Origin of the sequence: Stappia sp. (genome assembly GCF_040110915.1) — a bacterium.
Lineage (GTDB): Bacteria > Pseudomonadota > Alphaproteobacteria > Rhizobiales > Stappiaceae > Stappia.
Genome location: NZ_CP157793.1, coordinates 964136 through 1021806, shown reverse-complemented (window position 1 = coordinate 1021806; position 57671 = coordinate 964136). Strand labels below are relative to the sequence as shown.

Genomic DNA, 57671 nt, shown 5'->3' with positions numbered 1-57671 from the left:
TAGTCGTAGCGCCGGCCCGCCCCGCTCACCGCCTCGGCATAGGCGGCCGGACGGGTCGCATCGGCGCGCACCTCGACGAAGCCGACGGTCACGGTCGATGCGTCGGGCGCCAGACGGGCGAGATAGACCGGCACGCCGAAGTCGGCGCGCACGTGGCCGCTGCCGGCGATCAGGACGGCCCCGTCTGCGCCGTCGGCGGCGGAAGCGATCATCGCCTCGGCCAGACGCGCGTCGCGCAGCCGCTGGACACCGGCCATCGGCGACAGCGCCGCGCGCGGCATCAGCCCGCAGTGTCCGTCGAAGAGCACGTCGTCGAGCCGGGCCCGCGCGCCCGCGTCCAATGGTTCGTCCAGCGCGAGACGGGCAAGCGTCTCCGCGCCCAGCGCCTCCAGTCCCTGCCGGCCCACCCTGCGCCGCTCCTCGCGCGGCGTGTCGCCGGCCACGACCGGCAACCTCGCGGCCAGCGCGGACTCGAGGATCGGCCGGTACATGGCATAGTCCGGCCATCCCAGATCGGCCCAGCCGACCGCCTCGCCGAAGCGCGCGGCATCGCCCGGCGCGCTGGCGACATGCGCGTCGACGCGCTCCTGCCGGTCGCGCGGCAGCATCTCAAGGACCAGTGCCGGGATGCGCCCCTCCCCTGTCATTTCGGCGACGAGATGGGCCTGCAACAGGTGATGGTCGGGGTTGTCGTGGATCTCGCCGAGAAGAGCGAAATCGGCATCCCGCACCGCCTGCGCGACCGTCTCCGGCGGCACGAACGCCTGCGCCCGGGTCGCCCAGACCCTGCCGGCGAGCGGATGCCCCTCAGCGTCGAGCAGGAAGGCGGGCACCTGCGCGCGGGTCGGCAACGCGGTAAGCAGCATCGCGACGACCAGAAGAAACCCCCAAACCCGGATCATGACACCTCCGCATCCTATCGGTCCATACGCACCAAGATAGACCGCCCGTCCGCCACGGCGAGCCTTTTCGCCGCGACGCGTGGCGCAAGGTGCCGCGACGGGTCGTCACGCCGGCAAAGTCCGCGCGAAACCGAATTGCGCAGTTGACGACGCGGTCGCGCACGGGGCATCCCCCTGAGGCTGGCTCCTTGCGCCAGCCCCTTACGCTGACAGATGGCGGACGTGCGAGAAGGAGACAGGCTTGGCCGCAGACAAGCTGAGGCAGGTGTTCAGCCCCCGGGACGAGGCGCTTTTTCCGCTGCAGGTTCTCGCGGTGCGCGTGACACCGGGCGAGCAGGTCGCGCCGGGTGCCGTGCTGCTGACCCTGAAGACCGCGACCGGCAAGACGCTGGCGATGCGCTCGCCGCTTGCCGGTGCGATTGCCCAGATCGCCGCCGGCGCGGGCGACACGCTGGCGCGCCCGCGTGTCCTCGTCACCATCGCCGAAGATGACGCGGACGTGGTCGACGGGGAGTGGGAGGACGCACCCGAGCCCTCCCACATATCCGATGCCGGCGATGACGGCGCCGCACGGGCCGGCGACGCCACGGCGGCGCCATCCGCCGGCCGCCGCTCCTGGCGCACCCCCGTCCTCGCCGCGATTGCGGTGCTCCTGGCTCTCGGGGTCGCCTATCCGCTGGTCGGCGAGGATCTCCGGCAGGCCCTGCGCAGTTCGCCGCCGCCAAGCCGCACGAGCACGCCGGAGGTCACCGGGTCGCGCGCCGCAAGCAGCCCGGCCGCAGCCACGCCGGCCCGCTACTCCGGCCGGCTTTCGGAAGCCGCGATGCGGGCACGCGACATCGGGGACGCTGTTCTCGGCTGGCGGGACGCGCCACGCTTCGTCGGCCTCGGCGTCCTGCGCATCGAACGCGGCGAGCGAACACCGATCACCTGCGAAGCCGTGGCGATCTCCGACCGCTTCGCCGCGATCTCCACCCTGTGCTACGAGCCCGCCATCGCCGAATACGGCGACCAGGAGGACATGCGCGTCTCCTTCGAGATGCTGCGCCCCGTCGTCTCGGGCAATCGACAGGGCAACGGAGACGAGGTGCCCGGCTTCTGGCGCCTGCGCCGGCTCAACGTGAAGGCGCTCCATGTCTGGCCGGGCCGCGTCGGGGACGAGGGCACCGCCTCCATCGCGCTGGCGGAATTCGCCGATCCGGCCCCGGGGACGCTGGGTGCCTCCGGTTTCTGGCGGTTCACGGAGAAAAGCGCGCCGCCGGTTGTCACCTTTCGCGGCATCGCCCCCGACGCGCCCGCGCGCCTTCACGCGAAGGGGCTGACCTGCCGCTACTGGCTGGCGCAAGGGGCCGACGCGCCCGGCAGCGGCCCGCTGTCGCTCGACGGCGATCCGGCCTGCGGCGCGGATGTCGGCCCGCGGCGCGGGCCGATCCGGGTGCGCCATGCCAATGGCAGGATGTACTTCGCCGGGTTCTTCACCGCGCAACGGCGCACGGGCAAGATCCTGCGCCGCGCCGTGGCCTTCTCCCGCGCCGACACGCAGCTGATGCGTCTGGCCAAGGACGGGGCTGCGCTGCCGCACAATCGCATGACGGTCCGGCCGCTGCGACGGCTCGACGACGGCGCGTCGGGGCTGGGCCTGCGCTTCACCAACCCCTGCGACCGGAAGATCGCCTTTCACATCCTCGGCTCGAACACGATGTCCGGCCGGCAAAACCTGAAGGAATACACGCTGCCCGCCGGGCACGTCACGCCGGTCGAGCACCACCTCGAGCCGGCCTATTTCCACGTCGGGGTCGGTCAGGCCGGGCGCGGCCCCATCCGGGGCTCGAAGCGCGACACCTTCAAGGACCGCACGCTGCACCTCGTTCCCTTCCGGAACAAGAGCGGCATGGAGCTCCAGATCGTTGCAGCCTGCGGCTGAGCGGGACCGTCCGGCCCGCTCCGGCGTCGCCCGGCCGAAACCGGGCGCGCCCGCGCGCCTCAGGCGGCGTTGAGGTTCTCGATGGCCAGGGCGATGCCCTGACCGCCACCGATGCACATGGTGATCAGCGCGTAGCGCCCGCCGGTGCGCTCCAGCTCGTACATCGCCTTCACGGTGATGATGCAGCCGGTGGCGCCCACCGGATGGCCGAGCGCGATGGCGCCGCCATTGGGGTTCACCCGGTTGGAGGGCAGTCCGAGTTCGCGCATCACCGCGCAGGCCTGTGCGGCGAAGGCCTCGTTCGACTCCACGACGTCGAAATCCGCCGCCGTCATGCCCGTCTTCGCGAAGAGCTTCTGCACGGCCGGGATCGGGCCGATGCCCATCTCGTCCGGTGCGACACCGGCATGGGCGTAGCCGATCAGCCGCGCCATCGGCGTCAGCCCGCGCGCCTCCGCCGCCCCGCGTTCGGCAAGCACCACGGCGGCCGCGCCGTCGTTGATGCCCGACGCATTGCCGGCCGTGACCGTGCCGTCCTTGCGGAAGACAGGACGCAGCCCGCTCAGCGTCGAGGGCGAGGTTTCGGCGCGCACGTGCTCGTCGGTGTCGAAGGTCACGGTGCTGCGCCCCGCCTTGACCTCGATCGGCAGGATCTGGTCGCGAAACCGCCCGTCGCGCAGCGCGATGCCGGCGCGCTGCTGGCTGTCGACCGCGAGCGCATCCTGCGCCTCGCGGCTGATGCCGTAGCGTTCGGCGACGTTTTCCGCCGTCACGCCCATGTGCCCGCCGCCGAAGGGGTCGTTCAGCGCGCCGAGCATCATGTCGTACATCGCCGCCTCGCCCATCTTGACGCCGAAGCGGGCGCCGGGGCTCGAAAATGGCGCGCGGCTCATGGATTCCGCGCCGCCGGCCAGCGCATAGTCGGTGTCTCCGAGCAGGATCGACTGCGCCGCCGACACGATGGCCTGCGCGCCCGACCCGCACAGCCGGTTGACGGTGAGCGCCGGCGCTTCCACCGGCACGCCGGCCTCGACGGCGGCCACGCGCGCCAGATACATGTCGCGCGGCTCGGTGTTGATGACATGGCCGAAGACGACATGCCCGATATCGTCGGGCGCGACCTTGGAACGGCGAATCGCCTCCGCGGCCACCTTCGCCCCCAGCTCCGTCGGCGGCACCGACTTCAAGCTTCCCCCGAATGTCCCGATCGCCGTGCGGACGCCCGACACCAGAACCACTTCCCGATCCGTCATTGATCCCTCATGTGTTTTTGCTCGCCGGAACCGTCGCCCGCGCGGTTGACCCGAACGTAACGCCGGCGTGGCGCAAGCGCAAACGCCCATGTTGTGTACGGTTGCGAAATGCAAAGAGGGCGGGAACCTGCGTTCCCGCCCTCTTGTTTCGGTTCCGGTATTCGGGTCGGCCCGGGGTGGTTCTTGAAGAATTCGTCACGCTCCGGCGAGCCCGACCGGGGGTGGCGGTCTTGGACCACGGGCTGACGCCCGCTCACCCTCGACCGCGTTCGCGCCTGCCATCGCCCCGCTTTCCCGGCGCCTCGCGCGACGGACGACAAAGCCGCCCTGGCGAGGCTTGCGGCGATGGCTCGGGCTTCGCCCGACCGGGGGTGGCGGTCTCGACGCGGGCTGACGCCCGCTTACCCTCGACCGCGTTCGCGCCTGCCATCGCCCCACCGGGGCGATGGCTCGGGCTTCGCCCGACCGGCGCTCACTTCATCGTCGGAATGACGAATTCGGCGCCGTCCTTCAGGCCCGACGGCCAGCGCGAGGTGACCGTCTTGGTGCGCGTGTAGAACTTGAACGCGTCCGGGCCGTGCTGGTTCAGGTCGCCAAAGCCCGAGCGCTTCCAGCCGCCGAAGGTGTGATAGGCGAGCGGCACCGGGATCGGCACGTTGATGCCCACCATGCCGATGTTGATCCGGCTGGCGAAATCGCGCGCGGTGTCGCCGTCGCGGGTGAAGATCGCGGTGCCGTTGCCGTACTCGTGGCTCATCGGCAGGTCGAGCGCCTCGTCGTAATCCTTGGCGCGCACCACCGACAGGACGGGGCCGAAGATCTCTTCCTTGTAGATCGACATGTCCTTGGTGACATTGTCGAACAGGCAGCCGCCCATAAAGAAGCCGTTCTCGTAGCCCTGCATGGTGAAGTCGCGGCCGTCGACGGCGAGCGTCGCGCCGTCCTTCACGCCCTGATCCACCAGACCGAGCACCCGGTCGCGCGCCTGCGCCGTGACCAGCGGGCCGAAGTCAACATCGTCGCCGGCCGTATAGGGCCCGATCTTCAGGCTTTCCACGCGCGGGATCAGACGCTCCATCAGCGCGTTCGCCGCTTCCTCGCCGACCGGCACCGCCACCGAGATCGCCATGCAGCGCTCGCCGGCAGCCCCATAGCCCGCGCCGATCAGCGCGTCGGCCGCCTGGTCCATGTCCGCATCCGGCATGATGATCATGTGGTTCTTGGCGCCGCCGAAGCACTGGACGCGCTTGCCGTTGGCGCAGCCGCGCGAATAGACGTATTCGGCAATCGCCGTGGAGCCGACGAAGCCGACTGCCATGATGTCGGGGTCGTCGAGCACGCCGTCGACCGCTTCCTTGTCGCCGTTGACGACATTCAGGATGCCGGCCGGCAGGCCCGCTTCCATCATCAGTTCGGCCAGCATGATCGGCACGGACGGATCGCGCTCCGACGGCTTGAGAATGAAGGCGTTGCCGGCCGCGATCGCCGGGCAGAACTTCCACATCGGGATCATCGCCGGGAAGTTGAACGGCGTGATGCCGGCGACGACGCCGAGCGGCTGGCGCATCGAATACATGTCGATGCCCGGGCCCGCGCCCTCGGTGAACTCGCCCTTCAGCAGATGCGGCGCGCCGATGCAGAACTCCGCGACTTCCAGTCCGCGGATCACGTCGCCCTTGGCGTCGGGGATGGTCTTGCCGTGCTCGCGCGACAGCGCCTCGGCGAGCTTGTCCATGTCGCGATGCAGAAGGCTCACGAACTTCATCAGCACGCGGGCGCGCTTCTGCGGATTGGTCGCGGCCCAGGCGGGCTGGGCGGCGGCGGCGTTTTCCACGGCGGCGCGCAGCTCGCCCTGGCTGGCGAGCGCCACCTTGGCCTGAACCTCGCCCGTCGCCGGATTGTACACATCGGCATAGCGGCCCGAGGTGCCCTCGACATGCTTGCCGCCGATGAAATGTCCGATTGTCTGCATGGGTCGTCTCTCCCTTTGTCGCCCCGTCGTCCACTCTGGCCACGCCGTTCAGATCGAAGCGCCGGCCCGGGCACGCCACCTGCGGAAGCCATGCGGGGTCGATCCTGTCTTGCCTTCGTTTTTTGTCGGATGCAATGTGAGGTTTACCGCATCCGTTGTGCAAATTTGCGCACCACCATCCCGCCCGCTCGCGGAGACCGCATGAACTGGGACGACCTGCGCATCTTCCTCGCGGTGGCACGCTCGGGACAACTGCTTTCGGCCGCCCGCGCGCTCGGCGTCAATCACGCCACCGTGGCGCGGCGGCTCTCGGCGCTGGAGGCCGATCTCGCGGTCAAGCTGGTCGACCGGCGCACCACGGGCTCGCAGCTCACGCCCGCCGGCGAGCGGCTGCTTGCGACCGCCGAGCGGGTGGAGGCGGACATGCTGGGCGCGCGCGCCGAAATCGGCGGCGGCGACGTGGCGCTGTCGGGCAGCGTGCGCATCGGCGCGCCGGACGGCTTCGGCGTCGCCTTTCTGGCCCCGCGCCTCGGCCGGCTCACCGAGCAGCACCCCGATCTCACCCTGCAACTGGTGCCCGCGCCGCGCGCGGTGTCGCTGTCGCGGCGCGAGGCGGACATCGCGATCACCGTGGAGCGGCCCGAGCACGGACGGCTCATCGCGCGCAAGCTGGTCGACTACACGCTCGGCCTCTATGCCTCGCGAGACTATCTCGCACGCGCCGGCACGCCGACGACGCCGCAGGATCTCGCCGCCCACGCGCTGGTCGGCTACGTGGAGGATCTGGTCTATTCCTCGGCGCTCGCCTATGCCGACGAGGTCGACCGCAGCTTCAAGCCGCGCTTCGAGATCGCCTCGACGCTGGGTCAGACCGAGGCGGTCAAGGCGGGTGCCGGGATCGGCATCCTGCATGCCTTCATCGCGCGCGGCGAGCCGGATCTCGTGCCCGTTCTGCCGGAGCGCGCCATCCGGCGCAGTTACTGGATGGTGCTGCACGAAAGCGTGCGCGAGCTGCGCCGGGTGCGGGTCGCGGCCGAGTTCATCGCGCGGTGCGTGGACGAGGCCCGCGATATCTTCGCCTGACCCGCCCGTTCGCCTGACCCGGCCGTTCGCATGACCCGGCCGGGGTCTCAGCCGTCGAGAGCGCCCACATCCTCCCAGCGCCCCGCCTCGAAGGCGCGGGCGGCGGCATGCACCGCGCGTTCGATCTCGAGCCCGTCGTCGAAGGTGACGACCCGCGCCGGCGCGCCGTCGATCGCGCGCAGCAGCTCGCGGCACTCGATCACCTTGAGATCGTTGAAGCCGAGCCCGTGGCCGGGCGCCGGCAGGAAGGCATCATAGGGTTCATGGGCCGGCCCCGTCAGAATGCGGGTATAACCCTGCCCGCTCGCGGCGCCGTCGGCGCGATAGATCTCGACCTCGTTCATACGCTCCTGATCGTAGAGGATGGAGCCTTTTGAACCGAAGATCTGCAACGCGATCCGGCCCTTGCGCCCCCAGGCGGCGCGGTTGACCAGCAGGCTCGCCTGCACGCCGCCTTCCAGCCGGAGCAGCAGGTTCGCCATGTCGTGAGTCTCCACGGCGCGCGGCGCGCCGGCATCATCGGGCCGCGTCGCATAGGGCTTCGCCATGTCGCAGAAGACGCGCTCCACCCTGCCGAACAGCCGCTGGATCAGCGACAGCGGATGCACGGCGAAATCGTCGAGCGCACCATAGCCCGAGGGCGCCGCGCTCTTCCACGAAAAGCGGGTCGCCGCATCGGCCATGAAATCCTCGTCCATCTCGGCGCGCAGCTGCACCGGCGTGCCGATGGCGCCTTGCGCGATCAGCGCCTCGATATGCCGGAAGGCGGGGTTCTGGATGTAATTGTAACCCAGCACGGCGACGCGCCCGCTCGCCCGGGCCGCCGCGCGCATGGCCCGCGCATCGGCGAGCGCCGGCGCCATCGGCTTTTCGCACCACACGTGCTTGCCGGCTTCCAGCGCCGCGATCGCCATCTCGGGGTGAAAGGCATTGGGCGTGGTGATCGACACAACGTCGACGGCCGGATCGGCGATCAGCGCGCGCCAGTCGGCGGTCGCCCGCGCAAAGCCCAGCGCTTGCGCCCGTTCGCGGGCCAGATCCTCGCTCACCTCGCACAGGAACTCGAGGCGCGGGCGCGCGACGTCGCCGAAGACGGTGCGCACGGATGTCCAGGCCAGCGCGTGACACTTGCCCATGTAGCCTGTCCCGATCAGCCCTACGCCGATGCTGCGCGCCTGCTTGTCCGCCCCGCTCATGCCCGTCCTCCCGTCGCTGCGACGACTGCCGCTCGCCGCTTGCGCGAGTGAAACGATAATTCTATGTTCGGGTCAATATGGAACGTACATTCCCTTTTCGCGAAAGGACGCCAACGTGCTCGCCATCGCCGTGATCGGAGCCGGTCGAATCGGCCGCATTCATGCCAGCAATCTTGCCGCCCGCGCGGCCGACCGGGGGGACGTGCGGCTTGCCGGCATCTGCGACGCCCTGCCCGAGGCGGCCGGCGATCTGGCGCGGCGTCTCGGCGTTCCGGTGCTCGATCTCGACCGGGCGCTCACGGGCGCGGATGTGGATGCGGTGCTGATCGCCTCGCCGACCGACACCCATGCCGATTTCATCGAGCAGGCGGCCCGCGCGGGCAAGGCGATCTTCTGCGAAAAGCCGGTCGATCTGTCGGCCGAGCGCGTCGCGCAGGTGGTCGCGGCGGTGGAAGGCGCCGGCGTGCCGCTCTTCATCGGCTTCAACCGGAGATTCGACCCGAATTTCGCCGCGCTCAAGGCCCGGATCAAAGAGGGGCGCATCGGTGCGGTGGAAATTGTCACCATCCTGTCGCGCGACCCCTCGCCGCCGCCGGCCTCCTATGTCGCGCGCTCGGGCGGGCTGTTCCGCGACATGATGATCCACGATTTCGACATGGCGCGCTTCCTGCTGGAGGAAGAGCCGGTGGAGGTGCATGCGGTCGGCTCCAGCCTGGTGGACCCGGAGATCGGCGCCGCCGGCGACGTGGACACCGCCGCCGTCCTCCTGAAGACCGCAAGCGGCAAGATCGCCCAGATTTCGAATTCGCGGCGCGCCACCTACGGCTACGACCAGCGGATCGAGGTGCATGGGTCAGCCGGCCTGCTCAGGGCCGGCAACCAGCACGAGACGAGCGTGGAACTCGCCACGGCGGAGGGCTTCACCAGCGATCCGGCGCAGGCCTTCTTTCTGGAACGCTATGCGGCGGCCTACCGCCTGCAGCTCGAGGCCTTCGTGGCCTGCGCGCGCGGCGAGGCCGCGCCCTCGCCGGACGGCCATGACGGATTGCAGGCCCAGCGCCTCGCCGACGCGGCCACCGAGGCCGCGCGCACGGGGGCGCCGGTGCGGCTGAGCTAAGTCACGAGGCACCAGCGGCGTCGCGGCGCAGTTCGGCCGCCGCGACGCAGAGCGCCATCGCCAGACATTGTGTCCCGGACAGGGAGCGGAAGGCGCCGAGATCCGCCTCCACCACCTCGATCACCGCATCCGCCGACTGGATCAGCGGCGAGAAGGGCGAATCGGTGATGGCCAGCACCGGCACGCCGCGCGCCGCCGCCGCATTGGCCACCTCGACGGTGAGCGCGGTGTAGGGCGTGAAGCTGACCGCGAGCACCAGATCCTCAGGGCCCGCGCCCTCGACCTGCTCCGCCCCCAGCGAGGCGAGATTGTCGACCAGCACGGCCGTGATGCCGAGCTTTGCAAGCGCATAGGCCATATAGGCGCTGACCGGAAAGGCGCGGCGCTGCGCGACGAGATAGATCACCCGGGCGTCGGCCATCAGCCGCGCCGCGCGGTCCATCGCCTCCGCCGGGATCGTGCTGCGCAGGCGCAGCAGCGACGCAACCGCCGTGTCGACGAAATCGGCGAACAGGCCATGCGCGCCCTCGCGCTCGCCGGGGCGATGGCGCAGGACCTCCAGCCGCTCCTCGTAATCCGGCCAGCGCTCGCGCAGCCGCGCGCGAAACACGTCCTGAAACTCGGAGAACCCCTGATAGCCGAGCGACTGGGCGAAGCGCACCAGCGTCGAGGGCTGCACCTCCGCCTGTTCGGCGATCGCCGCCACGGTGCCGAAGGTCACATCGTCGGGCCGGTCGACGGCGAAGGCCGCGACCTGCGCCAGCCGCTTGGGCATCTCCGGCCGGCGCTCGATCAGCAGCGCACGCAGGGCATCGTACTCCCTCGGCGGCTGCCCGAGATCCCGGTCCGTGTCGCGCGTGCTCATCGCCTGTCCTTTCCGCCGCCCGTTTCAACGCCTGTCGCGGCCCTCTTATCGGTCCGCCCCGGCAATCCGCGCAAGGCGACCTTGCGGAAAACCCCGCCCGCCGGCGATGTCGCATCGCCGCGAGTCGTCGCCTCCTTCCATTTCAACTTGACATCGCAGAAGGCAAAATGGAATAAAAATTCCATATGGCGCATTTTAGAACGCGTCATTCCGAGGTCATCGACCGGTGCAACGCCGCCAGCCACCAGCCGTCGCGAGACGGCCGTGGTCTCGCGCACAGAAGGGCGAAGCCCCGTGCCGGGGCCGGTGGCGCGGGCGGCGGGTCGTCGCCCGCGCGACGGGTTCGGCGTCGACCTCGAACGGAGAACGCACGGGAAACGCACATCGCTCGCAAGGAGCGCCAGGGATTTGGGAGGAAACACCATGAAACGCGCAGTCACCCGCCTGATGGCGGCCGTCGCCGCCGTCGGCCTCGCAAGCGCCGCGCCGGTGGCCCCGGCCATGGCCGAGGACGTCAACATCATCGTCGTCAGCCACGGACAGGCGTCCGATCCGTTCTGGTCGGTCGTGAAGAACGGCGTCGCCCAGGCCGGCGAGGACATGAAGGTGAACGTCGACTACCGCGCGCCGGAAACCTTCGACATGGTCGCCATGGCGCAGCTGATCGACGCGGCGGTCAACCAGGAGCCGCACGGGCTGATCGTCTCGATTCCCGACGCGGATGCGCTCGGCGATTCGATCCGCAAGGCGGTGTCGGCCGGCATTCCGGTGATCTCGATGAACTCCGGCTCGGACGTCTCGGCCGAACTCGGCGCGCTGCTGCATGTCGGTCAGGAGGAATACGACGCCGGCAAGCGCGCCGGCGAGAAGCTCGCCGAACTCGGCGGCACCAAGGGCCTTTGCGTCAACCACGAGGTCGGCAACGTCGCGCTCGACATGCGCTGCGAGGGCTTTGCCGCGGGCTTCGGCGGCGATGTGACGGTGCTGCCGACCACCAACGATCCGGGCGAGATCCTGTCGAAGACCAAGGCGGCGCTCGCCTCCGACGGGGACATCGACACGATCATGGCGCTCGGCGCGTCGCTCGCCGGCGAGCCGGTCGTGCAGGCGGTGCGCGACACCGGCATGCTGGACAGCGTGCGCGTCGCGACCTTCGACCTGTCGGCGAACTTCCTGCAGGCGGTCGCCGATGGCGAGGCGGCCTTCGCCATCGACCAGCAGCAGTATCTGCAGGGCTATCTGCCGGTGGTGTTCCTCGCCAATCACGCCCGCTACGGCCTGATGCCGGGCGGCAATGTCCCCTCGGGCCCGAACCTGATCACGCAGGACAAGGCGGCCCAGGTGGTCGAACTGTCGGCCCAGGGCATCCGCTGACGCCCAACGCGAAAAGGGAGCGCGCCGCCGGCGCGCTCCCGACAGTCGAGTGGACATCAGGCGCGGGCCGTGGCCGCACGGATGCGCAAGGATCGCAGGTCGAGAGACCTCCGACAGGAGCGACGGACACATGAGCGACGGACAGGCAGCCCCGGCCGCGACGGCCGAGCGCGACGAACGGCTCAGGGACACCTCCCTTCTCACCAGGCTCCTGCGGCGCCCGGAACTCGGGGCGCTCGCCGGGCTCGTTCTGGTGACGATCTTCTTCATGACGGTCGCCAATCCGGCGATGTTTTCTCTCGCCGGGATCATGAACTTCATGGCGCCGGCCGCCCAGCTCGGCATTCTCGCCATCGGCGCGGCGATGCTGATGGTCGGCGGCGAGTTCGACCTGTCGGTCGGCTCGATGGTCGCCTTCGCCGGCCTCGCCTTCGGCACGGTGCTGGTCACCTGGGACATGCCGCTGATCGTGGCGATCGCCGCGACGCTGGTGTTCGCCGCCGGCATCGGCGCGCTCAACGGGCAGATCGTGCTCAGAACCGGCCTGCCCTCCTTCATCGTGACGCTCGCCTTCCTGTTCATCCTGCGCGGGCTGACGCTCGTCGGCCTCAAGTGGGCGACCGGCGGCGCCACCCAGCTGCGCGGCGTCAAGGAGGCGGCCGGCGACAGCCCGATCCTGGAACTCTTCTCCGGCGAGGCCTTCGAGGGTCTGTTCGCCTGGCTCGCCGCGCAGGGCTGGATCGACACGTTTCGCAACGGAACGCCGAAGGTCACCGGCGTGCCGGTCGAGATCCTTTGGTTCATGGGCATCGCCGGTGTCGCGACCTGGGTGCTGCTGCGCACGCAGTTCGGCAACTGGATCTTCGCCGCCGGCGGCGACGCCAATGCGGCGCGCAACTCCGGCGTTCCCGTGCGGCGCGTGAAAACCATCCTGTTCATGGGCACCGCCATGTGCGCCGCGCTCGTCGCCGTTCTCACCGTGCTCGATGCCGGGTCGACCGATGCCCGGCGCGGTTTCCAAAAGGAGTTCGAGGCAATCATCGCGGCGGTGATCGGCGGCTGCCTGCTCACGGGCGGTTACGGCTCGGCCATCGGCGCCTTCTTCGGCGCGATCATCTTCGGCATGGTGCTGATCGGCCTGACCTACACCGAGATCGACCAGGACTGGTACCTGGTGTTCCTCGGCGGAATGCTGCTGCTCGCCGTCCTGTTCAACAACTACATCCGCAAGCGCGCGACCGGGGAGCGCTGAGGCCATGACCGAGACGACCGATCACTCCACACCGCTGATCGAGGTGCGCGACCTCGTCAAGCATTTCGGCTCCGTCATCGCACTCGGCGGCGTTTCCATCAAGGTGCATGCCGGCGAGGTGCTCTGCCTGCTCGGCGACAATGGCGCGGGCAAGTCGACGCTGATCAAGACCCTGTCGGGCGTGCATGCGCCCACCGCCGGCACGTTCCTCGTGGAGGGCCGGCCGGCCGCCTTCACCTCGCCGCGCGACGCGCTCGACGCCGGGATCGCCACCGTGCATCAGGATCTCGCCATGATCCCGCTGATGTCGGTCACGCGCAACTTCTTCATGGGCCGCGAGCCGATCACCGGCATCTGGCCGTTTCGGCACATGGACATGGCCCATGCCGACGCGGTGACGCGGGAGGAGATGCGCCGCATCGGCATCGACGTGCGCGATCCGCAACAGGCGGTCGGCACGCTGTCGGGCGGCGAACGGCAGTGCGTGGCGATCGCCCGCGCCGTCTATTTCGGCGCGAAGGTGCTGATCCTCGACGAGCCGACCTCCGCGCTCGGCGTGGCGCAGACCTCGATGGTGCTCAAGTACATCGATCAGGTCCGGGCCAAGGGGCTCGGGGTGATCTTCATCACCCACAACGTGCGCCACGCCTATGCGGTCGGCAATCGCTTCACCGTGCTCAACCGGGGCAAGACGCTCGGCACCCACGCCAAGGACGAGATTTCCATCGACGAGCTGCAGACGCTGATGGCCGGCGGCAAGGAGCTTCAGGATCTCGGCGCGGAGCTCGGCGGCACGGTCTGACCGGACCACCGGCACGCGCCGCCGCTTCAGCGCCGTGCGTCGACAGGCCCCTCCTCCGTCAGTTCGATACCCGTCAGGCGGCGGTCGAGGTGTCGGGCGCGCCAGGCGAGCATCTTCTCAGCGTAGTGCAGACGGACGGACGCGTAGGCCGGATCCTCGGCGACATTGCGGGTCTCGTCCGGATCGGCGGCGAGATCGAAGAGCAGCGGCGGCAACGCGGCGAAATGGACGTATTTGACGTCTTCGTCGCGGATCACCGTCATCGTGCAGTCGTCCATCGCAAGACCGAGCGCCTCCTGCGCCTCGCCGGTGGCAACCTCGCGGAAATCATACTCCCAATGCGCCTCGCGCCGCCAGTCGGCCGGCGTCTCGCCATCGAGAAACGGCGTCAGCGCCCGCCCGTCGAGCCAGCCGGGGACATCCGCGCCGATGGCCTCGAGCACCGTCGGCATGATGTCGACGGATTCGGTGAAGGCACTCACGGTCCGCCCGTGCGCCTTCGGCTTGCGCGGATCGCGCACCACCAGCGGAATGTGGAAGGACTGGTCGTAGAAGCCGAGCTTGGAAAAGAGCTGGTGGTCGCCCATCATCTCGCCGTGGTCGGAGGTGAGCACGATCAGGGTGGTGTCCCACGCGCCGGATGCCTTGAGGCCGGCGATCAGACGGCCGATCTGGGCGTCGACCTCCGAGATCATGCCCCAGTAGGTCGCCCGGATCTGCCGGCGGGTGGCCTCGTCCCAGTCGCGCACCTTGCCGCTGGCGCCCCAGATCATGTCCGACTTTTTCTGTCTGGCGAGCGCATAGGAGAGCAAGGGATGCACCGCGCCCGCGTCCTCCGGCGTCGACGCCCCGCGAAACGCCGGACCGTCCTCGGGATCGTACATGGAGGCATAGGGCTCGGGCACGATGAAGGGCGGATGCGGGCGGATGAAGCTCACATGCGCGAACCAGCCCTTCGTGTTGGCCCCCTCCGGCGCGCGGGCCTGCTCGCCCTGCCATTGCAGGAACTCCTCGACCAGAAAGGCCGTTTCGGTCTCCTCGGCCGTGTAGCGCGGCGGCGTGCCGGAGGGCGGATCGGCCGGCCCCTCGGCCGGCAGCCACATGTCTCGCGCCGGGTGCGGCAGCGCGTGACCGCGCGCCTCCAGCCAGGAGAGCCACGGCCCGTGATCCTCCGGCACGCGGACGCGCACGCTCAGGCCGGGCAGAATGCCCTCATAGGTCCTCAGCCAGGGATCGTCGCCCGTGACGGTGCGCGGATCGACCGCCTGGTCGGTGTAGCCGAAGAGGGTCGGATCGTAGCCGGCACGGCGCGCCGCGAGCGCGATGGTATCGTGACGGGCATCGAGCGGCGTGCCGTTGCGCACCACCCGGTTGGTCATCTGGTAAAGCCCGGTGTAGAGGCAGGCGCGCGCCGGCGCGCAGGGCGCGGCCTGGCAATAATGGCGCGCGAAATGGACGCCCTCGGCGGCCAGCGCGTCGATGTTCGGCGTCCTGACCTGAGGATGCCCGGCAATGCCGAGGCAGTCGCCGCGCCACTGGTCGGCGGTGATGAGCAGAACGTTGAGCATGAAGATCAATCCGACTGGAACCTGACGCGAATCCCCTTGGGCCCGCGCCACAGGATGACATGACCTGTCCCGGGATGCCCTGCGGAGTCGACCGCAGAGTGGGAAGACAATCGCGCCCGAGATCCTCCACTGTTCGCAAAACGGAAACAGCGCGTCGCGAGACGACCGGCTGGCGCGCGGGCGTCGCGCGACTATCTTGGGAAACCATGACAAGTACGAGACACTTGGTCTCGTGTAGCCTTGGCGAGCGGGCTTTTCCACGGCCCTTTGAGGTGGCCGGGACCCGGCCCCCGGACGACGCGCAAGCGGAGCGACCCGATCATGACCTGGATGCCAGACTTCGACCCCACCCCCGGCGACGCGAGCGCCTGCGATCTCATCGACACGCTGATCGTGCCGCGGGCCCGCGATCTCGGCGGCTTCGAGGTGCGCCGCGCGCTGCCCTCGCCGAAGCGGCAGATGGTGGGGCCCTTCATCTTCTTCGACCAGATGGGACCGGCGGAGTTTCTGGAGACGGGCGGCATCGACGTGCGGCCGCATCCCCATATCGGGCTCGCCACCGTGACCTATCTCTTCGAGGGCGAAGTGCACCACCGCGACAGCCTCGGCTCGGACATGATCATTCGCCCGGGCGAGTTGAACTGGATGACGGCGGGCTCCGGCATCGTCCATTCCGAGCGCGAGGACCCGGAGTGGAAGACGAAGCGACGCAAGCTGTTCGGCATCCAGAGTTGGGTGGCGCTGCCCAAACACGCGGAAGAAACCGCCCCGGCCTTCGAGCATGTCGGGCGCGCCGATCTGCCGGTGCTGGAGGATCGCGGCGCGACGGTGCGCGTGATCGCCGGCGAGATGTATGGCGCACGTTCCCCGGTCAAGACGGCCTCTGAGACCATCTATGCGGATGTGAGCCTGGAGCCGGGCCGCAGCCTTCCGCTCGATGCGCTCCACGAGGAACGCGCGCTCTACACCGTCGGCGGCACGGTGGAGATCGCCGGCGAGACCTTCGAGGCCGGGCGGTTGCTCGTCTTCAAGCCGGGCGACCGCATCACCGTGACGGCGGCCGGGCCCGATCCGGCGCGCTTCCTGATCCTCGGCGGCGAGCCGATGGACGAGCCGCGCTATATCTGGTGGAACTTCGTCTCCTCGTCGAAGGAGCGCATCGAACAGGCCAAGGACGACTGGAAGCGCATGCGCTTCGACACGGTGCCGGGCGACGCGGAGGATTTCATTCCGCTCCCGGGACGCTAGGATCGTCCGCACGCGGCACGAGCCGGCCGCCGCCCTGCGGCCGGGCCCTGCGCGGGTGCCGCTCCTCCTCCCAGGAAAACGGCGCGAAAAGTTCCGCCGGGGCGACGAGATCCACGCCCGGGAAGTTGAGGATCACGTTGAGACGGGGCAGACCGGCCGCATCGCTCGTCAGTTCCGGATCCTCCGGCAGCACCCGCATGCGCAGGCCGAAGGAGTTCAGATCAATGGCCTGCCCGGCGCGCACGGCTTGCTCCAGATCGTCCGGCCAGGGCCAGCCGTAGCGGCGGCCGATGGCGTCGAGCACGCGCAGGAGTGCGGCGCGCGCGGCCTCCGCGCTCGCCGGATTGTCGCCGGAGAGCTTGAGGCGGACGCTGGTCAGCGCCTCCTCCGCCGGGCCGCGCAGGTTGACGAAGAGCGTCGAGCGTCGCCCGTCCGGCGCCTCGCGTCCGATGCGCACCAGATCGCTCGCGCAGTACCAGAAGCCGGCCACGAAGGGGTCCGGCTTCCAGTCCGACATCGGCACGCCGAGCCGGTCGATCGCCGCACAGAGGTCCTTCGGGTGCCCGCCGTAGGTGCGTTTGAAGGTCGCCGAGCGGTCGAGGGCGGGCGCCAGCAGCCGGGCGCGCGGCTCGGGCGCCAGCGCGCCGAGCGGATCCGGCGGCAGACCGGCGGGCGGCTGCGCGAGATCGGTCTCGGGCACCGGCGCGGGGCCCACGATCCGCGCGGCGACGAGGGCGGCGACGAGCACGGCCACGGCGACCGCGATGAGGGCCAGCCCGCGCCGCAGCGCCTGACGGCGCCTCAGCCGCAGCAGCACGTCGTGGCCGCTCGCGGCCGGCGCCGCGCCCTGCGAAGGCTGTGACCTCGCGTCGTCTGACATGTCCCGTCTCGTTGACCCCGTCTCGTCGCTCGAGCGGTTGGGCATTTTCGCGCAAATGCCTGTCGGCACGCTGGAACCGGGCGCGGGCCTGGTGCACCATGAGGGACGTCACGCGCCGCGGCCGCCGGTCGCTTCGCGTCAGTCGTAGCACGGGAGGGAGCATGCTGGAGGCGCTTTTTCGGCGCATCGACGACAAGCGCGACGCGCTCGTCGCCCTGACGCAGGACCTGATCCGCATTCCGACGGTCAACCCGCCCGGCGAGGCCTACACGCCTTGCGCGGAATACATCGGACGAAGGCTCGCCGCGCGCGGCTTCGAGGTCGCCTACCTGCGCGGCGAGGACACGCCCGGCGACAGCGCGCGCTATCCCCGAACGAATGTCGTCGCCCGCATCGAGGGCAAACGCCCCGGCCCCTGCGTGCATTTCAACTCGCACATCGACGTGGTGGAGGCAGGCCACGGCTGGACGGTCGACCCCTTCGGCGGCACCGTGCGCGACGGCAAGGTCTACGGCCGCGGCGCCTGCGACATGAAGGGCGGGCTCGCCGCCTCCATCGTCGCGGTCGAGGCGCTGATCGAGGCGGTGCCCGAGTTTCCCGGCGCCATCGAGATCTCCGGCACGGTGGACGAGGAATCCGGCGGCTTCGGCGGCGTCGCCTATCTGGCAAGCAAGGGCCTGTTCTCCAAGCCCCGCGTCGATCACGTGATCATCCCCGAACCGCTCAACAAGGACCGCATCTGCCTCGGCCATCGCGGCGTGTGGTGGGCGGAGATCGAGACGCGCGGCTCCATCGCGCATGGCTCCATGCCGTTTCTCGGCGACTGCGCCGTGCGCCACATGGGCTCGGTGCTGGAGCGCTTCGAGCGCGACCTCTACCCGAGACTCGCGGCCAAGCACACTGACATGCCCGTGGTGCCGGAGGGCGCGCGGTCCTCCACGCTCAACATCAACGCCCTGCATGGCGGCCAGCCGGAGGGCTTCGACGGCCTGCCCTCCCCTTGCGTGCCCGACAGTTGCCGGATGGTGATCGACCGCCGCTTTCTCATCGAGGAAAGCCTGGAGGAGGTGAAGGGCGAGGTGATGGATATCCTCGACGATCTCGCCCGCACCCGCGAAAAATTCGACTACCGCATCCGCGACCTGATGGAGGTGATCCCGACCATGACGGAGCGCGACGCCCCGGTGGTGCGCGCCGTCGCCAACGGCATCCGCGACGTGCTCGCGACGACGCCCGACTACGTGATTTCGCCGGGGACCTACGACCAGAAGCATATCGCCCGCATCGGCCATCTGCACGATTGCATCGCCTATGGTCCGGGCATTCTCGACATGGCGCATCGGCCGGACGAATTCGTCGGCATCGACGACATGGTCGACAGCGCCAAGGTGATGGCGCAGGCGAGCCTCGCGCTGCTGACGGGCGCGGTATAGTCTCGTCTCCATCGGGACAGGAACGGGAGGGGATTTTTCATGATGGCATCGGCAACCCGGCGGCGCTTTCTGGCCGCCGTCCTCGCGCTCGGGGCGCTCGGCATCGGCGGCGCGCTGCCGGCGCAGGCCGCGCGCAGCGACCTGACGCTCGGCATACGGCTGGAGCCGCCGCATCTCGACCCGACGGCGGGCGCGGCGGCGGCCATCGACGAGATCACCTATGCCAATATCTTCGAGGGGCTCACCCGCATCGACGCGGAGGGCGCGGTGCGCCCGTGGCTCGCCGAAAGCTGGGAGATTTCCGAGGACGGGCGGGTCTACACCTTCACGCTGCGCTCCGGCGTCACCTTCCACGACGGCACCGCCTTCGACGCCGAGGACGCGAAGTTCTCGCTCGACCGGGCACGCGCAGAGGACAGCACCAACGCCCAGAAACCCCTTTTCGCCGGCATCGAGAGCGTGGAGGCGGTCGATCCGACGACGCTGAAGGTCACGCTCGCCGAGCCGAACGGCGCCTTCCTGTTCAATCTGGGCTGGGGCGACGCGGCGATGGTCGCGCCGGAAACGGCCGACACCAACAAGGCCGAGCCGGTGGGCACCGGCCCCTTCACCCTGGCCCGCTGGGTGCAGGGCGACCGCATCGAGATCGTGAAGAACCCGGATTACTGGGGCGCGCCGGTCGCCCTCGAAAAAGCCACCTTCAAGATCATCGCCGATCCGGCCGCGGGGCTCGCCGCGCTGATGGCCGGCGACGTCGACGCCTTCCCCCAGTTTCAGGGCGTGGAGAACCTTCCACTGCTTGAGGCCGATCCGCGCTTCACCGTGGCGGTCGGCTCGACCGAGGGCGAGACGATCCTTGCCATGAACAACAAGGCCGGGCCGCTCGCCGACGTGCGGGTGCGCCGCGCGATCTCCCATGCCGTCGATCGTCAGGCGATCATCGACGGGGCGATGTTCGGCGTCGGCACGCCCATCGGCACCCATTTCGCGCCGCATCATCCCGCCTATCTCGATCTCACCGACACCTATCCGCTGGACCTCGACGCGGCGAAGGCGCTGCTTGCGGACGCCGGCTATCCGGACGGCTTCTCCGCGACGCTGAAGCTGCCGCCGCCGACCTACGCCCGGCGCGGCGGCGAGCTGATCGCCTCGGATCTGAAGAAGATCGGCATCGAGCTGGAAATCGTGCCTCTGGAATGGGCGCAATGGCTGTCGGAAGTGTTTCGCGGCAAGGACTACGACTTCACCATCGTGTCGCACACCGAGCCGATGGATATCGGCATCTATGCCCGCGACGACTATTACTTCCAGTACGACAGCGAGGCCCTCGACGCGGTGATCGCAAGGCTCGACAGGACGACGGACAAAGACACCCGCTACGCGCTGATGCGCGAGGCGCAGGAGATCGTCACCGCCGACGCGGTCAACGTCTTTCTGTTCCAGTTCGCCAAGGCGGGCGTGTGGAACGCCAAGATCGAAGGGCTTTGGGTCAACGCACCGATCCAGGCCAACGACCTCACGGGCGTGCGCTGGACCGACTGAGGCCGCGCCTGCCCGGCCTGACGCAGGACCCGGGAGCGGGGGCGCACGGCCCCCGCTTTTTTTCATGCGAAGCCAGGCGCCCAAGAGACGCGCGAAAGGGAAGCGCGAAGGGGGAATTCGCGATGTCGCGTCCGCCCCGCTCTCCGTCGTCACCCCGGCCCCCGAGCCGGGGTCCACTCCACGGTGCCGAACATTCCGGCAGTGTCGTAGGGCGGCGCATTTCCGACCGCACCGCGACGATCCGCCACCGCTGAGGGCACCAATGGATCCCCGATCAAGCCGGGGATGACAACTGCGGCGAGTGGAGACGCCGTCAACAGAAACAATCCCGGAACCACTCGGGGCTCGCGGAGCGCAGGACAAACGCCCCACAAACTGTCGTCACCCCGGCCTCCGAGCCGGGGTCCAATCCACGGTGCCGCACATTCCGACAGCGTCTTGGGGCAGTGCATTTCCGACCGCACCGCGACGATCCGCCTCCGCTGAGGGCACCAATGGATCCCCGATCAAGTCGGGGATGACGGCTGCGGCGAGTGGAGACGCCGTCAACAGAAACAATCCCGGAATCACTCGGGGCTCGCGGAGCGCAGGACAAACGCCCCACACACTGTCGTCACCCCGGCCTCCGAGCCGGGGTCCACTCCACGGTGCCGAACATTCCGGCAGCGTCTTGGGGCAGTGCATTTCCGACCGCACCGCGACGATCCGCCTCCGCTGCGGGCGCCAATGGATCCCCGATCAAGTCGGGGATGACGGCTGCGGCGAGTGGAGACGCCGCCCCTCACACGAAGAGCAGCACCCCGCCGGCGACGACGAGGAGAACACGCAACGCCCAATGGAGCGGGGCGATCACGCCGAAGGAGATCGCGGCGAGGCTTGCGCCCACCTTCGCGGCGGCGAGAAGGGCCGCGCCGGGATCCGCGCTCAAGGCGATGAGGGCCGGATTGGCGACCATGCCGAGCGGCACGAGATAGAGCCCGAGGCCGAGCGCCATCGCCGACAGCGCGACCTTCAGCCAGTTCTCGCCCACCATCCCGGCGGCGATGAAGACCGCGCCGCACACCGGCGGCGTGATGGTCGACAGAAGCGCGTACCAGAAGACGAAGAGATGCGCCTGCAGGGGATCGAGCCCGAGCGCGATCAGCGCCGGGCCGGCGACCGAGACGCAGATCACATAGGCCGCCGTGGTCGGCACCTCCATGCCGAGCACGAGACAGGCGACCGCCGTCAGCAGCAGCGCCGGCCACAGGTATCCGCCCGAGCCGGAAAGAATCAGCGAAGTGATCTTCACGCCGAGCCCGGTCAGGCCCAGCACGCCGATGACGATGGAAGCGCACAGGATGATCGCGGCAATCGTCGCGATCTGCCGACCGGCGGTGATGCAGGCGGTTTCCAGACGCAGCGTCAGCCGGGCATCGAAGAACAGCAGCGCCGCGCCGGCGAGGATCGCCAGCGACGCGGCGTATTGTGGTGTCACGCCGAGACCGAACATGCCCCACAGGAGCACCGAAAAGGGCACGAGGAAGAAGGCGGAGGTGATCAGCACCGCGCGCGCGCCCGGCCGGTCTTCCGCCGCAAGGCCCCTGAGCGTATGGCGCCAGGAAAAGGCGTCGATGCCGACCCACACGGCGAGGAAATAGAGCATCGCCGGCAACAGGGCGGCGAGCATGATCTCGGCATAGGGCGTGCCGGTCAGTTCCACCATCACGAAGGCGCCCGCCCCCATCAGCGGCGGCATGATCTGCCCGCCGGAGGAGGCGACCGATTCGACCGCGCCGGCCAGGGCGCGGGGATAGCCGAGCCGGGTCATGGCCGGCAGGGTGATCGCGCCGGTGGAGGCGACATTGGCGGAGGCCGAGCCGGAAATCGACCCGAACAGCGCGGAGGAAATGACGGACACCTTCGCCGCTCCGCCGCGCAACCGTCCGGCGGCGGCGGCCGCGACATTCATGAAGCCCTGCCCCGCCTCGCCGGCGTTGAGCACCGCGCCGAAGATCACGAAGATCGCCACCACGCCCACCGACACGCCGGTGAGCTTGCCCCACAGGCCGCCTTCGGCAATCGTCAGCGTGCCGAAGAGGCTCGCCATCGGCAGACCCGGATGGCCGAATTCGCCCGGGATCGCAGCCCCCCAGACCGCATAGGCGAGCGCCAGGCTCGCGACCAGCGGCAGCGGCCAGCCAATGGCCCGGCGCGCCATTTCCAGCACCACGGCGAGCAGGAGCAACGCCAGCCCCATCTGGACCGGCCCTGAAAGATAGCCGTATTGATCGCCGAGCGCGTCGGCGTTCCACGCCACCCAGAGGCAGGCGGCCATGCCGAGCGCGGCGATCGCCGCCCCCGTGCGCCGCTCGAAGGGCGTCTTCGCCATCAGCACCAGCACGAAGGGCAGCGCGAGCGCCATGTGCAGCGGCCGGCTGACGAGGTTCGGCACGAGGCCGGAGAACACGAGCCCGAGATGAAAGGCGATGGAGACCGCGCCGAGCGACGCCCAGATCAGGCGCTCGAGCGGGGACAGCGTGGGTTCGGACGTCACGGACGGGACCTGCGGGCGGGGACGGGGCTTGGGAAAAACGCCGCCGGCCCGGAGGCATCCGGGCCGGCGGACGCGGTCAGATCAGCGGATTACTTCTGCGCGGGATCGAGCGCAATGCCCGCTTCCTCGTAGTAGCGCACGGCGCCGGGATGGATCTTGCCGGAGATGTTGGCGAGAAGGTCGCTCGACACGCCGTTCCACCAGGGCGCATCCGTTCCCATCTTCGCCTTTTCCTCCCAGAAGGTCCTGGTCAGTTGATAGGCGGTCTCGTCGTCCATCTGGGTGGTGGTGAAGGCGACGACGGGCAGCGAGGTGGTGGTGATGTCGCTCTCCTGGCCTGCATAAGTGCCGGCCGGGATCACCATCCGGGTGCGCTTCGTCGCGGCGATCTGCTCGTCGGTGAGGGAGAGCACGGCGATGCCGGTGCCCGCGGCCGCCTCGATCACATTCGGCGCGGGGTAGGACCCGGCGGTGACGAACCCGTCGATCTGGCCGTTCTTCAGCGCCGGGCCGGCGTTCGACAGTTCCACGTCGGCGAGCGTCACCTTGTCGGTCAACCCGAAGAGGTCGAGATACTTGGCGCCCTCGTTGGCGCCGAAGCTGCCCTTGCCGATCAGGATCGTCTTGCCTTCCAGATCGGCGAAACTCTCCACGCCACTGTCGGCGCGCACCACGAAGTGCATGGTCAGCGAGGGGATCGGAAACAGCGCGCGGATCTCGTCGAAGCGCGGGTTTTCCTTGCCCTCGAACATGGCCTTGCCGCCCTGCGCGAGCGACACCAGCGCCGGCGGCGTGGTGAAGACATAGTTGCCGGGCCTGACGGCGGCTTCCATCACGTTTTGCACCGAGCCCTGGCTTTCCTCGACCGTGACGATGATCTCGCCGTTGGAGCCGGCCTTCATCGCCTCGGCGATCTGCACCGCCATCTGGTAGTAGGACGAGGCCGACGAGGCCGACTTGTAGGTCACGCGGGTCTCGGCCGCGGCCGATGCCGGCAGAAGCGCGGCTGCGGCCGCCGCGAATACGAGCTTGCTCCAGAGCTTCATGGATCCTCCCGGGGGATTCTTGTGTGTGAGGGCAACGCGCCGGCCGCGACAGTCCCGCCCGGTTCGCCCGCCTCGGACCATAATCCGACCGCCGCGCGGTTGCACGCAACCAGGCGGCGAGATGACCAGACCTCTCCGGCCCGGCGATTGCGCGCCCCAAAAACCGCCACGGCCGGGCGCCCCTTGAGGACGCCCGGCCGCCGGACATGCGTTCTTGTGCGGTCGCGCTCAGGCGGCGCGGTTCGTGCTTGCCGGCACCAGCGCGCGCATGATGTCGGGCATCAGCAGCGTGCCGACCGGCTTGCCGTCGCGCATCACGCGGAAGCGCGGCGACATCGCGCCTTCGGCCTTGGCGATCACGCTTTCCAGGTTGTCGTTGTAGTCTACATCGCCGGAGATTTCGCCCTCGATGGGGTCGGTGCGCATCACCGAGCGCGCGCGCAGCACGCGGGCGCGGTTGATGTCGGCCACGAAGTCCTCGATGTAGGCATCCGCCGGGTTGAGCAGGATATGCTGCGGCTCGCCCTGCTGGACAATGGCGCCGTCGTTCAGGATCACCAGGTGGTCGGCGAGCTTGAGCGCCTCGTCGAGATCGTGGGTGATGAAGACGATGGTCTTGTGCAGCTCGTTCTGCAGTTCGATCAGCAGATCCTGCATGTCGGTGCGGATCAGCGGATCGAGCGCGGAGAAGGCCTCGTCCATCAGCATGATCGGCGAGTTCGACGTGAGCGCGCGGGCAATGCCGACGCGCTGCTGCATGCCGCCCGACAACTGGTGCGGATACTGGCCGCCATAGCCGCCGAGGCCGACGCGCTCGAGCCAGCGCTCGGCCTCCGCCTCGTAGTCGGAGCGCTTCCAGCCGCGCGTCGCCAGCGCCATGCCGGCGTTGTCGAGCACGGTGCGATGGGGCAGCAGCGCGAACTTCTGGAAGACCATCGACATGGTCTCGCGGCGCATCTGGCGCAGTTGCGCCTCGTTCCACTCCAGAATGTTCTCGCCGTCGATCAGCACCTCGCCGGCCGTCGGCTCGATCAGCCGGTTGAGGTGGCGGATCAGCGTCGACTTGCCGGAGCCCGACAGGCCCATGATGACGGTGATCTCGCTCTCGCGGATGTCGACATTGATGTCGCGCAGGCCGAGCACATGGGCATGGCTTTCCAGCAGGTCCGCCTTGGTCGCGCCCTCGCGCACCGCCTGCATCGCGGTTTCCGGATCGTCGCCAAAGATCTTGTAGAGACTGCGGATCGACACTTTCACGGGATTGGTCATCGCGCGCTCCTATCGGCTGGACTGGCTGGCGTCGACCCGGGCGAGCGCCGCCTTGGTCACGCGGTCGAGCAGAATGGCGATCATCACGATGCCGAAGCCCGCCACCAGACCGACGCCGAGTTCCAGATTGCGAATGCCGCGAAGGACCAGCACGCCGAGACCCGGCGCGGACACCAGCGAGGCGATCACGACCATCGCGAGGCTCATCATGATGGTCTGGTTCACACCGGCCATGATGTTGGGCAGCGCCAGCGGGATCTGCACGCCGAACAGCTTCTGCCGGCTGGTCATGCCGAAGGCGTCGGCTGCCTCGATCACGCTCTTGTCGACCAGGCGGATGCCCAGATCCGTCAGCCGGATCACCGGCACGATCGCATAGAGGATGATCGCGATGCCGTAGAGCTTCGGTTCCGTCACCGAGAACAGGAAGATCAGCGGGATCAGATAGACGAAGGGCGGCAGCGTCTGAAGCATGTCCAGAATGGGGATCACCATGCGCTGCATCCGGTCGGAGCGGGACATGGCGATGCCGATGGGCACGCCGAACAAGACGCATATGAAGGCACAGACGAAGACGATCGCAAGCGTCTCCATGGCCGGGTCGTAGTGGTCGATGAAGGCGAGCAGCGCCAGCGTCGCCGCGACGAAACCGAGCACCTTCCAGGACCGCGCGACCAGAAACGTCAGCACCAGAAGCACGGGAATGACGATCCACCACGGGGTGGAGGTCATCATCCAGATCATGTCGCTGAGCATCCAGCTCAGCGGCTGGGTCAAGGGGTCGATCACGAAACGTAGCCCGCTGCGGATCGCGAGAAAGCCCTCTTCCAGACCGAGCGTCAGATCGCGCGTCTGCGGGATCGCGCCGCACGCGTCATGAAGGGCATCGAGCGAGGGAAACGGCAGGTCCCACAGCGACACGGCCTTGGCCTCGTCGCCACCGGCCTGCGCCATGAGATCGGCCATCGACATCGGGCCGTCCTTCGTGGAGGCATCGCACCACGATCTCAGGCCGAGTGCGTCGAACACACCGTCATAGGTTGCCATTGGATCTTTCGGACCCCGGGGTCCGCCCATGTTGTTGCCGAGACAAGGTGTAGCAAACAAAAGGACGGAGCCGGGTCCGGCTCCGTCCGCAGTTGGGAAGGGTCGCCCCTTCGAACATCGCGCCGCTTACTGAAGCAGCTTCGCCAGGCGCTCGCGCGCCGCGTCGTTCAGCCAGGAGCTCCACTCGTCCTGGAAGGTGGTCAGGTAGTAGACCGCCGCTTCCTCGCCGGAGGCGTTGTTCTCGTCCTGCCACGCCAGAACCGCACTCATGGTGTCGGTCTTGAACGTCATCTTGGACATCAGCTCCGCGACCTCCGGCTCACGCTGCTCCAGCTCGGTCAGCACGGCCGTGTAGATCTTGGCGGTCGGGAAATCCGACGGCTTGGGGTCCGGATTGTCCTTGTTCTGGTTGGCGGTATGGGCCGCCTCGTCGTACTCGCCGAGGTCCACCTTCACCATGTCGAACTTGCCGAGCGGCACGGTCGGGCCCCAGTAGTAGCCGAACCAGGGCTCCTTGTCCGCGTAGGCCGCGGCCATGGAGGAGGCGAGCGTCTCGCCGGAGCCGTGGTTGAACACCTCGATGCCGGAGGACTCCAGATCGAAGGCGCGGATCAGGTTGTCGCTGACCACACGGCAACCCCAGCCTTCCGGGCAGTTGTTGAACCGGCCGCCGACCAGCTCCGGGTTGGCCATCACGCCCTCGATGGTCGCGAGCTCGGGATGCGCCTCGACCAGATAGGCCGGCAGCCACCAGCCCTCGACGCCACCGGGCGAGAGCACTTCGGCGGCCTGCTTCAGCTTGCCTTCCGCGATGAGGCGGTCATAGACGTCGCCCACGGAATTCTGCCAGAGCTCGGTGACGATGTCCGGCTCGCCGTTTTCAGCGACCGACGCCATGGCCGGGACCGTATCGGAGGGCACGACGGAGACGTTGCAGCCGTAGCCCTGCTCCATGATGAATTCCGCGACCTTGGTCACGACCGCGGCCGAAGCCCAGTTCATCTGCGTGATCGACACGTCGCCGCAGGTGGTGTCCTGTGCCTGCGCCGAAAGCGGCATGAGGCACGTGGCCGCGACGGCGGCCGCCGTCAGGGTCAGTTTCCGCATAATAACATCCTGAATTTGTGGGAGGTAAAACGACCGACGGAAAAAGAAACGCCGCGCGACGAGAAAGGTCGTCGGAAGGACGCACGCACAGCCGCCGCGATACGCGACGTTTCGTCGAACTCATCGATCATTGCGCGTCTGTATAACCGGACGGAACCGAAAATTCAAATCGGGCCCCATCTGCTTACCCGTCGCAACAATGACAGGACGCGTGTCAGCGACAACCTTTCACCACGCCGAAACGTCTTTCGCCACGGGCGGAGCGGGATGCGAAAACCCTAGCATTCATGCGGATGGCCGTAACGTCACTTTCATCGCCCCGAAACACCCCGGTTCGGGCCTCCCCGACGCCCTCCCGCGCGCGGTTTCCCCCTGTGGATAGAGTCCGCCTCGCGGAGCGCCTTGCCGCGGGTACGGCCGGTGTTTTTCGCGCCCGATGCCCGCCCGCGGCTTTGCTTGGTCCCGGTTCCGCGCTAGCCTTCGCCCCCCGCGTGTTACACCGCCGCGCGTCGTTCACCCCCGCACGACAGCGAACGAAGGTTTGCCCCTCGATGCTGGTCTATGCCGCCAAACGCTTCGCCAGCCTCGCCGCGACGCTTCTCGTCGCCACGCTGCTGGTGTTTCTGGTGCTGGAGGTGTTGCCCGGGGACCCGGCCGAGGTGATGCTCGGCGTCAACGCGCAAGCCGACACGCTCGCGGCCCTGCGCGCCGAGCTCGGGCTCGACCGGCCCGCCCCGACCCGCTACCTCGACTGGGTCGCCGGCTTCGCCACCGGGGATCTGGGCACCAGCTACACCTATTCCGTGCCGGTCGCCGATCTGGTGGCCGACCGGGTGACCGTGTCCCTGCCGCTCGCGCTGATCGCGTTGGCGCTCTCGACCCTCATCGCCCTTCCGATCGGTGTCTATGCGGCTCGCCATCGCGGGGGCTGGCAGGACGGCGGCATCATGGCGCTCACGCAGATCGGCATCGCCGTGCCGAACTTCTGGTTCGCGATGCTGCTGGTCTATCTCTTTGCCGTCACGCTGCGGCTGGTGCCGTCGGGCGGCTTTCCCGGCTGGGAGGCGGGGCTCCTGCCCGCCCTGCAGGCGCTGATCCTGCCGGCCGTGGCGCTCGCCCTGCCCCAGGCCGCGATCCTCGCCCGCGTGATGCGCTCCGCCCTCATCGACGCCCTGCACGAGGACTACGTGCGCACCGCCCGTGCAAAGGGGCTCACCCGCCATGCCGCGCTGTGGCGCCATGCGGTGCGCAATGCCGTCATTCCGGTGCTGACCATCCTCGGCCTGCAATTCTCCTTCCTGATCGCCGGGACGATCATCATCGAGAACGTCTTCTATCTGCCCGGGCTCGGACGGCTGATCTTCCAGGCGATCACCCAGCGCGACCTGATCGTGGTCAAGAGCGTGGTGGTGCTGCTGGTCGCAAGCGTCATTCTGGTGACCTTTCTGGTCGATCTGGCCTATGCCGCCGCCGATCCCCGGTTGAGGACGCGCTGAGCCGATGCAGCACGCCCGCGTCCCCCTCGCCGCCCTTCGCCGGCACCGCGCGCTGATCGCCGGCGGCGCGATCGTCGCGACCGTTCTGCTGGCCGCGCTCCTTTCGCTGGTCTGGACGCCCTATCCGATCGACGTGCTGTCGGTGGCCGACCGGCTTCAGGGCCCTTCGGCGGCGCATCTTCTGGGGACGGATCACTTCGGCCGCGACATCCTGTCGATGCTGATGATCGGCGCGCGCACCTCCATCGCCGTGGCGCTCGTCGCGGTGGGCATCGGCGTGATCGTCGGCGTGCCGCTCGGGCTGCTGGCCGCGGCCAGGGGCGGCTGGCTCGACGAGGGGCTGATGCGCCTCAACGATCTCGTCTTCGCCTTTCCCGCGCTGCTCTCGGCGGTGATGATCACGGCGATCTTCGGACCCGGCGCGATCAACGCGATCCTGGCCATCGGCATCTTCAACATTCCGGTCTTCGCCCGCGTCGCGCGCGGCGGCGCGCTGGCGCTCAAGACGCGGGAGTTCGTGCTGGCCGCCCGCGTGTCCGGCAAGCGCGAGATCCGCATCATCGCCGAACACATCCTGCCCAATATCGCCAATCTGCTGATCGTCCAGGGCACGATCCAGTTCTCGCTCGGCATTCTGGCCGAAGCCGGCCTCTCCTACGTCGGGCTCGGCGCCCAGCCCCCGCTCGCCTCCTGGGGGCGGATGCTGAACGAGGCGCAGACCATGATGGCGCTGGCGCCGTCGCTCGCGCTCTATCCGGGCCTTGCCATCGTGGCGACCGTGATCGGGCTCAATCTGCTGGGCGACGGCCTGCGCGACGCGCTCGATCCCCGTCTCAAGCGACGGGTCGCCTGACATGCTGCTGGAAGCGGAGCGACTTTGCGTCGCCATTCACGGAAAACAGATTTTGAAAGATGTCAGCTTCGCGGTCCGGGCCGGCGAAACGCTGGGCCTCGTCGGCGAGAGCGGCTCGGGCAAGTCGATGACGGCGCTCGCGACCCTGCAACTGCTCCCGCACGGCGCCACGGCGCAAGGCCGGCTGCGGCTCGGCGGCGAGGATCTGCTCGCCCTGTCGGAACCGGCGCTGTGCCGGCTGCGGGGCAAGCGCATCGGCATGGTGTTTCAGGAGCCGATGACCGCGCTCAACCCGGTGAAGAGCATCGGCGCGCAGATCGCCGAGGGCATCCGCTGGCACGAACGCACCACGCGCGCGGTGGCGCATGAGCGCTGCCTGCGGCTGCTCGACCGGGTGGGGCTGACGCGCGCGCGGGTCACGCCCGAGCGCTTCCCGCATCAACTGTCGGGCGGCCAGCGCCAGCGCGTGGTGATCGCCATGGCGATCGCCTGCAAGCCGGATCTGCTCATCGCGGATGAGCCCACCACGGCGCTGGACGTCACCATTCAGGCGCAGATCCTCGCCCTGATCCGCGAGATCGTGGAGGCGGAGACCATGGGCTGCCTGCTGATCAGCCACGACCTCGCCGTGGTGGCGCAGATGGCCGACCGGGTGGCGGTCATGAAGGACGGCGAGATCGTCGAAAGCGGCGCGACCGGCACGCTCTTCGCGCGGCTCGCGCATCCCTATTCCCGGGCCCTGATGGCGGCGTCCGATCACGTGCCGAAGCGCGCCCGCCGTCCCTTGCATGTCGGGCGCGCGGCCGCCGATCCCGTGCTCGTGGGCGTGCGCGATCTGCGCGTGAGTTACCCGCAGGGGCGCAAGCGCCTGTTCCGCAAGGCCGACCGGCTCGCCGCCGTCGACCGCGTCAGCTTCGAGATCCGCGCCGGCCAGTCCATCGGCCTGGTGGGGGAATCGGGCTGCGGCAAGTCGACACTGGCACGCACGCTGCTCGGTCTTCAGGCACCGCAGGCCGGATCGCTCCACGTGCTGGGCCAGGATCCGTTTTCCGCCCGGGGCCGCGAGCGCGAGGCGGTCCATCGCGCCGTGCAGGTCGTCTTTCAGGACCCCTATGGCAGCTTCAATCCGCGCCACCGGATCGGACGGATCGTCGCCGAGCCGCTGCATCTCCTGCGCCACGAGATCGCGCCGGCGGAGGGGCGGGCCCGCGTCGCTCAGGCGCTGGAGGACGTCGGGCTTTCGCCCGCCGACGCGGAGAAATACCCGCACGAGTTTTCCGGCGGGCAGCGTCAGCGCATCGCCATCGCCCGCGCATTGGTCACGCGTCCGCGCCTGATCGTCGCCGACGAGCCGGTCTCGGCCCTCGACGTTTCGATCCGGGCACAGATCCTGGACCTTTTCGCCGACTTGCGGGCCCGCCTCGGCCTCGCCTATCTGTTCATCTCGCACGATCTGAGCGTCGTGCGCGCCATCACCGACGACGTGCTCGTCATGAACGGCGGGCGGATCGTCGAACGCGGCCGGACCGCGCGGGTGTTCGATCACCCCCGCCATCCCTATACGCGGATGCTGGTCGCGGCCGCGCCCACCCTGCGCGGCGCGCTCGCCGCCCGGCGCACGGGCGGCCTGCCCGGCACACAGGAGACCTCATGATGCGGCTCGGGATCGACTGGGGCGGCACGAAGATGGAGATCATTGCGTTGGACGCGGCCGGCGCGGAGCGGTTTCGCGCCCGCCGCCCGACGCCGCGCGGCGACTATGACGCCTGCATTCGAGCCGTCGTCGAGCTTGTGGCGGAGGCCGAGACCGTCACCGGCGAAAGCGGCACGGTGGGCCTCGGCATTCCCGGCTCGCTGTCGCCGGCGACCGGCCTCGTCAAGAACGCCAATTCCACCTGGATGAACGGCAAGCCGCTCGACCGGGATCTGGAGGCCGCGCTCGGCCGCCCCGTGCGCATCCAGAACGATGCCAATTGCCTCGCGGTCTCGGAAGCGACCGACGGCGCCGGAGCCGGCGCGCATCTGGTCCATGCGATCATCATCGGGACGGGCTGCGGATCGGGCATCGCCATCGACGGCCGGGCGCTGCGCGGGGCGAACGGGATCGCCGGCGAATGGGGCAATGTCACCCTGCCCTGGATGCGCGAGGACGAGTTTCCCGGCCCCGACTGCTGGACCGGCCATCGCGGCACGATCGACCGGCTGTGCTCCGGGACCGGCCTGCAATGGGACTATGAGACGACCACCGGCACCGCACTCACGGGGGCGGACATTGTCGCGCGGATGCGCGAAGGCGAGCGGGCCGCCGGGGCGAGTTTCGCGCGCTACGTCTCGCGCCTCGGGCGGGCCATGGCGATGGCCGCCAATCTGCTCGATCCGGATGTCTTCGTGCTGGGCGGCGGGTTGTCCAACGTCGCCGAACTCTACGACCGGCTGCCGGACGCCATGGCGCCCTACATCTTCTCCGACCGCTATACCGTGCCGATCCGCAAGGCGCGCCACGGCGACAGTTCCGGCGTGCGCGGGGCCGCCTGGCTCTGGGGCGGCTGACCGCCGTCGCCGGCCCTCATGCGGCGCTCCCCCTCCCCTTGGCCACCGTCGCGCCTATATCGAACGGCGGGGCAGACGCATCGGGGCCGTTGAACCGAGGCACGGGCAACCCGAACAGGAGGGAATTCATGCGCAAGGCTTTTCCGCTTGCTGCAAGCACGGTGGTCGCCGGTCTTCTCGCGGCCGCACCGGCGCTCGCCGAACCGCGCGACTACGTCATCGACAAGAGCCATTTCTCCATCGTGTTCAATGCCGATCACATCGGCTACGCGCCGACCTGGGGCATGTTCCTCGACGGCGAGGGCTCCTTCACCTTCGATGAGGAAACGCGGGACCTGTCGGATCTGCGCGTCACCATCGATCCGGCGAGCGTCTTTTCCAATGACGACGCGCGCGACGGGCATTTGCGCTCCAAGGACTTCCTCGACGCCGAGGCCCATCCCGAGATCACCTTCGTGATGACCGGGGCGGAAGAAAAGACGGAGCGCACCGGCACGGTCACCGGCGATCTCACCCTGCGCGGCGTCACCCGGCCGGTCACGCTGGACGTCACCTGGAACAAGAGCGGCGCCTACCCCTGGGGCGAGAACTACGTCATCGGCATCAGCGCCCGCACGACGCTGACGCGTTCCGACTTCGGCATGACCTATGCCGTCGACAACGGGCTCGTCGGCGACGAGGTCGAAATCCGCATCGATCTCGAGGCGATCCGACAGTAGGCTCAGTAAGTAGCTCCCGCCCACACGCAGGTCGGGCACCGGCCGCGCCCTCTTCGGCGGGGCCGGAACTCCGCCCGCTTGCGATCTAGTCGGCGGACGGCGCCCGCACGTCGCGCAGATGGCCGGTCTTGACGAAGAGGCGCGCGCCCGTCGGCCCGGCCGTCGCGGCCAGCGGCGCACCCACCGGCAGGCGCAGCCAGCCGGCCGGCTCGAAGCTCTCGCCGGCATGCGAAAATCCGCCGGCGACGACAAAGATCTCCGCCCCGCCGTCGGGGGCGAGGCGGACCTCCGCGCCGGGCTCCCAGATCTCGATGCGCACGTCCTCCCGGCCGTCGGCGAAGAGCGGGATCACCGACACGCCCGGCCGGTCGCGATGCGGGACCGGTGTCGCCTGCGTCGTGTCGACGATCACATGAGTGCGATCCTCGGGATCGAACTGCCACAGCTTGACCAGGATGGTGCAGCCCGGCGCCGAGGCCGGCGTGTGGCGCGAGCCCGGCGGATTGCGGACATAGGTGCCGGCGGGATAATCGCCGTGCTCGTCCTGGAAGACGCCGTCGAGCACCAGGAATTCCTCACCGCCGCCATGGGTATGGGCGGAAAAGGCGCTGCCGGCATCGTAGCGCACGATGGAGGTGGCGCGGGCCAGCTCGTCGCCGATCCGGTCGAGCATGCGCCGGCTGACGCCGGGCATCGGCGACGGCGTCCAGTCGAGATCCCCGGCATGCACGACCGCCGGTTCGGCGAAATCCGCGTTGAGGTCCATTGTCCTGCCCCTTTGTTTCCGGGCGACCGCCGACGCCTGTGGGTGGCAGCCGGCGGGCCGCCTTCACTGACAAGGTGGCGCAGCTTTTCCTGGGATCAAGACAGTCAGGCGGCCTTGTGGCCGGCCTTGTAGTCGATCTGGCGGTCGGACCTACACCCGGTTGAGCAGCCGCGCGCGGATCGTGCCGGAGAGACCTCGGATTTCCTCCAGCAGATCGACGGCGTTCTCGACCGGCCCGTCGGCGTCGAGCACGACATAGCCGATCTCGCCGTCGGTCTGGTAATGCTGCGCGGCGATGTTGATCTTCCAGGCGGCGAAGAGATCGTTGAGCTTGCCGAGTTCGCCGGGCAGGTTGCGCTGCACCTGGATGAAGCGGGTGTTCTCCGTGCCCTTGGGCAATTGCACCTGGGGGAAGTTCACCGCGCCGATCGTCGAGCCGACGTCGGAGTATTCCACCAGCCGCCTGGCGACTTCCTCGCCGATCCGCTCCTGCGCCTCTTCCGTCGAGCCGCCGACATGCGGTGTCAGGATCACGTTGTCGAGGCCGCGCAGCCGCGAGACGAACTCCTCGTCGTTCGACTTGGGCTCGCTCGGGAAGACATCGACCGCAGCCCCCGCGAGATGACCGCTTTCCAGCGCGTCGGCGAGCGCGTCGATGTCCAGCACCGTGCCGCGCGCGTTGTTGATCAGATAGGCGCCCTTTTTCATGGCGGCGATCTGCTCGCGCCCGATCATGCCGCGCGTTTCCGGCGTCTGCGGCAGGTGCAGCGACACCACGTCCGCCTCGCGCATCAGCTGGTCGAGCGAGGCGACGGGCTCGACGTTGCCGTGCCGCAGCTTGTCGGTCTGGTCGAAATAGATGACGCGCATGCCCATCGCCTCGGCCAGCACCGCAAGCTGCGAGCCGATGTTGCCATAGCCGACGATGCCGAGCGTCTTGCCGCGCACCTCGTTGCTGCCGACCGCCGTTTTCAGCCATTTGCCGCGATGCGCGGCCATGGACTTCTGGAAGGTGCCGCGCATCAGCATGACGATCTCGGCGACGGTCAGTTCGGCCACGCTGCGGGTGTTGGAAAACGGCGCGTTGAACACGGTGATGCCGCGCCGGTTGGCCTCCACCAGGTCGACCTGATTGGTGCCGACGGAGAAGCAGCCGACCGCGACCAGCGTCTGCGCGGCTTCCAGGATCTCCGCGTCGACCTGGGTGCGCGAGCGGATGCCGAGGATATGCACGCCCTGAAGCGCGTCCTTGAGGGCATCCTTGTCGAGCGCGGTCTTCAGTGTCTGGACGTTGGTGTAGCCCGCGTCGGCGAGCACGGCGGTCGCCGTGGGGCTGATGCCTTCCAGCAGCAGCCAGCGGATCTGGTTCTTGGGGCGCGACAGGCCGGTCATCATGAGAAGGTCATCCGTCGGTCTTGGGAGGTGGCGCGCATGCGCGCGAGGAGACCGCGTTCTCGTGCCCTGTCTGGCGGAAAAATTCAACTGCGCGCCCGCGCATGGCCGCTCAGCGCGCCGCGACCCAATCGCGCATCCGCGCCACGAAACGGGTCAGCCGGTCGCGCGTCGCGTCGAAATCTGCCGTCTTCTCATAGGTTTCGACATCCATGTAGAGCGCGCGGTTCACCTCCACCTGCAGCGAATGCACCCCGCCGCGCGGATCGCCGTGCCGGCGCAGGATCTCCGCGCCCTTGAAGGGATCGTTGATCGCAATGTCAAACCCCAGATCGCACAGGGCCGCATGGGCGGCGGCCAGGAAATCCGGGCCGCAGCTCGTCCCCTCACGGTCGGAGAGCACGATGTCGGGGCGGCGCGATCCGGTCGCATCCTCATGCATGGAATTGGCAACCGGCTGCATGGAATGCAGGTCGAGATGATAGGCGGCGCCGGTTCGCGCCCGGGCCTCGGCCAGGAGATCGGCGAGCGCGGCGTGATAGGGGTGCCAGAAGCGCGCAAGCCGCGCTTCATACTCTGCCCGGGCAAGCTTGCGGGCCAGAAGCGGCGCGCCGTCGGGCGGGGTCGCGGTCCAGATCACCCCCTTGCCGAGGCGTGCCTTGGCGCTCGGGGCGAGCGTCAGACCGTCCGGGTCGGCGAGCGCATCGGGCGCGAGATCGTCCGGCGCCCGGTTCACGTCGCAATAGATGCGGGCGAAGCGCGCGGCGAAGAGCGGGCAGCCGAGATCGGGGGCGGCGGAAAACAGCGCGTCGACATACATGTCCTCCGCCCGCCGATAGCGCTCCGGCGGCTGGCAGGGTGCGAAATCCTCCGGATACCAGGTGCCCGAATGCGGGCTGTCGAGCACCAGCGGCACGGCGACGCCCGAGGGTCGGCGGACCTCGAACAGGGCGTCCGCCGCCGCCCCTTGGCGATGATCCGCGCGCATGGGGCTCAGCCGTCGTTGAGGTGACAGGCGGCGAGGCGGCCCGGGGCGACTTCCTTCAAGGCCGGCGCCTCCTCGCGGCAACGCGCCATCGCATGCGGGCAGCGCGGATGGAAATGGCAGCCCTTCGGCGGGTCGATGGGCGACGGGATCTCGCCCTTGATCGGCTGGAACACCCGCTTGCGCGTGTCGATGCGCGGCACCTCGTCGAGCAGCGCCTTGGCATAGGGGTGGTTCGGGCCGGCGAAAAGGTCCTCCGTCGGCGCGCTTTCCACCACGCGGCCGAGGTACATGATCACCACCCGGTCGGCGAGATGCTCGACCACGCCCAGATCGTGCGAGATGAAGAGATAGGTGAGGCCCAGGTCCGCGCGCAGATCCATGAAGAGGTTGAGCACCTGCGCCTGGATCGACACGTCGAGCGCGGCGATGCTCTCGTCGCACACCAGAAAGTCCGGCTCGACCGCAAGCGCCCGCGCGATGCCGATGCGCTGGCGCTGGCCGCCGGAGAACTGATGCGGATAGCGGCTCTTGAAGCTCGGGTCGAGCCCGACGCGCAAGAGCATCTTGTCGACATAGTCCGACACCTCGCCGGCCGAGACGAGCCCGTGCACCCGGGGTGCCTCGCCGACGATGTCGCGCACCCGCATGCGCGGATTGAGCGAGGACATGGGATCCTGGAAGATCATCTGGATCTTGAGCATTGCGTCGCGCCGGGCCGCGCCCGACAGGCCCGCCACATCAGCGCCACGCCACAGCACCCGGCCCGCGCTCGCCGCATGGACGCCCGCGACCACCCGCCCGAGCGTCGACTTGCCGCAGCCCGATTCGCCGACGAGCCCGACGACCTCGCCTTCCGCGACATCGAGCGACACGTTGTCGACGGCATGCACCACCTCCTCGCGGCGGTTGCCGCCGAACAGGTTGACGATCTTTTCCGCCGCATCCAGGCGCTTGACGAAACGCTTGGAGACCGCATCGAGGCTCAGCAAGGGATGCGCGCTCACGACCGTCCCTCCGCGCCCTCAAGGGCTTCCTCGACATGCGGGTGATGGCAGCGCACGGCGCGCCCCGGCCCCGCGGCCTCCAGCGCGGGCATGGTGGCGCAGGCCGCGTCGGCGCGCGGGCAGCGGGCCGCGAAACTGCAGCCCGGCGGCAGGGCGAGCAGCGAGGGCGCCATGCCGGGGATCTGGGTCAGCCGGGTGCCGCGCCGGTTGTGGCTCGGAACCGAGCCGACGAGACCGCGCGTGTAGGGGTGACGCGGCGCGTCGAGCACCTCGCCCACCGGCCCTTCCTCCACGATGCGGCCGGCGTACATCACCGCGACCCGGTCGGCGAGCCCGCCGACCACGGCGAGGTCGTGGGTGATCCAGATCATCGCAAGGCCCGTGTCAGCGCAGAGTTTCTGCACCTCGTAGAGGATCTGCGCCTGGATGGTGACGTCGAGCGCGGTGGTCGGCTCGTCCGCGACGATCACGTCGGGCTCGTTCAGCAAAGCGATGGCGATCGCCACGCGCTGGCGCATGCCGCCGGAAAACTGATGCGGATAGGCGGCAAGGCGTTCGTCGGGCGATGGAATGCCGACGCGCGCAAGCGCCGCGCGGGCGCGTTCGCGCGCCGCCGTCTCCGAGATCTGCTCATGCGCGCGGATCGCCTCGATCATCTGCGTGTCGATGCGCAGCACGGGATTGAGGGTCATCATCGGGTCCTGGAAGATCATGGCGATGCGCTTGCCGCGCAGCCTGCGCCACTGGTCCTCCGACGCCCCGACGAGATCCTCGCCGGCGAGCCGGATCGTGCCGTCGACCACCCGGCCCGGCGGATCGACCAGCCCCATCAGCGAAAAGCCGGTGACCGTCTTGCCCGACCCGCTCTCGCCGACGATGCCCAGCACCTCGCCGCGCTTGAGCGAGAAGGACACGCCGTCGACGGCGCGGGCCACGCCCGCCTTGGTGAAGAAATGCGTCTTGAGGTCGGACACCTGAAGCACCGTCTCGTCGCTCATGCCGTCCTCACTTCTGCAGGCGCGGGTTCAACACGTCGCGCAGCTGGTCGCCGACGATGTTGATCGACACGATGGTGATGAGGAGCGCCAGGCCGGGGAAGACGGCGATCCAGTATTTGCCCGACAGCATGTATTCGAACCCGTTGGAGATCAGCAGTCCGAGCGAGGGCTCGGTGGGCGGCAGGCCGACGCCCAGGAAGGACAGCGTCGCCTCCAGCGCGATGGCATGCGCCGTCTGCACCGTGCCGACGACGATCAGCGGGGCGATGCAGTTCGGCAGGATGTGGCGGAAGACGATGCGCGCATGGCCGAGCCCGAGACAGGCGGCGGCCTCCACATATTCGCGCCGGCGCTCGACCAGGGCCGAGGCGCGGACCGTGCGCGCGTAATAGGCCCATTGCGCCACCACCAGCGCGATGATGATCTTGTCGACGCCCTTGCCGAGGATCGCCAGCAGGATCAGCGCGATCAGCACCGCCGGCAGCGACAGTTGCAGATCGACGATGCGCATGATGACCGATTCCGTGCGCCCGCCCGCATAGGCCGCGGCGAGCCCGACCGACATGCCCACGACGATGGCGATCAGCCCCGACATGACGCCGACGGAGAGCGAGATCCGAAGTCCGTAGAAGATCGCGGAGAGCAGGTCGCGCCCGGCCCCGTCCGTGCCGAGCAGGAAGGGCACGCCGTCCATGCTGACGCTGCCCGGCGGCATGCGCGCGTCGAAGATCGACACGGTGGCGAGATCGTAAGGGTCCTGCGGCGAAATCCAGGGCGCGAAGATCGCGATCAGGATGATGAGAAAAAGCACCACGGCCGCGCCCACCGCCAGCGGACTGTCGGCGAAATCCGACAGGAAGCGGCGGAAGGGCGTGTCGGCCCGGGCCGGCGCCGGGACGGGCGCCGCCGGCTCCGGACGGGACGGGCCGGCGGTGGCGTCCGCGGCGGTTTCAGGCATGTCGGAGGAGGTCATCGGCGCGCTCAGTTTCCGCGATCGCCGAGCCGCACGCGCGGATCGAGGACCGAATAAACGATGTCCACCAGCAAGTTGATCACCACGAAGACAACGACGATCATCATCAGGTAGGCGACGATGACCGGACGGTCGAGTTGCTGGATGGATTCGATCAGCAGCTTGCCCATGCCCGGCCAGGCGAAGATCGTCTCCGTGACGACCGAGAAGGCGACCAGCGAGCCGAACTCGAGGCCGAGCACGGTCACAACCGGGATGAGAATGTTCTTCAAAAGGTGCACGCCGACGATGCGCGAGCGCGACAGCCCCTTGGCGCGGGCGAACTTGATGTAGTCCTGCAGCATCGCCTCGCGCGTGCCGGCCCGGGTCAGGCGGATCACCAGCGAGATCTTGAGCAGTGCCAGATTGAGGGCCGGAAGCGCCAGATGGCTCAACCCGTCGAGCGTGAAGAAGGACAGCTCCACGCCCAGCACGTCCACCGTCTCGCCGCGCCCTGTGGAGGGCAGCCAGCCGAGGATCACGGCGAAGACCATGATCATCATGATGCCCACCCAGAAGGTGGGCAGCGAGAAGCCGAGGATCGAGCCGGCCATGATCGTCTTCGACACGCCGCTGTCGGGATAGAGCCCGGCGTAGAGGCCGAGCGGAAGGCCCAGCACGACGGCGAGGAAAAGCGCGGCGAAGGCAAGCTCCAGCGTCGCCGGCATGCGCTCCAGAATGAGCCCGAGCGCCGGTTCGCCGAAGACGAAGGATTGTCCGAGGTCGCCCTGCAGCGCGCTGGTGACGAAGGCCCAGAACTGTTCCCAGATCGGCCGGTCGAGGCCCAGCGCGCGCGTGACCTGTTCGATGTCGGCCTGATCCATGTCGGGCGAGACGAACATGTAGACGGGGTCGCCGACGAAATGGATGCCGAAGAACACGATGACGGCCATGGCGACCATCACGAAGACGCTCTGCAGCATTCGGCGCAGGATGAAGACGCTCATGAGGCGATCCGATCCGGGACGGGACACGCGCCCCGCGCGGCCGCCATGTCGCGGGACGCGGCCGGCACGGGAGGGCGGAGGGGCCGCCGCGCATGCGGCGCCCCCTCCGTGGTCGCGTCGTCAGGGTCAGTCCTTCACCACGCCCTGGGCGAGCGTGTACTCGTCCGTGCGCGGGATGTAGCTGAGGCCCTTCTTGCTGGCCCAGGTGTTGACCTGATAGTGGATCGGGATGATCGCGAGATCCTCGATCGCCATCTCGGTCGCCCTGGCGAGCAGGTCGGCGCGCTTCTCGTCGTCGACCTCCGACAAGGCCTCCTCGATCACCGCGTCCACCTCCGGGTTGGAGTAGCGGCCGCGATTGGCCGTGCCCATGCCCTTGTCCTTGTCGTAGCTGGCGATCAGCGCGCGCAAGGGCGAGGACGCCTCGCCCGAGCCGGCCCCCCAGCCGACGAGGATCAGCGAGAACTCCGGCAGGCCGTCCGCCCCGCTCGAGGCGCGCGAGAAGTAGACCGACCGCGGCATCGTCTCGACCTGCGCCTTGATGCCGATCCGATTGAGCATCTGCGCGATCGCCTCCACGATCTTGGCATCGTTGAGATAGCGGTCGTTGGGGCCGTGGATCGTCAGCTCGAAGCCGTCCGGCACGCCGGCCGCGGCGAGCAGCGCCTTGGCGCCTTCGGGATCGTAGGGCTCGGGCTGAAGGTTCTCCGACACGCCGAAGAAGCCCTCGGGCAGGAGCTGGCCGGCCGGGATCGACAGACCTTCCATCACCCGGTCGCGGATCAGCTCGCGCGAGATCGCCTTGGAGATCGCCTTGCGCACGCGCTGGTCCATCAAGGGGTTCTCGATGTCGCCGCCGCCATTCGCCTTCACGAAGGGCGAGTTCTCGCGAAACTGGTCGATGTGGAGATAGATCACGCGGTTCGACACGCCCTGCGACAGGGTCACGTCGTCGCGCGCCTTGAGCGTCGCGATGTCGGTGGTCGGCACGCCCGAAATCAAGTCGACGTCACCGGCAAGCAGTGCCGCGACGCGCGAGGGCCCCGCCTTGATCGGCTTGAGGGTCACCGTCTCCCAGATCGGCGCCCCGCCCCAGTAGTCGGCGTTGGCCGCGAGCACGATGCGGTCACCGGGCACGTATTCGACGAACTTGAAGGGCCCGGTGCCGACGGAGGCGACACCGTCGTTGAAGTCCTGCGTCGTGCCCGAGCAGCCCTTCTCGTCGGAGATGATGGCGACGTTGCCCAGATCGTTGACCATCAGCGGATAGGGCGCCTCGGTCTTCACGTGCACTGTGAAGTCGTCGATCTTCTCGAAGGTCTTGCCCTTGATGTAGGTGCCGAAACCGGCGGGCGAGTTCGGCACGTTGGGCGCCCGCTCGAAGGTGCAGATCACGTCGTCGGCGGTGAAGGGCGAGCCGTCATGGAAGGTCACGCCCTCGCGCAGCTTGAACTCCCAGGTCGTGTCGTTCACCGGTTGCCACGACACAGCGAGACCCGGCTTGAAGTTCTGCCGGTCGTCCGGATTGGCCAGCCGGTCGTAGATCATGAAGCTGAGCTGGTTGTTCGGCCCGAGATTGTGGAAATGCGGATCGATGGAGGTCGCCTCGGAGGCGACGCCGATGGTCAGATCCTCGGCGGTGGCCGGTGCCGCGAGCGCGACGGCGGAGCACGCCGCGCACGCCAGCGCGCGCACCAGGGGCGCGGTGATGGATGTCATATGCAGTTCTCCCCTCCCGATTCCTGTCGATCTTTGAGGCAGCCAGGGCGGAACCGGATGGAAGAACCCGGGCTGCTGCCGATTTGCGGCTCGAGGCCAACGGCTTGTTGGGAAGGCTATTATTCGCTTATATGATCCTCAATCGAAAAACGATAACAAAAGCGCATATACCTATTCCACGGGTACATAGCCGCAAAGGACCCGGACGTGCGAGCACTGCCCTCATGAGCGATGCGACCAGGGTTCCCCCTCCGGCGGGGAGCGCCGTTCTTTCCCCAAAGGCCGGCTCCGCCGGTTTACCGCGCAATGCCCCCAGCCTGCGCGAGCTGGAGGTGTTGCGCGCCGTCATCACCGAAGGAAAGACGACGGCCGCCGCCCACCGGCTGGGGATCTCCCAGCCGGCGGTCAGCCGCGCCATCGCCCATCTGGAGCGCCGTCTCGGGCGCACGCTTTTCCACAGGTCCGGCAATCGCATCCAGCCCACCTCGGAGGGCCTGGCGCTCAACGAGCAGATCGAGCCGATCTTCGCCACGCTCGCGCGGCTGGACACGCAAACGAGCGACCAGGGCAACCCGAAGCGGCTGCGCATCGCCGCGCCGCCGACGCTCAGCCACCGGCTGCTGACCCGGCTGATCGCGGCCTTCCTGAAGGACAATCCGGATGCGTCGGTGCATCTGGAGATCGGCATGTCGACCACGGTCGCGGCCGCCGTTGCCGACGAAAACGCCGACCTGGGCATCAGCGATCATCTGATCCGCCACGACGGATTGCGCATGCACCCGTTTCGCCACGCCATCGCCCATGCCGCGATTCCGGCCGCGCATCCGCTGGCCGAGCGCAGCGAAATCGTGCCGGAGGATCTCGCCGGCGAGCCCTTCATCGCGCTCACCCGGCGCTTTCACCAGCGCAACGTCTATGACCGCATCTTCGCCGAACGCGGCATCCAGCGCGACATCCGCGCGGAAACCGCGACCAGCATCGCCATCTGCGAGCTGGTGCGCGAAGGCGTGGGCATCGGGCTGGTGAACCCCTTTCCGGTCGCGCAGCGGCGGCTGGAGGGTGTCGTCTTCCGTCGCTTTTCGCCGCGGGTCGACTATCTCACGCAATTCTTCGCCCCCGCCGGGCCGGTCACGCCGATCGCCCAGCGCTTCATCGAACACGCCCGGCGCACGGTCGCGCCGGACGCCTATTCGCATCCGGCCTGAGACCGGAGAAAGGACCCGCCCGCATGCTGACCCCCGCCCCGCCCGCCGCCGCCGAAATCCTCGCCGATCTGGTCGGCTTCGACACCACCAGCCGGGGTTCCAACCTCCCGCTCATCGACTATGTCGAGGCGTTTCTGGCGAGGCGCGGCATCGCCTCGACGCGGATCCCGGACGAAACGGGCGAGAAGGCCAATCTGCTCGCCACCATCGGGCCGGCGGATGTGCCGGGCTACGTGCTGTCGGGACACACCGACGTGGTGCCCGTCGACGGTCAGGACTGGACGAGCGATCCCTTCACGCTCACGCAGCGCGACGGCAGGCTGTTCGGGCGCGGGGCTTGCGACATGAAGGGCTTTCTCGCCTGTTGTCTGGGCCGGGTCGACGCCATGCGCTTGGCCGATCTCAAGCGGCCGATCCACCTCGCCTTTTCCTATGACGAGGAAGTCGGCTGCAAGGGCGTGCCAAGCCTGATCCGCCATCTCGTCGCCACCCACCCGCGCCCGCTCGCCTGCTTCGTCGGCGAGCCGACCGAAATGCAGGTCATCGTCGGCCACAAGGCAAAGCGGTCGTACAGGGCCATCGTCACCGGGCGGACCTGCCATTCCTCGCTCGCGCCCCGGGGTGTCAACGCCGTCGACTATGCCGCGCGGCTGGTGCTCAAGATCCGCGAGATGGGCCAGACGCTCGCAAAGGGCCTGCACGACGACCTCTACGACGTGCCCGTCACCACCGCGCACACCGGCACGATCTCCGGCGGCACCGCGCTCAACATCGTGCCCGACCGCTGCGAGATCGCCTTCGAGTTCCGCGCCCTGCCTCAGGAGGACGCGGATGCGCTGGTCGCCGAGGTGATGCGCTTTGCAGCGGACGAACTGGAGCCGGAGATGCGGGCTGTCGCTCCGGAAACGGGGATTGCCTTCGAGCAGATCTCCAGCTTCCCCGGTCTCGACACCGACATCGACGCCGAGGTGACGCGGCTCGCCAAGCGCCTTGCCGGGCGCAACGACCACGCCAAGGTCGCCTATGGCACGGAAGGCGGACGTTTCGTGGAGATCGGCGCCATCCCGACCATCGTCATCGGACCGGGCTCCATCGAACAGGCGCACAAGGCCGACGAGTTCATCGCGCTCGCCGAACTCGAGAAATGCGACCGCTTTCTCGACCGGGTGATCGAGGACGCCTGCCGCTGAGCCCCGCCTTCCCCGCACGTCCCGCACCACCAACCGGAGCCCCGCCATGGATGCCGCGACACCCGCCACGCCGCCTATCGAGATCGAGAAGGTCGACATCGCCCCCTATCGGAAAGGCAACATCGGCCTAGAGGGCGTCACCACCTTCGACAGCGGGGTGCCGGGACCGCATGTGGCGGTCTCGGCCATCGTGCATGGCAACGAATTGTGCGGCCCCGTCGCCCTCGACTGGCTGTTTCGCAACGAGGTGCGGCCAGAGCGCGGCAAGCTCTCGCTGGTTTTCGTCAATCTCGACGCCTACGATCTCTTCGACCCGGACGATCCCTTCGCCACGCGCTTCGCCGACGAGGACATGAACCGGCTGTGGCAGAGCGCGACGCTCGACGACGACACCACCCGCGAGCGCCGCCGCGCCCGCGAACTGCGCCCCTTCGTCGACACCGTCGATCTGCTGCTCGACCTGCATTCGATGCAGAACCCCGGTCCGGCGCTGATGCTCTCCGGCCCCCTGCCCAAGGGGCGTGCGCTCGCCCGCGCCGTCGGCGTGCCGGAGCTCGTCGTCGCCGACGCGGGACATGCCGCCGGCAAGCGGCTGCGCGACTATGCCGGATTTTCGGACCCCAACAGCGCGAAGACCGCGTTGCTCGTCGAATGCGGCCAGCATTGGGAACGCGCCAGCGCCGACGTCGCGCTGGAGACCACCCTGCGCTTCCTGCAGGCGACGGGAACGATCGCGCCGCAGGTCGGCGCGGATGTGCTGGCGCGCCGTCCGGCCCCGGCCGCCCAGCGCTTCATCGAGATCGTGGAGGTCGTCACCATCGAGACGGACGCCTTCCGCTTCACCGACGATTATCTCGGCGGCGAGGTGGTGCCCAAGGCAGGCACCGTGATCGCCCATGACGGCGCACGTCCCGTGACCACGCCGGAAGACGACATGATGCTGATCATGCCGAACCGGCGCCCGGTCGCGGGCACCACGGGCGTCAGACTCGGCCGGTTCGTGCCCGACGGGCAAAATACTTTAGAGTTCAAGTAAATCTGCGATCCGTGAAAAATGACCTGTCGCGCATCTACAGCGTTGCGCGGCCCGTCGCCTTGCGCTACTGACAGGGTATGAGTATCGCGACGATCAAGATCAACGGCTGGTGGTGGCGCCCCTGACACAGGCGGCACACGACCGATCGTGACCTTGCGTCACTTGCGACAATCGGAAAGGCCGCCGCGGGACCCCGCCGGCGGCTTTGTCATGTCCGGGGCGGGACGACGCGGGCGGCCCGGCGGAGGACGACGAGACATGCAGACGCACAACGCGCAAGCCTTCACGACAAAGGGCGGGATCGGCATCACTGTCACCACCCGAGAGGCGGATTACGCCAAGGGGACCGGGCCGTGGATGGACCGGCTGGACGCGGAACGCGGTGCGGTGTTCTCCTCGTCCTACGAGTATCCCGGGCGCTACACGCGCTGGGACATGGCCCTGGTCAATCCGCCGCTGGTGCTGGAATCGACCGACCGCGACGTGACCGTCACCGCGCTCAACGACCGCGGCCGGGTGCTGCTGCCGGCGATTGCGGCGCATCTGGAGCCACTTGCCGAGCTGGAACATTTCGCCCGCGACGGCGACCGGCTGGAGATGCGGGTCGCCCGGCCCGGGCGCGCCTTCGCCGAGGAGGAGCGCTCGCGCCAGCCCTCGGTCTTTTCCGTGATCCGCGCCGTCAACGCGCTGTTTGCCTGCGACGACGGCCATCTCGGCCTCTATGGCGCCTTCGGCTACGATCTCGCCTTTCAGTTCGAGCCCATCGAGCTGACGCTCGAGCGCCCAGCGGACCAGCGCGACGTGGTGCTCTATCTGCCCGACGAGATCCTGCTGGTCGACCACTACGGCAAGAAGGCGCAGGTGCGCGCCTATGAGTTCGCCGTCGGCGACACATCGACGGATGGCCTGCCCCGCGCCGGGGGCGCAACCCCTTATGTTCCCGCGCAAGGCGATCCGGGGCGCGGCGATCATGCGCCGGGCGAATACGCGGAGCTGGTGCGCGCGGCCAAGGATCATTTCCGCCGGGGCGATCTGTTCGAGACGGTGCCGGGCCAGACCTTCTACGAGGCCTGTCCGGCCGCGCCCTCGGCCGTCTCGCGGCGGCTGCAGGAGATCAACCCCTCGCCCTATGGCTTCTTCATCAATCTCGGCAACGCGGAATATCTCGTCGGCGCGAGCCCGGAAATGTATGTGCGGGTGTCCGGCGGGCGCCGGGTCGAGACCTGCCCGATCTCCGGCACCATCCGGCGCGGCAAGAACGCCATCGAGGACGAGGCGCAGATCCGCAAGCTGCTGAACTCGGCCAAGGACGAAGCGGAGCTCACCATGTGCTCCGACGTCGACCGCAACGACAAGAGCCGCATCTGCGTGCCCGGCTCCGTGCGGGTCATCGGCCGCCGGCAGATCGAGATGTATTCCCTCCTCATCCACACGGTCGACCACATGGAGGGCACGCTGCGCGACGACCTCGACGCGCTCGACGCGTTCCTGTCGCACACCTGGGCGGTGACCGTGACCGGCGCGCCGAAGCGCTGGGCGATGGAGTTCATCGAGCGCCACGAGAAGAGCCCGCGCGCCTGGTACGGCGGCGCCATCGGCGCGATCCTGTTCAACGGCGACATGAACACCGGGCTGACGCTCAGGACCGTGCGCATCAAGGACGGCGTCGCGCAGATCCGGGCCGGGGCGACGCTGCTCTACGACAGCGTGCCGGAGGACGAGGAAGCCGAGACCGAGCTGAAGGCCGAGGCCATGCGCGCCGCCGTGCGCGAGGCGGGCCTGGTCCGCACCGCCACGGTCGATGCCGACACCGCCCTGCCGGGCGCCGGGCTGAAGATCCTCCTCGTCGACCACGAGGACAGCTTCGTCCACACGCTCGCCAACTACTTCCGCCAGACCGGCGCGGAGGTCGCCACCTATCGCTCGCCGGTGTCGGACGCCGTCTTCCACGACGTCGATCCGGATCTGGTGGTGCTGTCGCCCGGTCCCGGCAATCCGCGCGATTTCGACTGCGCGGCCACCATCGGCCGGGCGCGGGCGCGCAATCTGCCGATCTTCGGGGTCTGCCTCGGCCTGCAGGCGCTGGTGGAAGCACTCGGCGGCACGCTCGCCCAGCTCGACGTGCCGGTGCACGGCAAGCCCTCGCCGGTGACCTTCACGCCCGGCTCTCTGGTCTTCGACGGCCTCGCCTCCCCGGTCACGGTCGGGCGCTATCACTCGCTGCATGCGGTGCGCGACACGCTGCCGAAGGGCTTGCGCGTCACCTCGCAAACCGAGGACGGCGTGATCATGGGCGTGGAACACGAAAACGAGCCCATCGCGGCGGTGCAGTTCCACCCCGAATCGATCATGTCGCTCGATCAGGACGCCGGCCATCGCATCGTCCGGAACGTCGTGACGAAGCTGGTGGCGCGGCGCACGGTCGGGCTCGCGGCTGCGGCGGGCTGAGGCAGGGATCTTTCAGAAGCCGGCGAAACGGGTGAACGCGTCGACCGGGGCGCGTTCGGTGCGCAAGGTGTTGATCAGGGCCGTCTCGTCCATGTGCCCGAGCGCGATGGCACAAAACAGCATGTGCTCGGCCGGCGGTGCCAGATGCGCCCCGACCAGCGAATGCCATTGCGCCCAGGCCTCCTGCGCGCAGGTATGGAGCCCATGCGCCCGCGCCGCCAGCATCACGCTTTGCAGGAACATGCCGCAGTCGGCCCATTGCGGCGGGCCCATGGTGCGGTCGAGATAGACAAAGAGCCCGACCGGCGCGCCGAAAAGCTCGAAGTTCCTTCGAAACTGGCGGCCGCGCGCCGCCTTGTCGTCGCGCGTCACGCCGATGGTCGCATAGAGATCCTCGCCCGCCTTGAAACGCCGCGCCGCATAGGGCTCCTTCAGCTCGGGCGGATAGACGGCGTATTCACCCGGCTCCCCACGCGGCAGATCGGCCATCTTCGCCCTGACCGCCGCGACCAGCCGCGCCAGCGGCGCGCCGCTCAGCGCATGCACGTGCCAGGGCTGGAGATTGCCGCCCGACGGCGCGCGGGCAGCCGCCCCAAGGATCGCGCGCACGGTCTCCTCGGGCACGGGATCGGGGCGAAAGGCACGGCAGGAAAAGCGGCTGTCGAGCGCTTCGAGAACATGCATGTGGGACAGGCTCCGCAAGACGACGGACGGAACGGGACGGCGCAGGGTAGCGCGCCGTCGGGCTTGCGTCAGCCCGTCCCGGTGGCCCGTGCCGCCGGTCCATCCGGGCGGCCTGCGCCGTGGCGCGTCACTCCGGCAGGATCGCCGTGCCCTCGATCTCGACCATCGCCTCGGGCTCGACCAGGGCGAGCACCTGCACCACCGCCATGGCCGGAAAATTCTTGCCCATGACTGAGCGATAGGCGGGACCGAGATCCTTCAGGCAGGCGCGATAGGCGTCGATGTCGGTGACATACCAGGTCAGTCGCGCGATATGCTCCGGTCCGCCGCCGGCCGCGCCGACGACCGCCACGACGTTTTCCAGCGTCTGACGGATCTGCTCCACGAAATCGGACGAAAACCGCCCGTCCGGGGTCCAGCCGACCTGCCCGCCGGTGAGCACGAAGCGGCCCGACCCGGCCATGCCGTTGGCGTAGCCCCTGGGCTGGGGCCAGCCCTCGGGCAGCAGCGCGGTCAGAAGCGAGCCGGACGCGGTGTCGTTGGCGGGCGCGGTGGAGGCAGCGGTCGAAGCGGGTGTCGTCATGTGTCTGAAATCCCGTTGTCAGGAGGCGGCGCGGTGCGCGGTGTCGGAGGCGGCCGGTGCGCCGGCGGCGATCTCGCGCAGGGCGAAGCGCTGCAGCTTGCCGGTTTCGGTGCGCGGCAGCGTGTCCACGAACTCCACCGCGCGCGGATACTTGTAGGGAGCCAGTTCGGCCTTCACGTAGTCCTGCAGCTCCTTGACGAGCGCCGCGTCGCCGCGCACCCCCGGCTTGAGAACGATATAGGCCTTGACGATGCGCCCGCGGTCGGGATCGGGCGCGCCGACCACGCCGCATTCGGCGACCGCCGGATGGGCCAGAAGCGTGCTTTCCACCTCCGGACCGGCGATGTTGTAGCCCGAGGAGATGATCATGTCGTCGGAGCGCGCCTGATACCAGAAGTAGCCGTCGGCATCGCGGATGTAGGTGTCGCCGGTGACGTTCCAGCCGTCGATGACGTAGTTTTTCTGGCGATCATCCGCGAGATAGCGGCAGCCGGTCGGCCCGCGCACCGCGAGCCGGCCCGGCGTGCCGTCGGGCACCTCCGTCCCGTCGGGTCCGATCACCTTGGCCTCGTAGCCCGGCACCGGCTTGCCGGTCGCGCCGGGGCGCACCTCGTCCTCGCGCGCGGCGATGAAGATGTGGAGGAGTTCGGTCGCGCCGATGCCATCGAGGATCTTGATGCCGGTCGCCGCATACCAGTCGTCCCAGGTCGCCTTGGGCAGCGCCTCGCCCGCCGACACGCATTTGCGCAGCGACGAGAAATCCGCATCCCCCTTCTTGGCGAGGATCGCGCGATAGGCGGTCGGCGCGGTGAAGACGACGGTCGGCTTCATCGCGGGGATCGCGGCGAGCAGCTCGTCCGGGCCGGCCTTTTCGAGCAGGATCGCGGTCGCGCCGACGCGGAAGGGAAACAGCACCAGACCGCCGAGGCCGAAGGTGAAGGCGAGCGGCGGCGAGCCGATGAACACGTCGCTTTCCACCGGGCGCAGCACCTCGCGCGCATAGCAGTCACAGATCGCCAGCATGTCGCGGTGGAAATGCATGGTCGCCTTGGGTTCGCCGGTCGTGCCCGAGGTAAAACCGAGCAGGCAGACGTCGTCGGCGGCCGTGTCGCAGGGCGCGAAATCCGCCGAGGCCCGCGCCATGCGCGCCTCCAGCGTGTCCTCGCCCTCCCCGCCGCTTTCCAGGATCGTGGTGAGCCGGTCCGTCCGCTTCCGCGTGAGGTGCATTTCCTCGCGCAGCCGGTGATCGCAGATGGCGAGCGACAGCTCCGCCTTGTCGACGATCACGGCGAGCTCCTTGGCGCGCAGCAGCGGCATGGTCGCCACCACGACGCCGCCCGCCTTGAGCACCGCGAAATAGACGGCCACCATCATCGGCGAATTGGGATAGCGCAGCAGCACGCGGTTGCCCGGCTGAAGGCCGAAGTCGTCCTTGAGCACATTGGCGATGCGGTTCACCTTTTCGGCGAGCTCCGCATAGGTCCAGGTCTCATTGGGCGAGACCACCGCGCGCTTGTCGCCACGGCCTTCGGCCACGTTGCGGTCGATCAGCTCGACGGCGCAATTCAACCGCTCGGGATAGCCGAGGCGGTCGAGGTTGATGAACTCCGGCCATTGCTCCCGCGGTGGGAGATTGTCCCGGGTGAAGGTGTCGAGATGCGCTGACTGGGCCATGCGGCTCTCCTCTGGAGGCTGGAAGACGGCCGGTTGTCCGGCTCTGTAGCGTGCTCTGTGTCGTGTCGTTATTCGGCGGCTTGCGCGGTTTGCGTGCGGGCCGCGTGATCGGCGATCGCCTGACGGGCGATCACCACCTTCTGGATCTCGGTCGCGCCCTCGTAGATGCGAAGCGCGCGCACATCGCGATAAAGCTCCTCCACCTTGGTGCCGACGCGCACGCCGTGACCGCCATGCAGCTGCACCGCGCGGTCGACCACCTTCTGGGCGTTTTCCGTCGCGACCATCTTGGCGAGCGCCGCCTCGCGGGTGACGCGCGCAGCACCCGCGTCCTTGGTCCAGGCGGCGCGATAGACCAGAAGGGCCGCCGCATCGACGTCGGCGACCATGTCGGCGAGCGCGCCTTGCGTCATCTGCAGGTCGGCGAGCGGCGCGCCGAACAGCTGCCGCCGTGTCGTGTGGGCCAGGCTCTCGTCGAGCGCGCGCCGCGCGAAGCCGAGTGCGGCCGCGCCCACTGTGGAGCGGAAGATGTCGAGTGTTGCCATCGCCACCTTGAAGCCCTCGCCCGGCTTGCCGAGACGGGCGGCGACCGGCACGCGCACGCCGTCGAATCCGAGGGTCGCCAGCGGATGCGGGGCGGTCGTGTCGATGCGCTCGCGAATGGAGAAGCCGGGCGCATCCGCATCGACCACGAAGGCGGAGAGCCCGCGCGCGCCCGGCGCCTCGCCGGTGCGCGCGAACACCACATAGTGGTCGGCGATGCCGCCGTTGGAGATCCAGGTCTTTTCGCCCGTGATGCGCACATGGTCGGAGCCGTCCGGTTCGGCCACGGTGGCGAGCGCCGCGACATCGGAGCCCGCTTCCGGCTCGGACAGCGCGAAGGCGGCGATCCTCTCGCCGCGCCCCACGGGCGGCAGATAACGCGTCTGGATCTCCGGCGTGCCGTAGAGCGAGATCGAGCCGGTGCCGAGCCCCTGCATGGCGAAGGCGAAATCGGCGAGCCCTTGGTGGCGGGCGAGCGTTTCGCGCGCAATACACAGGCGGCGCACGTCGAGCCGGTCGCTCAGACCGCCATGGGCCTCAGGCACCACCGCGCGCAGGAGCCCGGCGCGCCCGAGCGCGGCGACCAGCCGACGGCAGGAGCCGTCGACGTCGTGATGGTCGACCAGATCCGCGACCTCGCGGGCCGCGAAGGCCTCGACCTCGGCGGCGAAGGCGCGGTGTCCGTCGTCGAAGAACGGCCAGTCGAGAAAGCTCGTGTCGGTCATGGCGCGGCCTCTCAATTGCCTTCGAAGACGGGCGTCTGCTTGGCGGCGAAGGCCTCGAACGCCCGGCGGTAATCCTCGGTCTTCATGCACACCGCCTGGGCGAGCGCCTCGGCCTCGATGGCCTGGTCGATCGACATGTCCCATTCCATGTGCATCATCCGCTTGGTCATGGCGTTGGCGAAGGTCGGTCCGGCCGACAGCGTGTCGGCGAGCGCGCGCGCTTCAGCGTGCACGGTGTCGGGCTCGGCCAGCCTGTTGAAGAAGCCCCAGCGCTCGGCCTCCTCGCCGCTCATCACCCGACCGGTGTAGAGAAGCTCCGACGCGCGGCCATGACCGATGATGCGCGGCAGGATCGCGCAGGCGCCCATGTCGCAGCCGGCGAGCCCCACACGGTTGAACAGGAAGGCGACCTTGGCCTTGGGCGTTCCCACCCGCAGGTCGGAGGCCATGGCGATGATCGCGCCGGCGCCGACGCACACGCCGTCGATGGCGGCGACGATCGGCTGCGGGCAGGCGCGCATCGCCTTGACCAGCTCGCCGGTCATCCTGGTGAACTGCAGCAGACCCGGCATGTCGCGCGACAGAAGCGGCTCGATGATCTCGAAGACGTCGCCGCCGGAGCAGAAATTGCCGCCCGCCCCCGCGATCACGATGGTCTTGACCTCCTCGTCGAACTGCAGCGCGCGGAAGAGGTCGCGCAATTCGGCGTAGGAGTGGAAAGTGAGCGGGTTCTTGCGCTCCGGCCGATTGAGCGTGATCGTCGCGGTCTTGCCGTCGACCTCCAGCTTGAAATGCGCCGGCGTATAGGCGCGCACCGGCGGCGTGATCGCGTAGGATTCTTGCGCGGCGGTCTCCGTCATGGACGCATCAGCCATCGTGTCTCTTCCCTTTCTCGGACGCGCGGGGCGCGCGCGCCGTCTCCCTGTCGGCGGAGGCGCGGGCCGACGCCTTGGTCCTGGCCAGCAGCGCCATCAGCGTGTCGATTTCCGTGTCATTGAGCCCGGCGAACAGGTCGGCGACCCAGTCGCCATGGGCGCGCGCCATGGTCTCGAAGCTTTCCCGCCCCTCCGGCGTGAGCGTGACCAGCGCGGAGCGGCGGTCGCCCGGCACGGGCCTGCGCTCCACCAGCCCGTCCTGCACGAGCCGCTCGACCAGCCCGGTCACATTGCCGGCCGACACCATCATGCGGCGCGACAATTCGCCGAGCGTCAGCCCGTCCGGCGTCTTCTCGAGCTGGGCCATCAGATCGAAGCGCGGCAGGGTGACGTCGAACTGCGAGCGCAGATGGGTGCGGATCTCGGTCTCGATCAGGTTGGTGCAGGTCAGCAGACGCAGCCACAGGCGCAGTTCGAGACGGTGATCGCCGCCCGCCTGCATGCGGGTTTCGGCGTCCAGCGTGTCGGACAGGGGCTGACCGGGGCCGGTGGCGGGATCGCGTGTGTCCATCATCGCCTCACATCACCTCGCCGCCGGCGACCGCCAGCGACTGCCCCGTGACCGACCGCGCGCCCCCGCCGCACAGCCAGGCCACGCAATCGGCCACCTCGTCCGGGTCGATCAGCCGCTTTTGCGGGTTGTCGCGCACCATGTCGGCGACGATCTCGTCGTCGCTGCGCCCCGTCTTTTCCCGGATGCGGGCAACGCTTTCGCGCACCAGATCGGTGTCGGCGAAGCCGGGACACACGGCATTGACCGTCACCCCGCTTTCCGCCGTCTCCAGCGCCAGCGCCCGGGTCAGCCCGACCACCGCGTGTTTGGCGGCGACATAGGCGGAGACATAGCGATAGCCCTTGAGCCCGGCGGTGGAGGCGACATTGACGATGCGCCCGCTTCCGGCCGCGATCATGCCCGGCAGAACGGCGTGACAGGCGGTTACCACGCTGTCGAGATTGACCGACAGCATGCGTGCGAACTGCTCGGGCGGCGTCTTGAGAAAGGGGGAACTCTCCGCCGATCCGGCGTTGTTGACGAGGATCTCGACCCCGCCGAGACGCTCCTCCGCCGCGCGGATCGCGCCCGTCAGGCCATCGCGGTCGGTGACGTCGGCGGCGGCGAAACCGGCCGCGCCGATCTCCTTCGCCGTCGTCTCCGCCCGCACCGCATTGCGCCCGAGGATGGTCACGCTCGCCCCTTCCGCGACGAGCCGCCGGGCGATGGCCACGCCGATGCCGCGCGTGCCCCCGGTTACCAGTGCATGCCGCCCGTGGAACGGACCCTGTGCCATCGTCTCACCCCCTGTCCCTGTCGGTCATGGCTCGCCGGACAATTTACCCCTTGAGCGTCCTCGACGGGAGATCGGCATTGCGCGTCGAATTATTTTAAGCTTAAAATATCTCCACGACGGACGCAAGCGTCGACGCGATCATCGCCGGCAGGGTCATCATCCCGAGACCGACCGGCACGAGGATCACCGTCACGCGGGACCATCGTCACGAGGGACGAGGGCGCCGAACCGGCGGCAAGGCCGGGGCGCGAACGAGGGAAGGATCAGGTCATGCGTATCGAGGTTATCGGCGGCGGCCCGGCGGGCCTGTATTTCGCCATCCTGATGAAGAAGGCGCAGCCCGATGCGCGCATCACCGTGCACGAACGCAACCGACCGGACGACACCTTCGGCTTCGGCGTCGTCTTCTCCGACCAGACGCTGGAGACCTTCGAGAAGTACGATCCGGAGAGCTATCGCGCGATCACCGAGAATTTCGCCTATTGGGACGACATCGCGATCCACTACAAGGACGAGGTGTTTCGCATCGGCGGCAACGGCTTTTGCGGCTGCTCCCGACGCACCCTGCTCCTCCTGCTGCAGGATCGCGCCCGCGATCTCGGCATCGAGATGAATTTCCAGGCGGAGATCGCCGGCATCGAGCAGTTCCCCGACGCCGACCTCATCGTCGCCGCCGACGGCATCAATTCCGCCGTGCGCGAGGCCCATCGCGATCACTTCCAGCCGAGCGTCGATCTGAGGCCCAACAAGTTCACCTGGATGGGCTCCACCAAGCCGCTCGATGCCTTCACCTTCTACTTCAAGGAAACCGAGCACGGCATCTTCATCGCCCATACCTATCAGTACGAGCCGGGGCTTTCGACCTGGGTGCTGGAGACCGATCCGGAGACCTTCGACAAGGCCGGACTGGCGGACATGAGCGAGCAGGAATCGGCGGATTTCCTGGAACAGGTCTTCGCCGAGGAACTCGACGGCCACAAGCTGCTGATCAACCGCTCCATGTGGCGGAACTTCCCGATGATCCGCAACGCGCGCACCACCATGGACAACGTGGTGCTGCTGGGCGACGCCAAGTCGACCGCGCATTTCTCCATCGGCTCGGGCACCAAGCTCGCGATGGAAGATGCCATCGCGCTCTACGAGAGCTTCCGGCGCACGCAAGACGTGGCGGGCGCCCTCGCCGACTTCGAGGACACCCGGCGCGAGGAAGTGGAAAAGACCCAGCACGCGGCGGATGTCTCGCTCGTCTGGTTCGAGCACGTGAAGCGCTACTGGCACATGGACCCGGTGACCTTCGCCTTCGGGGTGATGACCCGCTCCAAGGCGATCACCTATGACAATCTGGAGCTGCGCGCGCCGGATTTCGTCGCCAAGGCCACCCGCGCCTTCGCCGAAAAGGTGCGCGCCTCCGGCCTCGACGTCGATGTGGAGACGCCAACCGTGCCGGCCTTCCAGCCCTTCAAGCTGCGCGAGATGCGGCTCGACAACCGCTTCGTCGTCTCGCCCATGTGCATGTATTCCGCCGTCGACGGCGTGCCGCAGGATTTCCATCTGGTGCACTACGGATCGCGCGCCATGGGCGGGGCGGGTCTCGTCTTCACCGAAATGACCTGCGTGTCGCCGACCGCGCGGATCACGCCCGGCTGCACCGGGCTTTGGGACGACGATCAGGAAGCCGCCTGGAGCCGCATCGTCGACTTCGTGCACGGCCAGTCGGCCGCGAAGATCTGCCTGCAGCTCGGCCACGCCGGGCGCAAGGGCGCCTCGAAGCTGATGTGGGAGGGCATGGACCGGCCGCTGCCCGCCGACGAGGCCTGGCCGATCCTGGCCGCCTCGCCGCTCCCCTACTACCCCGAAAGCCAGGTGCCGAAGGAAATGGACCGCGCCGACATGGACGCGGTGAAGGCCGACTTCGTGGCAAGCGTCAAACGGGCCATCCGCTGCGGCTTCGACATGATCGAACTGCATTGTGCCCACGGCTATCTGCTGGCGAGTTTCCTGTCGCCGGTCACCAACCGGCGCGACGATGCCTATGGCGGCTCGATCGAGAACCGGCTGCGCTTCCCGCTGGAGGTGTTCGAGGCGATGCGGGAGGTGTGGCCGGCGGACAAGCCGATGTCGGTGCGCCTGTCGGCGACCGACTGGATCGAGGGCGGCATCACCGGCGACGACACGGTGGTGATCGCGCGCGCCTTCGCCGAGGCTGGCGCCGACCTGATCGACGTGTCGACGGGACAGACGAGCCCGGAATCGAGCCCGGTCTACGGCCGCATGTTCCAGACGCCGTTTGCCGACCAGATCCGCAACGAGGGCGGGCTTGCCACCATGGCGGTCGGGGCGATCACCTCGGCCGATCAGGCCAATACGATCCTGGCGGCGGGGCGCGCCGACCTGATCGCGCTCGGGCGCCCGCATCTCGCCGATCCGGCCTTCACCTTGCGCGCGGCCGGCGACTATGGCGTGGGCGACGTCTTCGCGCCGAAGCAGTATCAGCCGGGCAAGGTCCAGTTGCTGCGCAACGCGGAGCGGGCGCGCGAGGAGCTGAAGGACCTGAAGCTCAAGGCCAAGCCGAAGACGCACAACCCGGCCTTCAGGGAAGCGGCCGAATAGGACCGGCCGCCGGCGCGGACATCTCCGCGCCGGTCGCCCCCTCGGATCAGATCGCGAGGCCGTGGTCGGAGAGGTATCTGGCGCCGCGCCGGATCTGACCCTTGTCGAAGAGTTCAAGGATCAGGCGCGGGCGTTCGCAATGCTCGGCAAGCGCGGCGAAAAGCGGCTTCCACAGAACCGTGCCGTCGCCCGGCGCCCAGTGCCGGTCGGCATAGCCGTCCGCATCCTGCAGATGCACATGGGCGAGCCGCTTGCCGGCCGCGCGCACATGGTAGTCGACCGGGCGTCCGCCGGTCGCGACATGGGCGTAGTGCGCATGGCCGGTGTCGAGCGACACCGCCACGTGATCGCTGCCGAAGGCGTCGGCCAGCGCGATGCGGTCGCCCGGTTCCTTGTCCTCGACGTTTTCGATCACCAGCGTGCAGCCGATTTCCTCGGCCCGCGCGACGACGGGGGCGAGCGTGTCCCGCGTCGAGCCCACGATCCACTCGCGGCTGCCGACGAAATACGGCGCATTCGCATAGTCCCAGGTGGTGAACGGGCTGTGCAGCACCATATGCGTCGCGCCGAGTTCGGCGCAGACCTCCAGCGCCTGCAGCATCCGATCCTGAACGACCTTGCGGATCGCCGGATCGCTCGCCGCGATCGGCAGGTTCCAGAAGGGTCCGTGGATGCCGATCCGCCCTTCGTGTCCGTCCAGCAGATCGCGGTAGCGCGCCACCACGGATCGCCAGTCGCCGGTCAGCGCCTCGGCGCCGATGAAATCCTGCAACTCGAGATCCCGGTGATGTTCCATCACCCAGTCGAGCAGGTCCGGCAGGTGGTCGAGCGTGAGTGCGGCCCCGAGGACCGGCAGCGTAGCGTCGGGCGTCGTCGTCATTCTGTTTCA

The 57671-nt window shown here is 68.6% G+C and carries 48 protein-coding genes (1 of these 48 cut by a window edge); 19 read left to right on the top strand and 29 right to left on the bottom strand.

All coding sequences use genetic code 11. From position 1 onward, the window contains the following. Positions 1-902 carry the 5' portion of a ChaN family lipoprotein gene (locus tag ABL312_RS04520; RefSeq protein WP_349360183.1) on the bottom strand. It extends 91 nt beyond the left edge of the window, so only the first 902 of its 993 coding nucleotides appear in the window; its start codon is at positions 900-902; its stop codon lies off the left edge, out of view. Positions 903-1143: 241 nt separating this feature from the next. On the opposite strand from ABL312_RS04520, the gene ABL312_RS04515 reads away from it, so the two are divergent. Continuing rightward, complete coding sequence (locus tag ABL312_RS04515; RefSeq protein WP_349360182.1) at positions 1144-2826, top strand: hypothetical protein; 1683 nt, start codon at positions 1144-1146, stop codon at positions 2824-2826. A gap of 59 nt (positions 2827-2885) precedes the next feature. Here ABL312_RS04515 and ABL312_RS04510 read toward each other — a convergent pair whose 3' ends face one another. Together ABL312_RS04510 and ABL312_RS04505 are read right to left on the bottom strand one after the other, a co-directional pair. Beyond that, positions 2886-4079: an acetyl-CoA C-acyltransferase family protein gene (locus ABL312_RS04510; RefSeq protein WP_349360181.1), complete on the bottom strand. Its 1194-nt coding sequence runs from the start codon at positions 4077-4079 to the stop codon at positions 2886-2888. A gap of 472 nt (positions 4080-4551) precedes the next feature. Next, complete coding sequence (locus ABL312_RS04505) at positions 4552-6051, bottom strand: CoA-acylating methylmalonate-semialdehyde dehydrogenase (protein WP_349360180.1); 1500 nt, start codon at positions 6049-6051, stop codon at positions 4552-4554. Between the two features lie 201 nt (positions 6052-6252). Here ABL312_RS04505 and ABL312_RS04500 point away from each other — a divergent pair, with 201 nt between their 5' ends. Next, a complete protein-coding gene (locus tag ABL312_RS04500) occupies positions 6253-7134 on the top strand; it encodes a LysR family transcriptional regulator (protein WP_349360179.1) in 882 nt (293 codons plus the stop codon). Positions 7135-7181: 47 nt separating this feature from the next. Here ABL312_RS04500 and ABL312_RS04495 read toward each other — a convergent pair whose 3' ends face one another. Further along, on the bottom strand, positions 7182-8330 hold the full coding sequence (locus tag ABL312_RS04495) for a Gfo/Idh/MocA family oxidoreductase (RefSeq protein ID WP_349360178.1): 1149 nt from the start codon (positions 8328-8330) through the stop codon (positions 7182-7184). 115 nt (positions 8331-8445) lie between these two features. Between ABL312_RS04495 and iolG the strand changes: the two genes are divergently transcribed. Beyond that, positions 8446-9447, top strand: coding sequence for an inositol 2-dehydrogenase (gene iolG, locus ABL312_RS04490; protein ID WP_349360177.1), 1002 nt, complete (start codon positions 8446-8448; stop codon positions 9445-9447). 1 nt (position 9448) lies between these two features. Here the strand turns inward: iolG and ABL312_RS04485 are convergent, their stop codons facing one another. Both ABL312_RS04485 and ABL312_RS04480 read right to left on the bottom strand, forming a co-directional pair. Beyond that, the gene (locus tag ABL312_RS04485) at positions 9449-10312 is read right to left on the bottom strand and encodes a MurR/RpiR family transcriptional regulator (RefSeq protein WP_349360176.1); all 864 of its coding nucleotides are present in this window, start codon (positions 10310-10312) and stop codon (positions 9449-9451) included. Further along, a complete protein-coding gene (locus ABL312_RS04480; protein WP_349360175.1) occupies positions 10309-10737 on the bottom strand; it encodes a hypothetical protein in 429 nt (142 codons plus the stop codon). The genes ABL312_RS04485 and ABL312_RS04480 overlap by 4 nt, the downstream gene beginning before the upstream one ends. On the opposite strand from ABL312_RS04480, the gene ABL312_RS04475 reads away from it, so the two are divergent. The 3 genes from ABL312_RS04475 (at position 10736) to ABL312_RS04465 (ending at position 13740) form a co-directional block, all read left to right on the top strand. Continuing rightward, the gene (locus tag ABL312_RS04475; protein ID WP_349360174.1) at positions 10736-11686 is read left to right on the top strand and encodes a sugar ABC transporter substrate-binding protein; all 951 of its coding nucleotides are present in this window, start codon (positions 10736-10738) and stop codon (positions 11684-11686) included. The two genes, ABL312_RS04480 and ABL312_RS04475, sit on opposite strands and share 2 nt — an antisense overlap. A 130-nt stretch (positions 11687-11816) precedes the next feature. Continuing rightward, positions 11817-12938, top strand: a complete 1122-nt coding sequence (locus ABL312_RS04470) for an ABC transporter permease (protein ID WP_349360173.1) — start codon at positions 11817-11819, stop codon at positions 12936-12938. 4 nt (positions 12939-12942) lie between these two features. Continuing rightward, complete coding sequence (locus ABL312_RS04465) at positions 12943-13740, top strand: ATP-binding cassette domain-containing protein (RefSeq protein ID WP_349360172.1); 798 nt, start codon at positions 12943-12945, stop codon at positions 13738-13740. 26 nt (positions 13741-13766) lie between these two features. Here ABL312_RS04465 and ABL312_RS04460 read toward each other — a convergent pair whose 3' ends face one another. Then, positions 13767-15308, bottom strand: coding sequence for an alkaline phosphatase family protein (locus tag ABL312_RS04460; RefSeq protein WP_349360171.1), 1542 nt, complete (start codon positions 15306-15308; stop codon positions 13767-13769). 321 nt (positions 15309-15629) lie between these two features. Between ABL312_RS04460 and ABL312_RS04455 the strand changes: the two genes are divergently transcribed. Continuing rightward, positions 15630-16556: a pirin family protein gene (locus ABL312_RS04455; protein WP_349360170.1), complete on the top strand. Its 927-nt coding sequence runs from the start codon at positions 15630-15632 to the stop codon at positions 16554-16556. On the opposite strand, the gene ABL312_RS04450 is transcribed toward ABL312_RS04455, so the two are convergent. Beyond that, positions 16534-17436 carry a DUF6030 family protein gene (locus tag ABL312_RS04450; protein WP_349360169.1) on the bottom strand — a complete coding sequence of 301 codons (903 nt, stop codon included), beginning with the start codon at positions 17434-17436 and terminating at the stop codon, positions 16534-16536. The two genes, ABL312_RS04455 and ABL312_RS04450, sit on opposite strands and share 23 nt — an antisense overlap. Positions 17437-17597: 161 nt before the next feature. Here ABL312_RS04450 and ABL312_RS04445 point away from each other — a divergent pair, with 161 nt between their 5' ends. Both ABL312_RS04445 and ABL312_RS04440 read left to right on the top strand, forming a co-directional pair. Continuing rightward, complete coding sequence (locus ABL312_RS04445; RefSeq protein WP_349360168.1) at positions 17598-18869, top strand: acetylornithine deacetylase/succinyl-diaminopimelate desuccinylase family protein; 1272 nt, start codon at positions 17598-17600, stop codon at positions 18867-18869. Between the two features lie 39 nt (positions 18870-18908). Then, positions 18909-20411 (top strand): ABC transporter substrate-binding protein, encoded by a 1503-nt coding sequence (locus ABL312_RS04440; RefSeq protein ID WP_349360167.1) that lies wholly within the window; start codon positions 18909-18911, stop codon positions 20409-20411. A 781-nt stretch (positions 20412-21192) separates the two neighbouring features. Here the strand turns inward: ABL312_RS04440 and ABL312_RS04435 are convergent. The 5 genes from ABL312_RS04435 to ABL312_RS04415 form a co-directional block, all read right to left on the bottom strand. Next, positions 21193-22947 (bottom strand): TRAP transporter fused permease subunit, encoded by a 1755-nt coding sequence (locus ABL312_RS04435; RefSeq protein ID WP_349360166.1) that lies wholly within the window; start codon positions 22945-22947, stop codon positions 21193-21195. Positions 22948-23036: 89 nt separating this feature from the next. Further along, a complete protein-coding gene (locus ABL312_RS04430; RefSeq protein ID WP_349360165.1) occupies positions 23037-23993 on the bottom strand; it encodes a TAXI family TRAP transporter solute-binding subunit in 957 nt (318 codons plus the stop codon). 228 nt (positions 23994-24221) lie between these two features. After that, the gene (locus ABL312_RS04425; protein WP_349360164.1) at positions 24222-25262 is read right to left on the bottom strand and encodes a betaine/proline/choline family ABC transporter ATP-binding protein; all 1041 of its coding nucleotides are present in this window, start codon (positions 25260-25262) and stop codon (positions 24222-24224) included. A gap of 9 nt (positions 25263-25271) precedes the next feature. Then, positions 25272-26309 carry an ABC transporter permease subunit gene (locus ABL312_RS04420; protein ID WP_349360163.1) on the bottom strand — a complete coding sequence of 346 codons (1038 nt, stop codon included), beginning with the start codon at positions 26307-26309 and terminating at the stop codon, positions 25272-25274. A 126-nt stretch (positions 26310-26435) separates the two neighbouring features. Next, on the bottom strand, positions 26436-27416 hold the full coding sequence (locus ABL312_RS04415) for an ABC transporter substrate-binding protein (RefSeq protein ID WP_349360162.1): 981 nt from the start codon (positions 27414-27416) through the stop codon (positions 26436-26438). Positions 27417-27967: 551 nt separating this feature from the next. Here ABL312_RS04415 and ABL312_RS04410 point away from each other — a divergent pair. The 5 genes from ABL312_RS04410 (at position 27968) to ABL312_RS04390 (ending at position 33034) form a co-directional block, all read left to right on the top strand. After that, positions 27968-28912, top strand: a complete 945-nt coding sequence (locus ABL312_RS04410; RefSeq protein WP_349360161.1) for an ABC transporter permease — start codon at positions 27968-27970, stop codon at positions 28910-28912. A 4-nt stretch (positions 28913-28916) separates the two neighbouring features. Then, positions 28917-29765 carry an ABC transporter permease gene (locus ABL312_RS04405; protein ID WP_349360160.1) on the top strand — a complete coding sequence of 283 codons (849 nt, stop codon included), beginning with the start codon at positions 28917-28919 and terminating at the stop codon, positions 29763-29765. A gap of 1 nt (position 29766) precedes the next feature. Next, a complete protein-coding gene (locus ABL312_RS04400; protein WP_349360159.1) occupies positions 29767-31419 on the top strand; it encodes a dipeptide ABC transporter ATP-binding protein in 1653 nt (550 codons plus the stop codon). Further along, complete coding sequence (locus ABL312_RS04395; protein ID WP_349361342.1) at positions 31419-32315, top strand: ROK family protein; 897 nt, start codon at positions 31419-31421, stop codon at positions 32313-32315. The genes ABL312_RS04400 and ABL312_RS04395 overlap by 1 nt, the downstream gene beginning before the upstream one ends. 128 nt (positions 32316-32443) lie before the next feature. Further along, positions 32444-33034, top strand: coding sequence for a YceI family protein (locus ABL312_RS04390; protein WP_349360158.1), 591 nt, complete (start codon positions 32444-32446; stop codon positions 33032-33034). A gap of 85 nt (positions 33035-33119) precedes the next feature. On the opposite strand, the gene ABL312_RS04385 is transcribed toward ABL312_RS04390, so the two are convergent. From ABL312_RS04385 to ABL312_RS04350, 8 genes are all read right to left on the bottom strand, one after another. After that, positions 33120-33800 (bottom strand): cupin domain-containing protein, encoded by a 681-nt coding sequence (locus tag ABL312_RS04385; protein ID WP_349360157.1) that lies wholly within the window; start codon positions 33798-33800, stop codon positions 33120-33122. Positions 33801-33950: 150 nt separating this feature from the next. Next, the gene (gene serA, locus ABL312_RS04380; protein ID WP_349360156.1) at positions 33951-35195 is read right to left on the bottom strand and encodes a phosphoglycerate dehydrogenase; all 1245 of its coding nucleotides are present in this window, start codon (positions 35193-35195) and stop codon (positions 33951-33953) included. A 109-nt stretch (positions 35196-35304) separates the two neighbouring features. Beyond that, positions 35305-36180 carry an N-formylglutamate amidohydrolase gene (locus ABL312_RS04375; RefSeq protein ID WP_349360155.1) on the bottom strand — a complete coding sequence of 292 codons (876 nt, stop codon included), beginning with the start codon at positions 36178-36180 and terminating at the stop codon, positions 35305-35307. Between the two features lie 5 nt (positions 36181-36185). Then, positions 36186-37184, bottom strand: a complete 999-nt coding sequence (locus tag ABL312_RS04370) for an oligopeptide/dipeptide ABC transporter ATP-binding protein (RefSeq protein WP_349360154.1) — start codon at positions 37182-37184, stop codon at positions 36186-36188. Then, on the bottom strand, positions 37181-38182 hold the full coding sequence (locus tag ABL312_RS04365; protein WP_349360153.1) for an ABC transporter ATP-binding protein: 1002 nt from the start codon (positions 38180-38182) through the stop codon (positions 37181-37183). Before ABL312_RS04365 ends, ABL312_RS04370 begins: the two co-directional genes overlap by 4 nt. A gap of 7 nt (positions 38183-38189) precedes the next feature. After that, positions 38190-39140, bottom strand: a complete 951-nt coding sequence (locus tag ABL312_RS04360; protein WP_349360152.1) for an ABC transporter permease — start codon at positions 39138-39140, stop codon at positions 38190-38192. 23 nt (positions 39141-39163) lie between these two features. Beyond that, positions 39164-40141 carry an ABC transporter permease gene (locus ABL312_RS04355; protein ID WP_349360151.1) on the bottom strand — a complete coding sequence of 326 codons (978 nt, stop codon included), beginning with the start codon at positions 40139-40141 and terminating at the stop codon, positions 39164-39166. Between the two features lie 126 nt (positions 40142-40267). Then, positions 40268-41860, bottom strand: coding sequence for an ABC transporter substrate-binding protein (locus ABL312_RS04350; RefSeq protein ID WP_349360150.1), 1593 nt, complete (start codon positions 41858-41860; stop codon positions 40268-40270). Positions 41861-42084: 224 nt separating this feature from the next. On the opposite strand from ABL312_RS04350, the gene ABL312_RS04345 reads away from it, so the two are divergent. From ABL312_RS04345 to ABL312_RS04330, 4 genes are all read left to right on the top strand, one after another. Continuing rightward, positions 42085-43065, top strand: a complete 981-nt coding sequence (locus ABL312_RS04345; protein ID WP_349360149.1) for a LysR family transcriptional regulator — start codon at positions 42085-42087, stop codon at positions 43063-43065. Between the two features lie 23 nt (positions 43066-43088). After that, positions 43089-44255 carry an acetylornithine deacetylase gene (gene argE / locus ABL312_RS04340; protein WP_349360148.1) on the top strand — a complete coding sequence of 389 codons (1167 nt, stop codon included), beginning with the start codon at positions 43089-43091 and terminating at the stop codon, positions 44253-44255. 46 nt (positions 44256-44301) lie between these two features. After that, positions 44302-45291, top strand: a complete 990-nt coding sequence (locus ABL312_RS04335) for a succinylglutamate desuccinylase/aspartoacylase family protein (protein WP_349360147.1) — start codon at positions 44302-44304, stop codon at positions 45289-45291. Positions 45292-45549: 258 nt separating this feature from the next. After that, positions 45550-47739: an anthranilate synthase gene (locus ABL312_RS04330; RefSeq protein WP_349360146.1), complete on the top strand. Its 2190-nt coding sequence runs from the start codon at positions 45550-45552 to the stop codon at positions 47737-47739. 12 nt (positions 47740-47751) lie between these two features. Here the strand turns inward: ABL312_RS04330 and ABL312_RS04325 are convergent, their stop codons facing one another. The 7 genes from ABL312_RS04325 to ABL312_RS04295 form a co-directional block, all read right to left on the bottom strand. Beyond that, positions 47752-48423 carry a nitroreductase gene (locus ABL312_RS04325; protein WP_349360145.1) on the bottom strand — a complete coding sequence of 224 codons (672 nt, stop codon included), beginning with the start codon at positions 48421-48423 and terminating at the stop codon, positions 47752-47754. A 127-nt stretch (positions 48424-48550) separates the two neighbouring features. After that, positions 48551-49006, bottom strand: a complete 456-nt coding sequence (locus ABL312_RS04320) for a RidA family protein (protein WP_349360144.1) — start codon at positions 49004-49006, stop codon at positions 48551-48553. Positions 49007-49024: 18 nt separating this feature from the next. Further along, positions 49025-50680 (bottom strand): benzoate-CoA ligase family protein, encoded by a 1656-nt coding sequence (locus tag ABL312_RS04315; protein ID WP_349360143.1) that lies wholly within the window; start codon positions 50678-50680, stop codon positions 49025-49027. A gap of 68 nt (positions 50681-50748) precedes the next feature. Then, positions 50749-51948 (bottom strand): acyl-CoA dehydrogenase family protein, encoded by a 1200-nt coding sequence (locus ABL312_RS04310; RefSeq protein WP_349360142.1) that lies wholly within the window; start codon positions 51946-51948, stop codon positions 50749-50751. A gap of 11 nt (positions 51949-51959) precedes the next feature. After that, a complete protein-coding gene (locus tag ABL312_RS04305; RefSeq protein WP_349360141.1) occupies positions 51960-52823 on the bottom strand; it encodes an enoyl-CoA hydratase family protein in 864 nt (287 codons plus the stop codon). Continuing rightward, a complete protein-coding gene (locus tag ABL312_RS04300) occupies positions 52816-53397 on the bottom strand; it encodes a MarR family transcriptional regulator (RefSeq protein ID WP_349360140.1) in 582 nt (193 codons plus the stop codon). The genes ABL312_RS04305 and ABL312_RS04300 overlap by 8 nt, the downstream gene beginning before the upstream one ends. A 4-nt stretch (positions 53398-53401) precedes the next feature. Next, entirely contained in the window at positions 53402-54172 is a 771-nt protein-coding gene (locus tag ABL312_RS04295; RefSeq protein WP_349360139.1) for an SDR family NAD(P)-dependent oxidoreductase, read from the bottom strand. Between the two features lie 270 nt (positions 54173-54442). On the opposite strand from ABL312_RS04295, the gene ABL312_RS04290 reads away from it, so the two are divergent. Next, entirely contained in the window at positions 54443-56782 is a 2340-nt protein-coding gene (locus tag ABL312_RS04290; RefSeq protein ID WP_349360138.1) for a bifunctional salicylyl-CoA 5-hydroxylase/oxidoreductase, read from the top strand. A 46-nt stretch (positions 56783-56828) separates the two neighbouring features. Here ABL312_RS04290 and ABL312_RS04285 read toward each other — a convergent pair whose 3' ends face one another. After that, positions 56829-57662, bottom strand: coding sequence for a sugar phosphate isomerase/epimerase family protein (locus ABL312_RS04285; protein ID WP_349360137.1), 834 nt, complete (start codon positions 57660-57662; stop codon positions 56829-56831). Positions 57663-57671 lie beyond the last annotated feature (9 nt).

Bases quoted from the DNA above. Each gene is read 5' to 3' on its own strand.
- ABL312_RS04450 (WP_349360169.1), bottom strand. From the start codon at position 17,436: ATGTCAGACGACGCGAGGTCACAGCCTTCGCAGGGCGCGGCGCCGGCC.
- ABL312_RS04465 (WP_349360172.1), top strand. From the start codon at position 12,943: ATGACCGAGACGACCGATCACTCCACACCGCTGATCGAGGTGCGCGAC.
- ABL312_RS04385 (WP_349360157.1), bottom strand. From the start codon at position 33,800: ATGGACCTCAACGCGGATTTCGCCGAACCGGCGGTCGTGCATGCCGGG.
- ABL312_RS04335 (WP_349360147.1), top strand. From the start codon at position 44,302: ATGGATGCCGCGACACCCGCCACGCCGCCTATCGAGATCGAGAAGGTC.
- ABL312_RS04410 (WP_349360161.1), top strand. From the start codon at position 27,968: ATGCTGGTCTATGCCGCCAAACGCTTCGCCAGCCTCGCCGCGACGCTT.
- ABL312_RS04345 (WP_349360149.1), top strand. From the start codon at position 42,085: ATGAGCGATGCGACCAGGGTTCCCCCTCCGGCGGGGAGCGCCGTTCTT.
- ABL312_RS04310 (WP_349360142.1), bottom strand. From the start codon at position 51,948: ATGACCGACACGAGCTTTCTCGACTGGCCGTTCTTCGACGACGGACAC.
- ABL312_RS04355 (WP_349360151.1), bottom strand. From the start codon at position 40,141: ATGAGCGTCTTCATCCTGCGCCGAATGCTGCAGAGCGTCTTCGTGATG.
- ABL312_RS04300 (WP_349360140.1), bottom strand. From the start codon at position 53,397: ATGATGGACACACGCGATCCCGCCACCGGCCCCGGTCAGCCCCTGTCC.
- serA (WP_349360156.1), bottom strand. From the start codon at position 35,195: ATGATGACCGGCCTGTCGCGCCCCAAGAACCAGATCCGCTGGCTGCTG.
- ABL312_RS04430 (WP_349360165.1), bottom strand. From the start codon at position 23,993: ATGAAGCTCTGGAGCAAGCTCGTATTCGCGGCGGCCGCAGCCGCGCTT.
- ABL312_RS04480 (WP_349360175.1), bottom strand. From the start codon at position 10,737: ATGGTGTTTCCTCCCAAATCCCTGGCGCTCCTTGCGAGCGATGTGCGT.
- ABL312_RS04445 (WP_349360168.1), top strand. From the start codon at position 17,598: ATGCTGGAGGCGCTTTTTCGGCGCATCGACGACAAGCGCGACGCGCTC.
- argE (WP_349360148.1), top strand. From the start codon at position 43,089: ATGCTGACCCCCGCCCCGCCCGCCGCCGCCGAAATCCTCGCCGATCTG.
- ABL312_RS04460 (WP_349360171.1), bottom strand. From the start codon at position 15,308: ATGCTCAACGTTCTGCTCATCACCGCCGACCAGTGGCGCGGCGACTGC.
- ABL312_RS04470 (WP_349360173.1), top strand. From the start codon at position 11,817: ATGAGCGACGGACAGGCAGCCCCGGCCGCGACGGCCGAGCGCGACGAA.
- ABL312_RS04400 (WP_349360159.1), top strand. From the start codon at position 29,767: ATGCTGCTGGAAGCGGAGCGACTTTGCGTCGCCATTCACGGAAAACAG.
- ABL312_RS04485 (WP_349360176.1), bottom strand. From the start codon at position 10,312: ATGAGCACGCGCGACACGGACCGGGATCTCGGGCAGCCGCCGAGGGAG.
- ABL312_RS04330 (WP_349360146.1), top strand. From the start codon at position 45,550: ATGCAGACGCACAACGCGCAAGCCTTCACGACAAAGGGCGGGATCGGC.
- ABL312_RS04285 (WP_349360137.1), bottom strand. From the start codon at position 57,662: ATGACGACGACGCCCGACGCTACGCTGCCGGTCCTCGGGGCCGCACTC.
- ABL312_RS04290 (WP_349360138.1), top strand. From the start codon at position 54,443: ATGCGTATCGAGGTTATCGGCGGCGGCCCGGCGGGCCTGTATTTCGCC.
- ABL312_RS04375 (WP_349360155.1), bottom strand. From the start codon at position 36,180: ATGCGCGCGGATCATCGCCAAGGGGCGGCGGCGGACGCCCTGTTCGAG.
- ABL312_RS04395 (WP_349361342.1), top strand. From the start codon at position 31,419: ATGCGGCTCGGGATCGACTGGGGCGGCACGAAGATGGAGATCATTGCG.
- ABL312_RS04440 (WP_349360167.1), top strand. From the start codon at position 18,909: ATGATGGCATCGGCAACCCGGCGGCGCTTTCTGGCCGCCGTCCTCGCG.
- ABL312_RS04320 (WP_349360144.1), bottom strand. From the start codon at position 49,006: ATGACGACACCCGCTTCGACCGCTGCCTCCACCGCGCCCGCCAACGAC.
- ABL312_RS04495 (WP_349360178.1), bottom strand. From the start codon at position 8,330: ATGAGCGGGGCGGACAAGCAGGCGCGCAGCATCGGCGTAGGGCTGATC.
- ABL312_RS04390 (WP_349360158.1), top strand. From the start codon at position 32,444: ATGCGCAAGGCTTTTCCGCTTGCTGCAAGCACGGTGGTCGCCGGTCTT.
- ABL312_RS04420 (WP_349360163.1), bottom strand. From the start codon at position 26,309: ATGGCAACCTATGACGGTGTGTTCGACGCACTCGGCCTGAGATCGTGG.
- ABL312_RS04295 (WP_349360139.1), bottom strand. From the start codon at position 54,172: ATGGCACAGGGTCCGTTCCACGGGCGGCATGCACTGGTAACCGGGGGC.
- ABL312_RS04365 (WP_349360153.1), bottom strand. From the start codon at position 38,182: ATGAGCGACGAGACGGTGCTTCAGGTGTCCGACCTCAAGACGCATTTC.
- ABL312_RS04325 (WP_349360145.1), bottom strand. From the start codon at position 48,423: ATGCATGTTCTCGAAGCGCTCGACAGCCGCTTTTCCTGCCGTGCCTTT.
- ABL312_RS04305 (WP_349360141.1), bottom strand. From the start codon at position 52,823: ATGGCTGATGCGTCCATGACGGAGACCGCCGCGCAAGAATCCTACGCG.
- ABL312_RS04315 (WP_349360143.1), bottom strand. From the start codon at position 50,680: ATGGCCCAGTCAGCGCATCTCGACACCTTCACCCGGGACAATCTCCCA.
- ABL312_RS04350 (WP_349360150.1), bottom strand. From the start codon at position 41,860: ATGACATCCATCACCGCGCCCCTGGTGCGCGCGCTGGCGTGCGCGGCG.
- ABL312_RS04510 (WP_349360181.1), bottom strand. From the start codon at position 4,079: ATGACGGATCGGGAAGTGGTTCTGGTGTCGGGCGTCCGCACGGCGATC.
- ABL312_RS04425 (WP_349360164.1), bottom strand. From the start codon at position 25,262: ATGACCAATCCCGTGAAAGTGTCGATCCGCAGTCTCTACAAGATCTTT.
- ABL312_RS04505 (WP_349360180.1), bottom strand. From the start codon at position 6,051: ATGCAGACAATCGGACATTTCATCGGCGGCAAGCATGTCGAGGGCACC.
- ABL312_RS04455 (WP_349360170.1), top strand. From the start codon at position 15,630: ATGACCTGGATGCCAGACTTCGACCCCACCCCCGGCGACGCGAGCGCC.
- ABL312_RS04475 (WP_349360174.1), top strand. From the start codon at position 10,736: ATGAAACGCGCAGTCACCCGCCTGATGGCGGCCGTCGCCGCCGTCGGC.
- ABL312_RS04500 (WP_349360179.1), top strand. From the start codon at position 6,253: ATGAACTGGGACGACCTGCGCATCTTCCTCGCGGTGGCACGCTCGGGA.
- ABL312_RS04405 (WP_349360160.1), top strand. From the start codon at position 28,917: ATGCAGCACGCCCGCGTCCCCCTCGCCGCCCTTCGCCGGCACCGCGCG.
- ABL312_RS04415 (WP_349360162.1), bottom strand. From the start codon at position 27,416: ATGCGGAAACTGACCCTGACGGCGGCCGCCGTCGCGGCCACGTGCCTC.
- ABL312_RS04360 (WP_349360152.1), bottom strand. From the start codon at position 39,140: ATGCCTGAAACCGCCGCGGACGCCACCGCCGGCCCGTCCCGTCCGGAG.